52 protein-coding genes (2 of these 52 running past the window's edge) are annotated in these 56,858 nt (G+C 63.1%); 30 read left to right on the top strand and 22 right to left on the bottom strand.

What is annotated here, in order from left to right:
- Positions 1-85, bottom strand: partial view of an endonuclease/exonuclease/phosphatase family protein gene (locus tag AC3A5O_RS17375; protein ID WP_122566161.1) — the 5' portion only. The gene continues 725 nt to the left of window position 1, outside the view; only the first 85 of its 810 coding nucleotides appear in the window; it begins with the start codon at positions 83-85; its stop codon lies beyond the left edge, outside the window.
- Positions 82-1,008, bottom strand: coding sequence for a DUF72 domain-containing protein (locus AC3A5O_RS17380; protein WP_122566162.1), 927 nt, complete (start codon positions 1,006-1,008; stop codon positions 82-84). The genes AC3A5O_RS17375 and AC3A5O_RS17380 overlap by 4 nt, the downstream gene beginning before the upstream one ends.
- A gap of 295 nt (positions 1,009-1,303) precedes the next feature.
- On the opposite strand from AC3A5O_RS17380, the gene AC3A5O_RS17385 reads away from it, so the two are divergent.
- Entirely contained in the window at positions 1,304-3,391 is a 2,088-nt protein-coding gene (locus tag AC3A5O_RS17385) for a mechanosensitive ion channel family protein (RefSeq protein WP_487753482.1), read from the top strand.
- A 126-nt stretch (positions 3,392-3,517) separates the two neighbouring features.
- Here the strand turns inward: AC3A5O_RS17385 and AC3A5O_RS17390 are convergent, their stop codons facing one another.
- A complete protein-coding gene (locus tag AC3A5O_RS17390; protein WP_487753483.1) occupies positions 3,518-7,831 on the bottom strand; it encodes an Lhr family helicase in 4,314 nt (1,437 codons plus the stop codon).
- 292 nt (positions 7,832-8,123) lie between these two features.
- Between AC3A5O_RS17390 and AC3A5O_RS17395 the strand changes: the two genes are divergently transcribed.
- Entirely contained in the window at positions 8,124-9,008 is an 885-nt protein-coding gene (locus AC3A5O_RS17395; protein ID WP_122566165.1) for a sugar nucleotide-binding protein, read from the top strand.
- Positions 9,001-9,930, top strand: coding sequence for an NAD-dependent epimerase/dehydratase family protein (locus tag AC3A5O_RS17400; RefSeq protein WP_122566166.1), 930 nt, complete (start codon positions 9,001-9,003; stop codon positions 9,928-9,930). The genes AC3A5O_RS17395 and AC3A5O_RS17400 overlap by 8 nt, the downstream gene beginning before the upstream one ends.
- Positions 9,931-10,066: 136 nt before the next feature.
- Here the strand turns inward: AC3A5O_RS17400 and AC3A5O_RS17405 are convergent, their stop codons facing one another.
- The 5 genes from AC3A5O_RS17405 to AC3A5O_RS17425 all read right to left on the bottom strand — a co-directional run bounded on the left by AC3A5O_RS17405 (position 10,067) and on the right by AC3A5O_RS17425 (position 14,272).
- Positions 10,067-10,765 (bottom strand): OmpW/AlkL family protein, encoded by a 699-nt coding sequence (locus AC3A5O_RS17405; protein WP_122566167.1) that lies wholly within the window; start codon positions 10,763-10,765, stop codon positions 10,067-10,069.
- A gap of 267 nt (positions 10,766-11,032) precedes the next feature.
- Positions 11,033-11,551 carry a DUF3299 domain-containing protein gene (locus tag AC3A5O_RS17410; protein WP_305468648.1) on the bottom strand — a complete coding sequence of 173 codons (519 nt, stop codon included), beginning with the start codon at positions 11,549-11,551 and terminating at the stop codon, positions 11,033-11,035.
- Positions 11,552-11,562: 11 nt separating this feature from the next.
- A complete protein-coding gene (locus AC3A5O_RS17415; RefSeq protein WP_053125828.1) occupies positions 11,563-12,828 on the bottom strand; it encodes an ABC transporter permease in 1,266 nt (421 codons plus the stop codon).
- Position 12,829: 1 nt separating this feature from the next.
- A complete protein-coding gene (locus AC3A5O_RS17420) occupies positions 12,830-13,540 on the bottom strand; it encodes an ABC transporter ATP-binding protein (RefSeq protein WP_122566169.1) in 711 nt (236 codons plus the stop codon).
- A gap of 156 nt (positions 13,541-13,696) precedes the next feature.
- Complete coding sequence (locus AC3A5O_RS17425; RefSeq protein WP_122566170.1) at positions 13,697-14,272, bottom strand: DUF2796 domain-containing protein; 576 nt, start codon at positions 14,270-14,272, stop codon at positions 13,697-13,699.
- Between the two features lie 120 nt (positions 14,273-14,392).
- On the opposite strand from AC3A5O_RS17425, the gene AC3A5O_RS17430 reads away from it, so the two are divergent.
- Complete coding sequence (locus AC3A5O_RS17430) at positions 14,393-14,743, top strand: hypothetical protein (RefSeq protein ID WP_122566171.1); 351 nt, start codon at positions 14,393-14,395, stop codon at positions 14,741-14,743.
- A 99-nt stretch (positions 14,744-14,842) separates the two neighbouring features.
- Here the strand turns inward: AC3A5O_RS17430 and trxA are convergent, their stop codons facing one another.
- From trxA to AC3A5O_RS17445, 3 genes are all read right to left on the bottom strand, one after another.
- Positions 14,843-15,715: a thioredoxin gene (trxA, locus tag AC3A5O_RS17435; RefSeq protein ID WP_122566172.1), complete on the bottom strand. Its 873-nt coding sequence runs from the start codon at positions 15,713-15,715 to the stop codon at positions 14,843-14,845.
- A gap of 201 nt (positions 15,716-15,916) precedes the next feature.
- Entirely contained in the window at positions 15,917-16,570 is a 654-nt protein-coding gene (locus tag AC3A5O_RS17440) for a class I SAM-dependent methyltransferase (RefSeq protein ID WP_305491186.1), read from the bottom strand.
- Positions 16,567-17,031, bottom strand: a complete 465-nt coding sequence (locus AC3A5O_RS17445) for a YbaY family lipoprotein (RefSeq protein ID WP_305468646.1) — start codon at positions 17,029-17,031, stop codon at positions 16,567-16,569. Before AC3A5O_RS17445 ends, AC3A5O_RS17440 begins: the two co-directional genes overlap by 4 nt.
- 127 nt (positions 17,032-17,158) lie before the next feature.
- On the opposite strand from AC3A5O_RS17445, the gene nrdR reads away from it, so the two are divergent.
- From nrdR to AC3A5O_RS17505, 12 genes are all read left to right on the top strand, one after another.
- Positions 17,159-17,623, top strand: coding sequence for a transcriptional regulator NrdR (gene nrdR, locus AC3A5O_RS17450; RefSeq protein ID WP_163006734.1), 465 nt, complete (start codon positions 17,159-17,161; stop codon positions 17,621-17,623).
- A complete protein-coding gene (ribD, locus tag AC3A5O_RS17455) occupies positions 17,620-18,753 on the top strand; it encodes a bifunctional diaminohydroxyphosphoribosylaminopyrimidine deaminase/5-amino-6-(5-phosphoribosylamino)uracil reductase RibD (protein ID WP_487753484.1) in 1,134 nt (377 codons plus the stop codon). Before nrdR ends, ribD begins: the two co-directional genes overlap by 4 nt.
- A 46-nt stretch (positions 18,754-18,799) precedes the next feature.
- Entirely contained in the window at positions 18,800-19,474 is a 675-nt protein-coding gene (locus tag AC3A5O_RS17460) for a riboflavin synthase (RefSeq protein ID WP_122566175.1), read from the top strand.
- Positions 19,475-19,490: 16 nt separating this feature from the next.
- Positions 19,491-20,582 carry a bifunctional 3,4-dihydroxy-2-butanone-4-phosphate synthase/GTP cyclohydrolase II gene (ribBA, locus tag AC3A5O_RS17465; protein WP_122566176.1) on the top strand — a complete coding sequence of 364 codons (1,092 nt, stop codon included), beginning with the start codon at positions 19,491-19,493 and terminating at the stop codon, positions 20,580-20,582.
- Between the two features lie 255 nt (positions 20,583-20,837).
- A complete protein-coding gene (gene ribH, locus AC3A5O_RS17470; RefSeq protein WP_003206025.1) occupies positions 20,838-21,314 on the top strand; it encodes a 6,7-dimethyl-8-ribityllumazine synthase in 477 nt (158 codons plus the stop codon).
- A complete protein-coding gene (nusB, locus tag AC3A5O_RS17475) occupies positions 21,311-21,811 on the top strand; it encodes a transcription antitermination factor NusB (protein ID WP_047229742.1) in 501 nt (166 codons plus the stop codon). Before ribH ends, nusB begins: the two co-directional genes overlap by 4 nt.
- An 18-nt stretch (positions 21,812-21,829) precedes the next feature.
- Positions 21,830-22,795, top strand: a complete 966-nt coding sequence (gene thiL, locus AC3A5O_RS17480; protein WP_487753485.1) for a thiamine-phosphate kinase — start codon at positions 21,830-21,832, stop codon at positions 22,793-22,795.
- Positions 22,792-23,295, top strand: a complete 504-nt coding sequence (locus tag AC3A5O_RS17485; RefSeq protein ID WP_122566178.1) for a phosphatidylglycerophosphatase A family protein — start codon at positions 22,792-22,794, stop codon at positions 23,293-23,295. The genes thiL and AC3A5O_RS17485 overlap by 4 nt, the downstream gene beginning before the upstream one ends.
- Positions 23,296-23,306: 11 nt before the next feature.
- Positions 23,307-24,065 (top strand): substrate-binding periplasmic protein, encoded by a 759-nt coding sequence (locus AC3A5O_RS17490; protein ID WP_354339386.1) that lies wholly within the window; start codon positions 23,307-23,309, stop codon positions 24,063-24,065.
- A 109-nt stretch (positions 24,066-24,174) separates the two neighbouring features.
- Complete coding sequence (gene ribA, locus AC3A5O_RS17495) at positions 24,175-24,792, top strand: GTP cyclohydrolase II (protein WP_014340439.1); 618 nt, start codon at positions 24,175-24,177, stop codon at positions 24,790-24,792.
- Entirely contained in the window at positions 24,789-25,208 is a 420-nt protein-coding gene (locus tag AC3A5O_RS17500; protein ID WP_305468642.1) for an MFS transporter, read from the top strand. The genes ribA and AC3A5O_RS17500 overlap by 4 nt, the downstream gene beginning before the upstream one ends.
- Complete coding sequence (locus tag AC3A5O_RS17505; RefSeq protein ID WP_487753486.1) at positions 25,208-25,993, top strand: cobalamin-binding protein; 786 nt, start codon at positions 25,208-25,210, stop codon at positions 25,991-25,993. The genes AC3A5O_RS17500 and AC3A5O_RS17505 overlap by 1 nt, the downstream gene beginning before the upstream one ends.
- A gap of 137 nt (positions 25,994-26,130) precedes the next feature.
- Here the strand turns inward: AC3A5O_RS17505 and AC3A5O_RS17510 are convergent, their stop codons facing one another.
- The 5 genes from AC3A5O_RS17510 to AC3A5O_RS17530 all read right to left on the bottom strand — a co-directional run bounded on the left by AC3A5O_RS17510 (position 26,131) and on the right by AC3A5O_RS17530 (position 32,678).
- Positions 26,131-28,011: a TonB-dependent receptor domain-containing protein gene (locus AC3A5O_RS17510; protein ID WP_487753487.1), complete on the bottom strand. Its 1,881-nt coding sequence runs from the start codon at positions 28,009-28,011 to the stop codon at positions 26,131-26,133.
- Positions 28,012-28,156: 145 nt separating this feature from the next.
- The gene (gene dxs / locus AC3A5O_RS17515; protein ID WP_487753488.1) at positions 28,157-30,055 is read right to left on the bottom strand and encodes a 1-deoxy-D-xylulose-5-phosphate synthase; all 1,899 of its coding nucleotides are present in this window, start codon (positions 30,053-30,055) and stop codon (positions 28,157-28,159) included.
- A 114-nt stretch (positions 30,056-30,169) separates the two neighbouring features.
- Positions 30,170-31,057, bottom strand: a complete 888-nt coding sequence (gene ispA / locus AC3A5O_RS17520) for a (2E,6E)-farnesyl diphosphate synthase (protein WP_122566184.1) — start codon at positions 31,055-31,057, stop codon at positions 30,170-30,172.
- Positions 31,054-31,296, bottom strand: a complete 243-nt coding sequence (locus tag AC3A5O_RS17525) for an exodeoxyribonuclease VII small subunit (protein WP_003185917.1) — start codon at positions 31,294-31,296, stop codon at positions 31,054-31,056. Before AC3A5O_RS17525 ends, ispA begins: the two co-directional genes overlap by 4 nt.
- A 245-nt stretch (positions 31,297-31,541) precedes the next feature.
- Complete coding sequence (locus tag AC3A5O_RS17530; protein WP_305468638.1) at positions 31,542-32,678, bottom strand: Fic family protein; 1,137 nt, start codon at positions 32,676-32,678, stop codon at positions 31,542-31,544.
- Between the two features lie 310 nt (positions 32,679-32,988).
- Here AC3A5O_RS17530 and AC3A5O_RS17535 point away from each other — a divergent pair, with 310 nt between their 5' ends.
- The 13 genes from AC3A5O_RS17535 to AC3A5O_RS17595 all read left to right on the top strand — a co-directional run bounded on the left by AC3A5O_RS17535 (position 32,989) and on the right by AC3A5O_RS17595 (position 49,501).
- A complete protein-coding gene (locus AC3A5O_RS17535) occupies positions 32,989-33,735 on the top strand; it encodes a YfaP family protein (RefSeq protein ID WP_122566203.1) in 747 nt (248 codons plus the stop codon).
- Between the two features lie 194 nt (positions 33,736-33,929).
- Entirely contained in the window at positions 33,930-35,639 is a 1,710-nt protein-coding gene (locus AC3A5O_RS17540; RefSeq protein ID WP_122566185.1) for a DUF2138 domain-containing protein, read from the top strand.
- The gene (locus tag AC3A5O_RS17545) at positions 35,624-36,283 is read left to right on the top strand and encodes a DUF1175 domain-containing protein (protein WP_122566186.1); all 660 of its coding nucleotides are present in this window, start codon (positions 35,624-35,626) and stop codon (positions 36,281-36,283) included. Before AC3A5O_RS17540 ends, AC3A5O_RS17545 begins: the two co-directional genes overlap by 16 nt.
- Positions 36,280-40,848 carry an alpha-2-macroglobulin family protein gene (locus AC3A5O_RS17550; RefSeq protein ID WP_487753525.1) on the top strand — a complete coding sequence of 1,523 codons (4,569 nt, stop codon included), beginning with the start codon at positions 36,280-36,282 and terminating at the stop codon, positions 40,846-40,848. The genes AC3A5O_RS17545 and AC3A5O_RS17550 overlap by 4 nt, the downstream gene beginning before the upstream one ends.
- A gap of 1 nt (position 40,849) precedes the next feature.
- Positions 40,850-42,469, top strand: a complete 1,620-nt coding sequence (locus AC3A5O_RS17555) for a DUF2300 domain-containing protein (RefSeq protein WP_487753489.1) — start codon at positions 40,850-40,852, stop codon at positions 42,467-42,469.
- Between the two features lie 3 nt (positions 42,470-42,472).
- Entirely contained in the window at positions 42,473-43,306 is an 834-nt protein-coding gene (locus AC3A5O_RS17560; protein ID WP_305468636.1) for a YfaP family protein, read from the top strand.
- 538 nt (positions 43,307-43,844) lie between these two features.
- Positions 43,845-44,426: a YjfI family protein gene (locus AC3A5O_RS17565; RefSeq protein ID WP_003205989.1), complete on the top strand. Its 582-nt coding sequence runs from the start codon at positions 43,845-43,847 to the stop codon at positions 44,424-44,426.
- Between the two features lie 22 nt (positions 44,427-44,448).
- On the top strand, positions 44,449-45,147 hold the full coding sequence (locus AC3A5O_RS17570) for a PspA/IM30 family protein (protein ID WP_122566190.1): 699 nt from the start codon (positions 44,449-44,451) through the stop codon (positions 45,145-45,147).
- A 335-nt stretch (positions 45,148-45,482) separates the two neighbouring features.
- Positions 45,483-46,517, top strand: a complete 1,035-nt coding sequence (locus tag AC3A5O_RS17575; protein ID WP_487753490.1) for an ion channel — start codon at positions 45,483-45,485, stop codon at positions 46,515-46,517.
- Positions 46,504-47,166: a DUF2491 family protein gene (locus AC3A5O_RS17580; RefSeq protein WP_487753491.1), complete on the top strand. Its 663-nt coding sequence runs from the start codon at positions 46,504-46,506 to the stop codon at positions 47,164-47,166. The genes AC3A5O_RS17575 and AC3A5O_RS17580 overlap by 14 nt, the downstream gene beginning before the upstream one ends.
- 15 nt (positions 47,167-47,181) lie before the next feature.
- Positions 47,182-47,610: a DUF350 domain-containing protein gene (locus AC3A5O_RS17585; protein ID WP_014340424.1), complete on the top strand. Its 429-nt coding sequence runs from the start codon at positions 47,182-47,184 to the stop codon at positions 47,608-47,610.
- Between the two features lie 19 nt (positions 47,611-47,629).
- A complete protein-coding gene (locus AC3A5O_RS17590; protein WP_122566193.1) occupies positions 47,630-48,331 on the top strand; it encodes a DUF1190 domain-containing protein in 702 nt (233 codons plus the stop codon).
- Positions 48,332-48,343: 12 nt separating this feature from the next.
- On the top strand, positions 48,344-49,501 hold the full coding sequence (locus AC3A5O_RS17595) for a glutathionylspermidine synthase family protein (protein WP_305468634.1): 1,158 nt from the start codon (positions 48,344-48,346) through the stop codon (positions 49,499-49,501).
- A 220-nt stretch (positions 49,502-49,721) separates the two neighbouring features.
- Here the strand turns inward: AC3A5O_RS17595 and AC3A5O_RS17600 are convergent, their stop codons facing one another.
- The 6 genes from AC3A5O_RS17600 to AC3A5O_RS17625 all read right to left on the bottom strand — a co-directional run bounded on the left by AC3A5O_RS17600 (position 49,722) and on the right by AC3A5O_RS17625 (position 55,654).
- Positions 49,722-50,654, bottom strand: coding sequence for a phosphatidate cytidylyltransferase (locus tag AC3A5O_RS17600; RefSeq protein ID WP_122566195.1), 933 nt, complete (start codon positions 50,652-50,654; stop codon positions 49,722-49,724).
- 1 nt (position 50,655) lies between these two features.
- Positions 50,656-51,276, bottom strand: a complete 621-nt coding sequence (locus AC3A5O_RS17605) for a lysophospholipid acyltransferase family protein (RefSeq protein WP_122566196.1) — start codon at positions 51,274-51,276, stop codon at positions 50,656-50,658.
- 197 nt (positions 51,277-51,473) lie between these two features.
- Positions 51,474-51,929 carry a hypothetical protein gene (locus tag AC3A5O_RS17610; RefSeq protein ID WP_122566197.1) on the bottom strand — a complete coding sequence of 152 codons (456 nt, stop codon included), beginning with the start codon at positions 51,927-51,929 and terminating at the stop codon, positions 51,474-51,476.
- Positions 51,919-53,262, bottom strand: a complete 1,344-nt coding sequence (locus AC3A5O_RS17615; protein ID WP_487753492.1) for a phosphatase PAP2/dual specificity phosphatase family protein — start codon at positions 53,260-53,262, stop codon at positions 51,919-51,921. The genes AC3A5O_RS17610 and AC3A5O_RS17615 overlap by 11 nt, the downstream gene beginning before the upstream one ends.
- Positions 53,262-55,019: a bifunctional alpha/beta hydrolase/class I SAM-dependent methyltransferase gene (locus AC3A5O_RS17620; protein ID WP_305468632.1), complete on the bottom strand. Its 1,758-nt coding sequence runs from the start codon at positions 55,017-55,019 to the stop codon at positions 53,262-53,264. The genes AC3A5O_RS17615 and AC3A5O_RS17620 overlap by 1 nt, the downstream gene beginning before the upstream one ends.
- A gap of 11 nt (positions 55,020-55,030) precedes the next feature.
- Positions 55,031-55,654, bottom strand: coding sequence for a CDP-alcohol phosphatidyltransferase family protein (locus tag AC3A5O_RS17625; protein WP_487753493.1), 624 nt, complete (start codon positions 55,652-55,654; stop codon positions 55,031-55,033).
- 474 nt (positions 55,655-56,128) lie between these two features.
- Between AC3A5O_RS17625 and AC3A5O_RS17630 the strand changes: the two genes are divergently transcribed.
- Positions 56,129-56,858: the 5' portion of a cystathionine gamma-synthase family protein gene (locus AC3A5O_RS17630; RefSeq protein ID WP_487753494.1), read on the top strand. It continues 524 nt past the right edge of the window; only the first 730 of its 1,254 coding nucleotides appear in the window; its start codon is at positions 56,129-56,131; the stop codon falls past the right edge of the window.

A 56,858-nucleotide genomic window follows, 5' to 3' on the forward strand; every position in this document is an offset into this window, starting at 1 on the left:
CGGTGAAACGGTTGACCCGGTCGAGGTCCCGGGGCCGTTGTTGGGTCGGCTCATGGGCCGCTTCGGTGTGTTCCGGACGGTTCATGGCAACACCCCTTCGGCCGGTCGTTCGCCGGGCGTGGTGGCCAGGTCCTTGTCCAGATGAAAGCGCTCCAGCAAATGACGTGCGTCGTAGGGCGCGCGGACTTTGATGTCGTTGTCGAAATAGCAGAACACTTCCCGGCTTTTGCGTGCCCGTGGTTTCTTGTCCGGGTCGATCAGGTGCGCGTCGCTCGGCTGCTTGCCGTGGCTCCAGGCCTCGATCCGGTCGCCCCAGCGCTTCAACGCCTCGTCGGTGTAGCCGCTGGCGTACAGTTCCTCGGCACCGTGCAGGCGCAGGTAGACGAAATCGCTGGTGACGTCTTCGCGATAGGGCCATTTGCCGGCGGTGTCGGCGATCACCAGGGCCACGTCGTAACGCTTGAGCAACGTGATGAAATGCGGGTCGATAAAACTTTCGTGACGGATTTCCACGGCGTGGCGCAGTGGGCGCTTTTTGTCAGTCGTGGTGCTGGCGTGGCCGTCCAGGCGCGGCTCGTGCTCGCGGGCCAGGGCGGCGGCGCCTTCGGTGTCGTGGGGCAATTGCTTGAGGAAGTCTTCGAACAGCTCGGGGTCGAATTTGAAGCTGGGCGGGAACTGCCAGAGGATCGCCCCCAGTTTCTCCTTGAGTTCCAGCACGCCGGAGGCGAAAAAGTTGGCCAAAGGCTTGCGGATATCCCGCAGGCGCTTGATGTGGGTAATGAAACGCGGGGCCTTGACGCTGAACACGAAGCCGGGCGGTGTCTCGGCATACCACTGGGCATACCGTTCGGGGCGTTGCAGGGCGTAGAACGATCCATTGATTTCGATACTGTTGACCGCTCGCGAGGCGAATTGCAATTCCCGTTTCTGGATCAGTCCCTTGGGGTAGAAATCCCCCCGCCAAGGTGTATAGCGCCAGCCGGAAATGCCAATGTGGATCGCCGTCATGTATCCCTCCCGTGCCAATGACCTCGTACCGCCTGTGTCTTTTGATGACCGCCGCGCGTGCTGGAAAGTTTCGATGGAGTGCCCGGCGGTGGAGGGGCGTTCCCCGTTGTGTGGGAGCAAGGCTTGCTCGCGATGGGGGCGCCTCGATCTCTGAAAGACCGCAGCGCCTGCATCGCGGGCAAGCCTTGCTCCCACATAAATCCCTGCCACAGGGGGTGTATTGACCCTTCGAGCGAACTTGCCGGCCCGTTATTGATCAGTTCCTTACCGATCCCGTGTGAAGGAGCCTCGCGTTTTGTCTCGATTGAGCACTGTATTGCTGCTGTTCCTGCTGGCCCTGTCCGGCACCAGCGCCTACGGGACCGCCGCCGTCCCTGGCACCGCCAAGCCCGATGAACCACCCGCCGAGCCCGCGCCGCTGGTGCAGGGCGGTTTATTGGGGGCCATCAGTTCGAGCATCGACGACGTCCAGGACAAACTCGAGCTCAACCAGAGCCTGGTGGATGCCTGGCGCCTGCGGGCGGACCGGGCGGCGGATGAGGTGGACCGGCTGGTAGACCAGACGTCCCGTTCGTCCTGGCGTGTGGCAGGGGATTTCCTGTTGCTCTCCGGCGTGTGGCTGGGAGCGTTTGCGCTGCTATGGGCCGGTGCGCGATTGCTGGTGCGACGTCTCGGTCGGCGTCGTTGGTTGCGTACCCGCCAGCGCGTACACGACCTGCTCGGTTATCTGCTGCCCTATACCTTGCCGGCGGTGGCCTGCCTGCCGCTGACCCTCTACGTCAGTCACTTTCTGCAAGTCTCGGTCGGTCGCGCCCTGGCGCTGTGCTTCGCCTACGCCACCAGCAGCGGCATTTTTTCCACCTCGGTGTTGCTGTGCGTGATCGTGATGTTCAACGCCGGCCACAAACGCCGGGCGGTGGCGATGATTCGGCGCTTCAGCCCCCGACCGTTGTTCATGATCGGCTTTCTCGCCGCCCTCAGCGATGCCCTCACCAGCCCGCAGATCGCCCGGCAACTGGGCGGCAACATCACCAGCAGCATCGCGGTGTTCACCGGGTTGTCGGCATCGATGATCTTTGGCTGGCTGGTGATCCACATGCGCCGCCCGGTGGCGCACCTGATCCGCAACCGCCCACTGGCCCAGCGCTTGAAACAGCCGGCCTTGCAGGAGTCGCTGCGGATCTTTTCCGGGCTCTGGTACTGGCCGATCCTGCTGATGGTGCTGGTGTCGGCGGTGAGCCTGATCGGTGTCGGCGAGGACAACCAGAAAGCCCTGCGCTGTGCGCTGTTCACCACCATCCTGCTGATCGCCACGGTGTTCCTCAGCACGGTGTTCCAACATGTCTTCAAGTCGCCCAAGGCCGAGGCCATCCAGCGCAACAGCGCCTACAAGGGGCGGCTGTTGAGCTTGTTGCACGCCTTGTTGCGGATCGTCATGGCGGTGGTATTCATTGAAGTCCTCGGACGGATTTGGGGCATTTCCCTGTTCGAGTTCGCCTCGCGCAATGCCATAGGCCGGGCGATCAGCGATTCCTTGAGCCGCATCGGCCTGATCTTCCTGGTGACCTGGCTCACGTGGGTGGTGCTCGACACGGCGATCCAGGAAGCCTTGAAGCCGCCGCTGAACAAGCGCGGGGCCCGCCAGCCCAGCACCCGGGTCAAGACCATCCTGCCGCTGTTGCGTAACGCGGCGAAAATCATCCTGGTGGTGATCTGCGCCATCACCACCATGGCCAACCTGGGTATCAACGTCGCGCCGTTGCTGGCCGGTGCCGGGGTGGTGGGGCTGGCGATCGGTTTCGGCTCGCAGCAACTGGTGCAGGACGTGATCACCGGGCTGTTCATCATCATCGAAGACACGCTGTCCATCGGCGATTGGGTGGTGCTCAGCTCGGGCCACGCCGGTACCGTCGAAGGCCTGACCATCCGCACCCTGCGCCTGCGCGACGGCAAGGGGTTCGTGCACTCGGTGCCGTTCGGCCAGATCAAGGCCGTGACCAACCAGTCCCGGCAATTCGCCTTTGCATTCTTCTCCGTACAGTTCACCTACGACACCGACGTGGACGAGGCCATCGAGTTGATTCGCGAAGCCGGGCGTTCGATCGCCGAAGACCCGTTCCTCAAGTTCAACCTGCAAGGGCCGCTGGATGTGTTCGGCGTGGACAAGATGGACCTCAATGGCGTGGTGCTCACGGCGCAGTTCCGCACCGTGTCGGGTGGGCAGTATGCGGTGAGCCGAGCGTTCAACCAGCAGTTGAAGAAGCTTGTGGATAACCACCCGGCGGTGCACTTTGCGCAGACTTATCCACAGCAGGTGGTGATGCCGCGGCGGTTGGGTGAAGAGCCGAAGGCGGGGGATGAGCTGCCTGATCAAGCTCAATGACTGCTGAGATTTTTGGTGGGGCTTATGGCCTCATCGCGAGCAAGCTCGCTCCCACAGTAGGTTTGTGGTGAATGAACAACCCCTGTGGGAGCGAGCTTGCTCGCGATGAGGCCCGCCTAGACACCCTCAACCTCTCTGAATGAGCTTGCTCTTAACTTCAGCCATCCCTTGAGCATCCAACTCCACCCACAGATGCTGCTTGCCGGCAATCTGCGCCGCCACCGGCACCCCATCCCGATACACCAGCCGATTACTCGCCAGCGCCGGCACTTTCGCCCCCGGCAGCAAGGTGCCGGCCAGGTTCAGTGGGTCGACCCCGCACACTGCCACCAGGCTGCCGTCGGTGGGGCGGCGGCGGGTTTCGCGCAGCAGCGGGATGGCTTCGGGCAGGGCGAATTGTTCGCCCGCCAGGCCGCTGACAAAACGCCCGCCGCGAATCTCGCCCCGCGCCTCCAGGCGATGAAAGGTGCGCAATAGCTCGCGCCAACTCGGCAACCAATCCGCCTCCCGCTCCAGCAAACGCCAGAACACCACGCCGTAACGGCGCAGCAGGGTCATGGCGATGTGTTCCAGGGTTTCCGGCGCGGTGGGTGTGGGTCGATTGCCTTCCACGGGGGCGGGTTGGCTGCGGCGCAACAAGGCCCAGCGCCCGGCGTCGTCCATCCCGCCGACAAACGCGCCGCGCCCGCGTCGGCTGCTGTGGGCCTGGCGTTTGCTGGCCGGGGTGATCAGCGCGCGCAAGCCGGCAAAGCTGTCGGCATTCACCAATCCGGCGCCCACCAGTTCCTGCAAGGCGATTTCCAGTTCGCTACGCAGCAGATGGGCTTCGTGGGCCAGCTCGTCGAAAAACAGTGCGCCGTGTTCGCTGAGGGCCTGATGGACTTTTTTCGTCTTGGGTGACAGTTCATCCACGGCCGTTTGCCCGGCCAGACTGCTCCACAACGCCACCTGGTTGCGCGGCAGCAGCACCACCGGCGTACTGCGCAGGGCGCTGGCGGAAGGTTTCTGGCGCGCGCTCAGGCGCGTCCATACCCACTTGCCGCTGCGGCACAGCTCGTCGAGCCAGTTGGGCGAATAGTCCTTGATCCGCCCGGGCAGCAGGTCGCTGTCCCAGGCTGACGCGGCGGCCGGGTAGCCCTCGAACTGGCCGAGGATCGACGGCAGCACGGCATTGCCCCGGCCCTGGGTCGACGACGACAGGTGCTGCCAGTCGAACAGGAACCGCATGAAGTCCTGCAACATCACCGGCTCGATTTCCCGGCGCAGGCGCTTGACCGTGTAGCGATGGATCCGCGCCAGCAAATGCCGCTCGCACCATTCCTCCTGCCCGGTGCCCGGCGTGAAGCGCCCACGCAGCACGTAGCCTTGCTGTTCGAGTTGCGCCAGGGCCTGGGTGACCTGCGGCGTCGACAACCCCAGCGGGTAGGCGATGGCCTTCAATGGCAGCGGGCCAAAGGCACTGAGCCGGGCCCGAAGTATTTCCACCAACGCTTCGTCGCTGTCCCAGGCTTCATCGAAACCGGCCAGTGGGGCCAGCGCCGGTTGCCAGGGAGCCTGTGGATAAAGGGCTTGCAGACAGGTCAGGCGTTCCAGCGGCACCCACAGACCGCGCTCGGCGCTGATCTGCATATGGCTGGCGCGACCACTCGCGGCCAGGGCCTGCAACCAATCCGGCCACGATGCGTGGGCGCAGGCTTCGCTGTCGGCGATGCAGGCCAGGCTCATCAAGGCTTCGTGCATCTCATCGAGATTGGCCGGCGTCGGCCAGGCCTCATCCCGGACCGACTGGATGGCTTCGGCGTCCAGCGCGCCAAGGTCGTCGGTGGCCTGTGGATCGCTCCAGCGCCGGTTGATCACCGCCTGGGTCCGCCGTTCTTCCAGCGGCGCGTCGTCGAGAAAGGTGTAGGGACGGGCGCTGAGAATTTCCGCTGCCAGGGGCGAGGGCGCCGGCAGGTCGCGGCTGATCAGGTGAATCTCCCCCGCTTCCATGCGCCGCAACAGCGTCAGCCAACCTTCGCTGTCCATGGCTTCGTGCAGGCAATCGTCGAGGGTCTGTTCCACCAGCGGGTGATCGGGGATCTCCCGCTCGCCGGCCAGGTTTTCCAGGCAGGCGATCTGGTCCGGGAACACGCTGGCGATCAGGTCTTCGCTTTTCATCCGCTGGATCTGCGGGGCGACTTTGCGCCCGCCGGTGTAGCGCGGCAAGGCCAGGGCCACGCCAGCGTTCCAGCGCCAGCGCACGCCGAACAGCGGCGAATCCAGCACCGCCTGGACCAGGATCTGTTCGGCGCTGTGGCTGTTGAGGTAGCGCCAGACCTCGTCCAGTTCGAAACTGTGGCTGGTGGACAGCGAGAGCACGATGGCGTCTTCGCTGGCGGCGGCCTGCAATTCGAAGTTGAAGGTGCGGCAGAAGCGCTTGCGCAAGGCCAGGCCCCAGGCGCGGTTGATGCGGCTGCCGAACGGCGTATGGATGATCAGTTGGGTGCCGCCGGACTCGTCGAAAAACCGCTCCATCAACAGCGTGTCCTGGGACGGCAGGGCGCCGAAGGCCTGGCGCGCCGGGGCCAGGTAGTCGACCAGTTGTTCGGCGCTGGCGAGGTTCAGGCGCAAGGTGCCAGTCAGCCAGTCGAGGGCCGGTTGCAGGTTGCCCGGCGTGGCGCCGAGCAGCTGATCGAGCTGGGCTTGCAGGCGTGCCACGGCCCAAGACAATTCGTCGCTGCGCCCCGGGGCTTCGCCGAGCCAGAACGGGATGGTCGGCGGTTGGCCCTGGGCGTCTTCTACCCGCACGCGGCCGGTCTCGACGCGGATGATGCGGTAAGACGTATTGCCCAGTTGGAACACATCGCCGGCAATGCTCTCCACCGCGAAGTCTTCGTTGACGCTGCCGATGTTCAAGCCCTGGGGTTCGAGCAGCACGCTGTAGTCGGCGTTGTCCGGAATGGTGCCGCCGCTGGTCACTGCTGTCAGTTTGCTGCCCCGACGCCCACGCAGGGTCCGGGTCACGGCGTCGCGGTGCAGGTAGGCGCTGCGCACGCCCTGGCGACCGTTGAGGCCTTCGGCGAGCATCTGCAACAGCGCCTGGTAATGCCCTTCGTCCAGCGCCGCGTAGGGCGAGGCGCGACGGAAGGTTTCTAGCAGCGCTTGTTCCGGCCATTCCTGGCAACTGACTTCGGCGACGATCTGTTGGGCCAGCACATCCAGCGGCGCCTTGGGGATGTGCAAAATGTCCAGCTCGCCACGGCGTACGCAGTCGAGCAGGGCGGCGCATTCGATCAAGTCGTCGCGGGTGGTGGCGAACAGACGTCCCTTGGGCGTGCCGCCGACCTGGTGGCCGGAGCGTCCAACTCTTTGCAGGAATGCCGAGATCGAACGGGGTGAGGCAATCTGGCAGACCAGGTCGACATCGCCGATATCAATGCCCAGCTCCAGGGAGGCGGTGGCGATCAACACCTGCAGTTCGCCGCGTTTGAGGCGTTGTTCGGCGTCGAGGCGAAACTCTTTCGCCAGGCTGCCGTGGTGGGCGGCCACGGCGTCCTTGCCCAGGCGCTCGCTCAAATGGCGGCTGAGGCGTTCGGCCAGGCGCCGCGTGTTGACGAACACCAGGGTGGTGCGATGTTCCCGGGCCAGCTCGGCGAGGCGGTTGTAGACCAGTTCCCACACGTCATTGGCCATCACCGCCGACAACGGCACCGGTGGCACCTCGATGTCCAAGTCCCGAGGGCGAGCGTGCCCGATGTCGACGATTTCACAGCTGCGTCCTTCGCCGACGAGAAAGCGGGACACCGCTTCGATCGGCTTCTGCGTGGCGGACAGGCCGATGCGCATCAGCGGTTCGGCGCACAGGGCTTGCAGGCGCTCCAGGCTCAAGGCCAAGTGGCTGCCGCGCTTGCTGGCGGCGATGGCGTGGATTTCGTCGACGATCACCGTGCGGGTGCTGGCGAGCATCTGCCGGCCGGAATCGGAACCGAGCAGCACGTAGAGGGATTCGGGGGTGGTCACCAGGATGTGCGGCGCGGTCTTGCGCATCGCCGAGCGGTCTTTTTGCGGCGTGTCGCCAGTGCGCACGGCGGTGGTGATCGGCAAGGGCGGCAAGCCCATCTTTTGCAACTGCTCGGTGATGCCGGCCAGGGGATTCTGCAGGTTGATCTGGATGTCGTTGCTCAGGGCCTTGAGCGGCGAGACGTAGACCACCAGGGTCTGGTCCGGCAGGCCGCCCTGTTCCAGGCCGCGGTGCACCAGGTCATCGAGCACGGCGAGAAACGCGGTCAGGGTCTTGCCCGAACCGGTGGGCGCCGCCACCAGCACCGAGCGTCGCTGGCCGATCAGCGGCCACGCCCGGGCCTGGGCGGCGGTGACCGTCGGGAATGTCTGGCTGAACCAGGCGCGAACGGCGGGGTGAAAGCCTGCCATGGCGTGGTCGGCTGGGAGAGGCAGATTCATGGGGGAGTTATGCGGGTGACTTGGGGAAGATGCAAGTACCGTCCGGGATCTCTATTGCCTGTTCGGGCCCCATCGCGAGCAAGCTCGCTCCCACAGAGAGCGCATGCACACTGGAGATCCCCTGTGGGAGCGAGCTTGCCCGCGATAGCGGCCTCAAGGCGCACACAAATGCTGGATCTGCACTTTACGGATGACGGTTGCGCACTAAACCCGCAAAATGCAACGATTCCGACAACGCCTGCGGGCGTTATCGACCAAATTCTTGTGCCAATAAACTGGGCCTGCTGACTTTATGCGAATGCGCCTTATGTTACTGGGCGGCGGAAATGCCCTTGGGCAGGCGCTGATTCGCCTCGGTGCAGAAGAAGACATCGGTTTTCTTGCCCCCCGCCCGCCCGAAGACGGCTGGGATGCCGCGAGCCTGACGCAACTGCTCGACGACACCCGTCCGGACGCCTTGATCAACCTGGCGTACTACTTCGACTGGTTCCAGGCCGAGGCTGTCAGCGAGCAGCGCCTGGCCAGCCAGGAGCGTGCCGTCGAGCGCCTGGCCGGGCTGTGCCAGCATCACAACATCGTCTTGCTGCAACCGTCCAGCTATCGGGTATTCGACGGTTCCCGTGCCACGGCCTACAGCGAGAAGGACGAACCCGTGCCCTTGGGTGTGCGTGGCCAGGCGCTGTGGCGGATCGAACAAAGCGTGCGCGCCACCTGCCCGCAACATGTGCTGTTGCGTTTCGGCTGGCTGCTGGACGACAGCGCCGATGGCATCCTCGGCCGCTTCCTGGCTCGGGCCGAGCAGCCCGAAGAGCTGTTGCTGGCCGACGACCGCCGGGGTAATCCGACGCCCGTGGACGATGCCGCGCGGGTGATCATCTCGGTGCTCAAGCAACTCGATTGCGCGGCGCCGCTGTGGGGCACCTATCATTACGCCGGGCATGAGGCGACCACGCCGCTGGCGCTGGGTCAGGCGATCCTCACCGAAGCCCGCGCCTTGCATCCGCTGGCCATCGAGTCGCCCACGCCCCAGGCCCACGCCGCACGGCCGGACGCCGCGGAAGAGCCGCAGCACGCGGTGCTGGCTTGCAAGAAAATTCTGCACACTTTCGGGATCAAGCCCCGCGCCTGGCGCGCAGCACTCCCGGGCTTACTGGATAGGTTTTATCGCCATGGCTGAAGGCCCTGTTTTAATCACCGGCGGCGCGGGTTTCATTGGTTCGCACCTGACCGACGCCTTGCTCGCCAAGGGGCATGCGGTGCGCATCCTCGATGACTTGTCCACCGGCAAGCGCAGCAACCTGCCCCTGGACAACCCGGCGGTCGAACTGATCGAAGGCGACGTCGCCGATGCCGCCCTGGTGGCCCGGGCCGTGGCTGGTTGCAGCGCTGTGGCGCACCTGGCGGCGGTGGCTTCGGTGCAAGCCTCGGTGGACGACCCCGTGCGCACCCACCAGAGCAATTTCATCGGCACCCTGAATGTCTGCGAAGCCATGCGCCAGAGCGGGGTGAAACGGGTACTGTTCGCCTCCAGCGCGGCGGTCTACGGCAACAACGGCGAAGGTCAGTCCATCGACGAAGAAACCCCCAAGGCCCCGCTCACGCCCTATGCTTCGGACAAGCTGGCCAGCGAGTTCTACTTCGATTTCTATCGCCGCCAGCATGACCTGGAGCCGGTGGTGTTCCGTTTTTTCAACATCTACGGCCCGCGCCAGGATCCGTCCTCGCCATATTCCGGGGTCATCAGCATCTTCAGCGAACGGGCGCAGAAAGGCCTGCCGATCACCGTATTCGGCGACGGCGAGCAGACCCGGGACTTTGTTTATGTCGAAGATTTGGTGGACTTGCTGGTGCAGGCCATCGAGAAGCCCGAGGTGGAAGTGGGCGCGGTGAACGTCGGTTGGAACCAGGCCACGACCCTCAAGCAGATGCTCGAGGCCCTGGCCGCCGTGGTAGGCGACCTGCCGCCGATCAGCTACGGCCCGGCGCGCTCCGGCGACATCCGCCATTCCCGAGCCGACAACCATCGGTTGTTGCAACGCTTCAGTTTTCCACAGCAAACACCGATGAGCGTGGGGCTGGCGCGCTTGTTGGGACGCTGAGTTTTCAGTCGCCACAAACCTGTGGGAGCGAGCTTGCTCGCGATAGCGGTAGGTCAGCCAACATCACTGCTGGCTGATCCGCCGTCATCGCGAGCAAGCTCGCTCCCACAGGGATGTTCGTGCTTTTAAGTTCGGCTTAGAACTTGTAACCCAACCCCACCATGTAGATGAACGGATCCACATCGACATTCACCTTGGCCCGGGTACCGCCCGCCACGGCGTTATTGTCCACATAGGCGGTGGTGTCGATGTCGATGTAGCGGATCTGGCCGTTGATCATGATGTTGTCGGTCAGCATGTAGTCGGCACCGACTTGCCAGGCCATGCCCCAGCTGTTTTTCGCCCGGAAGTTACTGAAGCCATTGGCGCTGGCTTCGCTGCCGACGTGTTCGTCGTAGATCCAGGTGTAGTTGATGCCGGCGCCGACATAAGGCTGGAACGCCGATTTGGCATCGAGGGGGTAGTAGACCAGGCTCAGGGTCGGCGGCAGGTGCTTGAGGCTGCCGAGCTTGCCATTGGCCGCGCCGAGGGCGGTGCCTTTGATTTTCACGTCGTGCTCGAACGGCGAGGCCGCCAGCAGTTCGATACCCCAATTGTTGGTCAGCATGTAAGCGAAGTTCAGGCCCAGTTGCGTGTCGCTGCTCATGGTCGCCTTGCCACCCAGGTCGGCGCCGGCCAGCGGGCCACGGTCGACCTTGACGCTGGAACTGTCGGCTTCCGGGTTGACGGTGATGGCACCGGCGCGAACGATGATGTCGCCGGCCGTATGGGCCTGGGCGAGCGGGGCAGCGAGGGCGAGGGCAACGAGGGAAGCGCTGAGCAAGGACTTGTGCATGGGGGCTCCAGAGGGCATCGAAATGTGATGTCCTATGGTACGAAGCCGTCTAGCCCGGTCTTTTGACACAGCTCAATGAGTCAGGGGGTGTTTAATTGACTCAGCTCAATAAAAGCGTTGATGAGAACACTTGAGGGCCCCATCGCGAGCAAGCTCGCTCCCACAGGATATCTGTTGTGAACACAAGTCTTGCGCCCGACGCGGCTCCTTTGTGGGAGCGAGCTTGCTCGCGATAGCTATCCCACCAACAACACATCGCCACCAGCTTCACTCCGGCAGCTCATACACATAAATCTTCTCGGCCTCCATCTGATACCCGGCGTCGGCCAGCTCACTGGTAGACGGCTTGACCTGCATCGGTCCTTCGACCCAATACGGTTGGTACAGCTCGTCGAGCTTGACCCCCACTTCGCTTTTCACATGCACGATCTGGTTCGACGGCGGTGGCGGCACGTGGATGCAGGCGCCGAAATACGGCACCAGCAAGAAGTCGGTGGTGCGGCCTTCCTCGCTGACTTCCAGCGGCACGATGTAGCCCGGCAAACGAATCTTCTGGCCGTCGAGTTCCTTGACCACTGGTGCATTGGGCAAGTCCTGCTTGGCCGCCGGCGCGGACTCGGCGGCCAGGGCGTCGCTCATCTTCGACAAGTCGTGCAGCGGCGTCATGTTCGGCACTTCCGGCGGTGCATCCGGCGGGATCATTTCCGACCAGGCCAGGTCCCTCGGCTCGGCCGCCCACAGCGGCAGGGCGACCATCATCAACAGCGCGAGCAGGGCGCGGGGCATCTTCAAAGTCCTCATAGACGGATCGACAGGCCGTCGGCCAACGATTGGCGATAGGCGCGCCAGGCCGGCACGCTGCCCATCAGCAGGGCGGCGACCAGGATGCCAGCCAGCAGCGTCCATTCATATTCGCTCGGCCAGCCCAGCGGCAAGTACAAACCGTAGGCCGACTGCACGTAACCCTGGGCGGCGGCGATGCCGATGTACAGCAACGCCAGCCCGGCGGTGACCCCGGCCAGCGCCAGGGCAAAGGCTTCGAGCACCAGCAGCGTCGCAATATGCCACGGCCGCGCGCCCACCGAACGCAGGATCGCCATTTCCCGGCGACGCTCGTTGAGGCTGGTGAGAATCGCCGTGAGCATGCCGATCAACCCGGTCAGGACCACGAACAGCGAAATCACGAACAGGGCTTTTTCCGCTGTGCCCATTAAACTCCACAGTTCCTGTAGCGCTACGCCCGGCAAGATCGCCAGCAGCGGCTCACCACGAAACTCATTGATCTCGCGTTGCAAGGCAAAGGTCGAAATCTTGCTGTTGAGGCCGAGCATGAACGCGGTGATCGCCTGGGGCGTGAGGTCCATGTTGCGGGCCTGGTCGGCACTGATGCGCCCATTGCCCTGGGCTGGCACGCCGTTTTTCCAGTCAATGTGGATCGCCTCCATGCCGCCGAGGCTGATGTGCAGCGTGCGGTCCACCGGCGTGCCGGTGCGCTTGAGGATCCCGACCACGGTGAAGGGCTTGTCGTCATGCTTGACCAGGCTGATCGCCGCCACGCCGTGGGCCAGCACCAGTTTGTCTCCCAACTTGTAGTGCAGCGCCTCGGCGACTTCGGCACCGAGCACCACTTCGAACGGATCGGTGGCGAACGCCCGGCCATCGGCCAGTTCCAGGTGTTGCTGGCGGCCGTACTGGTAGTGCTCGAAGTAGGCCTCGGTGGTGCCCATCACCCGATAACCGCGGTGGGAATCGCCAAGGGACATGGGGATCGCCCACTTCACTTTCGGGTTATTGGCGAACTGCTCGAAGCTGTCCCAGCGGATGTTGTTGGTGGCGTTGCCGATGCGAAACACCGAATACAGCAGCAGGTTCACCGAACCGGAGCGGGCGCCGACGATCAGGTCGGTGCCGCTGATGGTGCTGGCGAAACTCGCCCGCGCCTCGGTGCGCACCCGTTCCACCGCCAGCAGCAGGCACACCGACAGGGCGATGGCGAATGCGGTGAGGATCGCGGTGAAGCGGCGGTTCGCCAGGCTGGCCATGGCTAGACGGAACAAATACATCTCAGACCTCGAGTGGCGTGGCGGCGCGATTGAGATCGGCCAGCGAGAGGTGGCGGTCGAACAGCGGCGCCAGGCTCTGGTCGTGGCTGACGAACAACAGGCTCGACCCGGCCTCGCGGCATTCAGCGAACAACAGCCGCAGGAAGTTTTCCCGGGCGTCGTAATCCAGGGCCGAAGTTGGTTCGTCGGCGATCACCAGTTCCGGTTGGCCGATCAATGCCCGGGCGGCGGCGACCCGTTGTTGCTGGCCGATGGACAGCGAGTCGGCGCGACGCTCCAACAGGTTCGGATCGGTCAAGCCCAGGTGGGCCAGCAGCGTGGCGGCGGCTTGGTCGACACTGCCATGGCGCTGGGTGGCCCGCTGCGCACGCAGTTTGGAAAAGTGGCAGGGCAGTTCGACGTTCTCGCGTACCGAGAGAAACGGCAGCAGGTTGAACTGCTGAAAGATGTAGCCGGTATGGTCCACGCGAAAGCGGTCGCGGCGGCCGGCGCCCAGTTCGCTGAGTTCTTGGCCGAGCAGGCGAATGCTGCCGCGATCCGCCGTTTGCACCCCGCCCAGCAGCCCCAGCAGTGTGGTCTTGCCGCTGCCGCTCGGGCCCTTGAGGAACAAGGTTTCACCCGCTTCCAGGCGAAACGCCGGGATATCCAGCAAAGGCGGATGTCCGGGCCAACTGAAGCCGAGGTCGGAGAGTTCGATGAGTGCTTGGGTCATGTTTGCGCTTCAAAGTGGAACCTGCGGGGGACCTGTGGGAGCTGAGCTTGCTCGCGATGAGGCCATCACATTCAACTTGGATGTTGACTGTAGGACCGCTATCGCGAGCAAGCTTTGCTCCCACCAGGCTCGCCCCTACATGGGTTTTGCGGTGAATCAGAATTTCAGGGTTGGCGCCTTGGCCGTCACTTCCCCGCCCTGCTGGCCGCTCGGGCCGATCAGTTGCACCAGGATTTTCTGGGTGGCCGGGAAGATCTTGAACAGTGGCGCCAGGTCCAGATGGGTCAAGGAGCCAGGCGCGACGCAACGGAATTGGTAGTGGGCGTGGATTTCGCTGTGTTCGTGGTGCTCGTCGCCATCATCATCGGCATGCTCTTCGTGGTCCGGTTCGTCGCCGAACAGCGGGCTTTCCAGTTCCTGCTGCTCCAGGGTGCACTTGGCATCGGCCAGATTGATCAGCGCCGCTGGCTTCTCCAACTTCGCCCGGACAGCGGCCACCTTGGCTTTGTCGGCGTCACTGGTAGCGGCGTGTTCGAAGCCCACGAGGTTCATCGCCGGACTTTCCAGTTCCAACTCCAGGATCTCGCCGTCTAGTGAGGCGTTGAGGCGGGCGACACCGTGTTCGTGGGCCCCAAGGCTGCTGTGCTCATGGTCATGATCGTGTTCGACCGCCGCTTGAGCGACAACCAATGGCAGCAGGGCGAACGGCAAAGCGAGAAGCAGACGACGCATGACGAGTCTCCGAAAAAGTTATGTAATCTTATAACGAAAGTGCGGAGAGTTTGACCGTCTGCTTGGCGTCGCGCAAGGGCCATGGGAGCATGGGTACATGAAATATTCAGGAGCACGGTGATGTTGCGGATACGCGGAACCGTCGGCGAATGGCCGGTGGACTTGACGATCGAAATGGATGAGGGCGACTGGGCGCAGCTCGGCGCGCAGCTGCAAGTGGCCAAATCCGAAGGCACGACGGCACCGGCGGCCAAACCGGTTAACCCGGACGATGCCCAATGGCAGATCGCCAAGGAACTGCTGCGCAAGGCCGGGCAACTGAGCGGCCCAGACTTGCTGGAACAGCTCGAAGGCCTGACCGGCAGCGCCTCGGCGGGCAAGCGCCTGTTGGTGCGCTTGCGTCATAGCCCGGATGTAAAAGTCATCAGTGGCGGCGACACACCGCTCTATAGCTGGCACGAAACCGCGTAGGAGCTGTCGAGCGAAGCGAGGCTGCGATCTTTACCCTGACGCTTGAATCTCAAGCGAAAGATCAAAAGATCGTAGCCTTCGGCAGCTCCTACAGGGGAATCAATACAACGCCGCGAACAGCTTGCGACGGTAGGTTGTCACCAGCGGATGGTCGTTGCCCAGCAGTTCGAAAACCTGCAACAAGGTCTTGTGGGGCAGGCCTTCGCTGTAGCTGCGGTTACGCACGAACAGCTTGAGCAGCGCGTCGAGGGCCGCTTCGTACTGCTGGCGCGCCAGTTGCTGGATCGCCAATTGGTACACCGCTTCATCGTCTTGCGGGTCTTTTGCCAAGCGCGCCTTGAGGTCGGCGGCGTCCGGCAGGTGCTTGGCCAGACCGAGGAACTGGATCTGCGCCTTGGCGCCGGCGAGGGCGGCCTTGTGTTCGTCGCTTTTCACTGCGTCGAGCACGGTCTGCGCTTCATCCAGCTCGCCGCGCTCGGTCAGGCAGCGGGCATACAGGATCAGGGCCTTGGCGTTGGTGTTGTCTTCACCCAGCAATACCGTGAGCACGGCTTCGGCGTCGGCGAAACGACCGTCGTCGAACAGCGCCTGGGCCTGTTCGAACGGATCGGCCGCAGCCGGTGGCGGCATCTGCACATGGGGCTCGAGCATCGCCCGCACCGCCGATTCCGGCTGGGCACCGGCAAAGCCGTCAACGGGCTGGCCGTCCTTGAACAACACCACCGTCGGCAGGCTGCGAATGCCGAAGCGGGCGACAATGTCTTGCTCGATGTCGCAGTTGACCTTGGCCAGCAGCAATTCACCCTGATAGCTCTCGGCAATGGTTTGCAGCATTGGCATCAGTGCCTTGCACGGCGCACACCATTCGGCCCAGAAATCCACCAGCACCGGTTTGTGGAAAGAGTTGGCGATCACCGACTGGTCGAAATCAGCGGTGGTGGCGTCGAAGATGTAGGGCGTTTCCTGAGTCATGGGCAATCTCGTAGAGCGCTTGAATGGGGCAACTATACGGCTTGGTGGGGGTGGCTGAAAGCCGGGAGGCCGTGAGAGGTGTATTGATTGAAAAGGCCTCATCGCGAGCAAGCTCGCTCCCACAGAGGGCGGTGTCCTGCGCAAAATATGGGAACACCATGAAACCCTGTGGGAGCGAGCTTGCTCGCGATGCTCTTGAGGCTAACGCCGCGCGTGGTACAGGCTTACATGCCGAAACTCCTCCGGCTCAGCCAAGTCCGGCAACGTCATGGCTTCAAGCATTTCGATGCGCCGGTACAGCGGATGCTGGAAATCCCGCACCCGGGAATCGGCCACCAACGCCTCGCGACCACGGCTGAGAAACTGGTCGAGCAGCGGCAGGTTGGCCCGATCGTAGAGCACATCGGCGACCAGGATCAGGTCGAAACGATCAGCCTCGGCAAAAAAGTCCGTCGAATAACCCAGCTCCACGCCATTGAGCGCGGCATTGGCCTGGCACGCGGCAATCGCCAGTGGGTCGAGGTCGCAGGCCACCACTTCCAGCGCCCCGGCCTTGACCGCCGCGATGCCCGCCACGCCGGAGCCGGCGCCGAAATCCAGTACCCGCTTGCCTTCGACCCACTGTGGCTGTTCGGCCAGATGGCGGGCCATTGCCAGGCCGCTGGCCCAGCAGAAACTCCAATAGGGCGGCTCGTGGAGAATGCGCCGGGTTTCTTCCGGGCTGAAGGCGCGGTCCATGTTGTCGCCGTCGATCAGCCACAACTTCAAGTCGGTGCCGGGTAGCGGACAAACCACCAGGCGTGCGTCGCCCAGCAACTCACCCAATGCGCGTTGCAGGTCCTGCGGTGCACTCATGGCGCTTTGACGAATTGCAGGGTGCCCAATGCCTGGGTGGTCGGTTGGCTGATGCGTTGCTCCGGCAAGTGCAAGATCAACTGGCCGGACTGGCTGGCGCGGCCACGCAGTTCCACGCGGGCGCCGACCGGGAAGGCTTGCGGGTTGAAGCGCAAGCGGAAGGGCAGGGCCTGGTTGGTGCCGATCAGGCTGGAGCTGGCCAGCAGTTGCTGTGGACGGTCCTTGTCATCGATCACCAACAGCGCCAGTTCCACCTCAGCGCCGGCCGGTACGCCTTGTAGGGTGCCGCTCAACTCGCGCTGATGCGCCGGCAGCGGCCCCAGTTCGGTGGCTTGCCGGGCCTTTTCCTGGGCCTGTTTCGGCGCGGGGGCCGGGGCGGGAGCGGCGGGCTTGGGGGCATCGCTGCTGCACGCCATCAGCAGGCTGAAAAAACTGAGCAAAACGAGCGATCGTAGCGGCATGTGTGGCTCCAGCAAGGTGAATTCCATGGATCTGACGGTAAGCCCGTCTGTATACCGTAAACCCTATGGCTTGTCTTGCCAGTGGGATGCGCTACCATGGCCCTCCCTTTTTTTGTTGCCTGCCACCATGCACTGTCCCTTCTGCGGTGCCAACGACACCAAGGTCATCGACTCGCGACTGGTCGCCGAGGGCGAACAAGTCCGCCGCCGCCGCGAATGCCTGGCTTGCGGCGAACGTTTCACGACGTTCGAGACCGCTGAACTGGTGTTGCCGCGCCTGATCAAAACCGACGGCAGCCGCCAGCCGTTCGACGAAGAAAAACTGCGCGCCGGCATGCAGCGCGCCTTGGAAAAACGCCCGGTGAGCGTCGAGCGCCTGGAAGCGGCGCTGGTGCACATCAAGCACAAGCTGCGGGCGACCGGCGAGCGCGAGGTCAAATCCTTGGTGGTCGGTGAGCTGGTGATGGCCGAGCTGCAGAAGCTCGATGAAGTCGCCTACATCCGTTTCGCCTCGGTGTACCGGCGCTTCCAGGACCTGAACGAGTTCCGCGAAGAAATCGACCGCCTGGCCCGCGAACCGGTGAAACAATGACCGTCTCGGCGCAGCAGGCCGTCCTCGACGCCCACTACATGGCCCGCGCCCTGGAGTTGGCGCGGCGCGGTCACTACACCACCCACCCCAACCCCCGGGTCGGCTGCGTGATCGTGCGTGACGGGCAGATTGTCGGCGAAGGCTGGCACATCCGCACTGGCGAGCCCCATGCCGAAGTCCATGCCCTGCGCGCCGCCGGCGACAGCGCCCGGGGTGCCACGGCCTACGTGACCCTCGAACCTTGCAGCCATCACGGGCGTACCCCGCCGTGTGCCGATGCGTTGGTCAACGCCGGCGTGGCGCGGGTGGTGGCGGCGATGCAGGACCCGAACCCGGAAGTCGCCGGTCGGGGGCTGCAACGGCTGGCCCAGGCTGGTATTGCCACTGAAAGCGGCGTATTGGAAGGCGAGGCGCGCCAGCTCAATCAGGGCTTCCTCAAACGCATGGAGCACGGCCTGCCGTTCGTGCGGGTCAAGCTCGCCATGAGCCTGGATGGTCGCACCGCCATGGAAAGTGGCGAAAGCCAATGGATCACCGGCCCGGCCGCACGCTCGGCGGTGCAACGCCTGCGGGCCCAGGCCAGCGTGGTGCTGACCGGCGCTGACACGGTGCTGGCGGATAACGCCCGGCTGACCGTGCGCGCCGATGAGCTGGGACTCGATGCCGAGCAGACCGCGTTGGTCATGAGCCGTCCGCCGCTGCGGGTGCTGGTGGACGGGCGCCTGCGGGTGCCGCTGGATGCGGCGTTTTTCAAGGCCGGCCCGGCGCTGGTCGCTACCTGCATGGCGGTAGAGGAACAATACGCCAACGGTCCCGAATGCATGATCGTGGCGGGCGATGACGGCCAGGTCGATCTGCATCGGCTGCTGGTGGAGCTGGCGGGGCGGGGCGTCAACGAGGTGCTGGTGGAGGCCGGTCCGCGCCTGGCGGGGGCATTTGCCCGGCAGGGTCTGGTGGACGAGTTCCAGATTTTCATCGCCGGCAAGTTTCTCGGATCTACGGCGCGACCGCTGCTGGATTGGCCGCTGGCGCAGATGAAAGACGCCCCAGCGCTGAAAATCACTGAAATCCGCGCCGTGGGCGATGACTGGCGAGTCATCGCCGTTCCCGTTCCACCGGCCAGCGTATAATTCCCGGCTTTCGCTCACGCGACGGCCTGTTCTCGAGGAGGACTCCATGTTTACCGGCATCATCGAATCCATCGGCAGCATCCGTGCACTCACCCCTAAGGGCGGCGATGTACGGGTCTACGTCGAAACCGGCAAGCTCGACCTGAGCGACGTCAAGTTGGGCGACAGCATCGCGGTAAACGGCGTCTGCCTGACCGCCGTTGAACTGCCGGGCAACGGCTTCCTGGCGGACGTCAGCCGCGAAACCCTCGACTGCACGGCCATGAACGACCTCAAGAGCGGCAGCCCGGTCAACCTGGAAAAAGCCCTGACCCCCACTACTCGCCTGGGCGGGCACCTGGTCAGTGGACATGTGGACGGCGTCGGTGAAGTGGTTTCGCGCACGGATAACGCCCGGGCCGTGGAGTTTCGCATCCGCGCTCCGAAGGAACTGGCCAAGTACATCGCCCATAAAGGCTCGATCACCGTCGATGGCACCAGTCTGACGGTCAACGCGGTGGATGGCGCCGAATTCCTGCTGACGATCATTCCCCACACGTTGAGCGAAACCATCATGGCTTCGTACCGGCCTGGTCGCCGGGTCAACCTGGAAGTCGACTTGCTGGCCCGTTACCTGGAGCGCCTGCTTTTGGGCGACAAGGCCGCAGAGTCTGGCTCCCCACAAAAGCCGGGTAACATCACTGAAAGTTTTCTGGCCGCCAACGGCTACCTCAAATCCTGACCCAAGGGGGTGCCGCGTGGCGCTCAATAGCATCGAAGAACTGGTCGAAGACATCCGCCAAGGCAAGATGGTCATCCTCATGGATGACGAAGACCGCGAGAACGAAGGCGACCTGATCATGGCCGCCGAGTGCTGCAAGGCCGAACACATCAACTTCATGGCCAAGCACGCCCGTGGGCTGATCTGCATGCCGATGACCCGCGAGCGCTGCGAGCTGCTGAAGTTGCCGCTGATGGCTCCGCGCAACGGCTCCGGTTTCGGCACCAAGTTCACCGTGTCCATCGAGGCTGCCGAGGGCGTGACCACCGGTATCTCCGCCGCTGACCGCGCGCGCACCGTGCAAGCCGCCGCGGCGAAAGACGCCAAGGCCGAAGACATTGTCAGCCCCGGCCATATCTTCCCGCTGATGGCCCAGGCCGGCGGCACCCTGGCCCGCGCCGGTCACACCGAAGCGGCCTGCGACCTGGCGCGCATGGCCGGTTTCGAACCCAGCGGCGTGATCTGTGAAGTGATGAACGACGACGGCACCATGTCCCGTCGCGCAGAACTGGAAAACTTCGCCGCCGAACACAACATCAAGATCGGCACCATTGCCGACCTGATTCACTACCGGATGATCCACGAACGTACCGTTCAGCGGATTGCCGAACAGCCGCTGGACAGCGAACTGGGCCAGTTCAACCTGGTGACCTACCGCGACTCGGTGGAAGGCGACGTGCACATGGCGCTGACCCTGGGCACCGTGTGCGCCGACGAACCGACCCTGGTGCGCGTGCACAACATGGACCCGCTGCGCGACCTGCTGATGGTCAAGCAACCCGGCCGCTGGAGCCTGCGGGCCGCCATGGCCGCTGTGGCCGAGGCCGGCAGCGGCGTGGTGTTGCTGCTCGGCCACCCGCTCGATGGCGACGTGCTGCTGGCGCACATCCGCGAAACCGCCGACCAGGCAGCGGTAAAAAAACCGACCACCTACAGCATCGTCGGTGCCGGTTCGCAGATCCTGCGTGACCTGGGCGTGCGCAAAATGCGCCTGATGAGCGCACCGATGAAATTTAATGCGATATCCGGTTTCGATCTGGAAGTTGTAGAATACGTGCCCTCCGAATAATGGCCCGCGGATTCCGGCATTATTGTTCACTTGAGGCTTGTTAGATCTATTTGTGGCGAGGGGATTTATCCCCGCTGGGCTGCGCAGCGGCCCCTCTTTTTTGGGACTGCTACGCAGTCCAGCGGGGATGAATCCCCTCGCCACAGAAGATGTGCAAGTGAACGAGATAGCGGGATCCACAGCTCTGTATTCGTGGCTAATATCACTGAAGGGGCGCGTATAGAACGCGCTCTGGCTCTTTAAGAGATCTGACGAATGACCCTGAAGACCATCGAAGGTACCTTCATCGCCCCCAAAGGCCGCTACGCTCTGGTAGTGGGCCGTTTCAACAGTTTCGTGGTCGAGAGCCTGGTTGGCGGTGCGGTCGATGCCCTGGTTCGCCATGGCGTGAGCGAAAGCGACATCACCATCATCCGCGCCCCTGGCGCCTTCGAAATTCCGCTGGTTGCGCAGAAAGTCGCTCAAAAGGGCGAATATGCGGCGATCATCGCCCTGGGCGCGGTCATTCGTGGCGGTACTCCGCACTTCGAATACGTGGCTGGCGAATGCACCAAGGGCCTGGCCCAGGTGTCCATGGAGTTCGGCGTGCCGGTCGCTTTCGGCGTGCTGACCGTTGATTCCATCGAGCAAGCCATCGAACGTTCCGGCACCAAGGCCGGTAACAAAGGCGCCGAAGCTGCCCTGTCCGCCCTGGAAATGGTCAGCCTGCTGGCGCAGTTGGAGGCCAAGTGATTAGCGACGAAAGCGATCGTTTCAACCCGCGCGATCCAAAGCCTGCAGACGCCGGCAAGCCATCGAAAAGCGTCAAGCGTCGCGAAGCCCGTCAGCTCGCGACCCAGGCGCTGTATCAATGGCACATGGCCAAGCAATCGCTGAACGAGATCGAAGCGCAGTTTCGGGTCGATAACGATTTCAGTGATGTCGACGGGGCTTATTTCCGCGAGATCCTCCACGGCGTGCCGGCCCACAAGACCGAGATCGACATCGCCCTGGCCCCTTGCCTGGACCTGACCATCGAAGAGCTGGACCCGGTTGAACTGGCGGTGTTGCGCCTGTCCACCTGGGAACTGATGCAGCGCGTCGACGTCCCGTACCGTGTGGTGATCAACGAAGGGATCGAACTGGCAAAAGTCTTTGGTTCCACCGATGGCCACAAGTTCGTCAACGGCGTGCTCGACAAGCTGGCCCCACGTTTGCGTGAAGCTGAAGTGAAGGCGTTCAAGCGCTAGTCAGCGCTTGATATCCGCATGGGTGAGTTCGAGCTGATCCGTAATTACTTCGCCGCCGCGCCGTGCGCGCAGGGCGGCGAGGGCGTTGCACTGGGGATCGGCGACGACTGTGCCCTGCTGGCCGTTCCTCCCGGGGAGCAGTTGGCGGTCTCCACCGACACGCTCGTGGCCGGTGTACATTTTCCGGACCCGTGCGACCCGTTCCTGCTCGGCCAGCGCTCGCTGGCCGTGGCGGTCAGCGACCTGGCCGCCATGGGCGCCAAGCCTTTGGCCTTTACCCTTGCCCTGACCTTGCCGACGGTGACCGCCGATTGGCTGCAAGCCTATGCCTGCGGTTTGAACCAGATGGCCCAGGCCTGTGGCGTGGTGCTGGTGGGAGGGGACACCACCCGTGGGTCGCTGACCCTGACCCTGACCGTGTTCGGCCATGTGCCGTCCGGCCAGGCCCTGACCCGCAGCGGCGCGCAACCCGGCGACCTGCTGTGTGTCGGCGGCGAGCTGGGCAATGCCGCCGGTGCCTTGCCGTTGGTGCTCGGCCAGCGTCGCGCCGAACCTGCGCTTGCCGAACCGCTGCTGGCTCATTATTGGTCGCCACGACCCCAAGTCGCCTTGGGCCTGGCGTTGCGGGGCAAGGCCAGCGCGGCGATGGACATTTCCGATGGCCTGCTGGCTGATTGCGGGCATATCGCCTTGGCGTCCGGGGTGGCATTACAGGTTGAACGTGACCGACTGCCGCTGTCCAACGCTCTGGTGACGTTTTTTGGTCGTACGGAGGCCACGCAGGCCGCCCTGAGCGGCGGTGACGATTACGTGCTGTTGTTCGCCGTGCCACCGAGCCGATTGTCGGCGTTGCAGGCCGAAGGCTGGCCGATCCACGTGATCGGCAGCGTGCTGGCCGGGCAGGGCGTCACGCTGATCGACAGCGGCGGGCACGACATCACCCCGCAAATACGGGGCTATCAACATTTTCGGGAGACACCGTGACAGATCATCCCAACCAGGTCCCGGCAGAGTTCGTTCCGCCTTCGGTCTGGCGCAATCCTTGGCATTTCCTGGCATTTGGCTTCGGTTCGGGCACTTTGCCGAAAGCACCGGGCACCTGGGGCTCGCTGGTTGCGCTACCCTTCATACCGTTGTGGCAGATGTTGCCGGACTGGGGCTACTGGTTGATGCTCGGCATCACCATGCTGTTTGGCTTCTGGCTGTGTGGCAAAGTGGCGGACGACCTGCGGGTGCACGATCATGAAGGCATCGTCTGGGACGAAATGGTCGGCATGTGGATCACCTTGTGGCTGGTACCGGAAGGTTGGTATTGGTTGCTGACGGGTTTTCTGGTGTTCCGTTTCTTCGATATCCTCAAGCCATGGCCGATCCGCTGGATCGACCGGCATGTGCACGGAGGTGTCGGAATCATGCTCGATGATGTATTGGCCGGGGTTTTCGCCTGGCTGGCAATGCAAGGATTGGTGTGGAGTTTCACCTGAAGGAGCCAGGCATGGGCGTAAGCCGCGCACTACTGCTGTTGCTGTGTTTAGGGGCCTGTGTGGGGGCAGGGGCGGCCGAGTCGGCGCCACTGCCCGATAAGGTCCGCGCGGCCAGCGAGGAGTGGGCCGATTACACCCAGGCCGATGGCCAGGGCATGGGCTGGGACATCTTGCGCGCGGTGTTCGAGCCTGAAGGCATCAGGCTGGAGATCCGCAGCGTGCCCTACACCCGCTCGATCGGGTTGGTGCAGCGCGGCGAGGTCGATGTGCAGGTCGGCGCCTATCGGGATGAGTCCGAAGGCGTGCTCTACCCGAAGTGGCACTACGACGTCGATCACATCTATGCCCTGGGGCTGGCCTCCAAACCGACGCCCACCCTGGCGACGATTGGCAACTATCGGCTGGTATGGATGCGCGGGTACGAATACAACAACTACCTGCCCAACATCCGGCGTTTCAATGAGATCCACCGGTCGGTGGGGATCTTGCCGATGCTGATTCATGAGCGAGCGGATTTTTACATCGATGCGTCAATGGAAATCGAGGAAGTGCTGGCCAAGGCCGAGGATCCCAAGCAATTCAAGCTCTCGCCGCTGATCAACTTGCCGCTGTACCTGGGCTTCGCCAACAATGAAAACGGGCGTACGTTGCGTGCACTGTTCGACCGACGCATGGAAGTGCTGGTGAAGGGCGGTCAGTTGAAACCGATTTTCGAACACTGGAAGCAACCCTATCCCTTTGATGAGCACGGCAAGCCACCGAAGCCGTAATCAAACTTATCGATGATCATCAGCGATAATTCAGCCTAAGCGTCGGTCGGATCGTGCTGTTACAATGCCCGCCTCTGCGAATCTCCAGTACTAGATCAGGAGCACACCGGTGCCTGTCGTTTTTGTTGCCGCTTCCAAGCTGCCAACGCCCTTTGCGCAATTCACCATGCATGGTTTTCTCGATGAAGCCACCGGCCGCGAGCACGTCGTGTTGAGCCTGGGTGATTTCGCCGACGGTAGCCCGGTACTCGGCCGCCTGCATTCCGAATGCCTGACCGGCGACGCCCTGTTCAGCCAGCGCTGCGATTGCGGTTCGCAACTCGAGGCCGCGCTGCAGGCCATCGCTCGCGAAGGCCGTGGCGTGTTGCTGTACCTACGCCAAGAAGGCCGTGGCATTGGCCTGCTGAACAAGATCCGCGCCTATGAGCTGCAAGATGGCGGCGCCGATACCGTGGAAGCCAACGAACGCCTGGGCTTTGCCGCCGACCTGCGTGACTACAGCATCTGCCTGCCGATGCTGGAGCATCTGGGCGTGAAGTCGTTGCGCTTGATGACCAACAATCCACGCAAGGTCAAGGCGTTGACCGACATGGGCATCGTGGTGGCCGAGCGTGTGCCGCTGCACACCGGTCACAACCCCCACAACAAACTCTACCTGGCGACCAAGGCCAGCAAGCTCGACCACATGATGGGTAACGAGCACCAAGGCGAGGTTGACCGGGCGTGACGCGCGGTCAGGTCCGGCGGCGGCTGTCGGTCAGTTGGTGGAAATACCTGGCCCTGGCCTTGCTGCCACTGTTTGTGATCAATGCGGTGTTCGGCCAGGGCGAAGCGATTCTGCCGGTGCTGGCGATGCCGTTGTTCATTGCTGGCGTGGCATCGATGTTTGTCAGCCTGCGATTCTTCGGGCCGTATAAACAGGCCTTGATCGCCACCCAGAAAGCCCTCGACACCCCTGAAGAGCCACAGGCCTGGATCGACCTGGCGGCCCGTCGCCGCGCCGCCTTCCTGGTGGCCGGGCTGCCGGCCTGGGTCGGCGCCCTGGCGGTGTTCGTGGGCCTGGAAGCGGTGCCGTTGATGCTGCTGGCGTTGTCGACCACCGTGTTGTTCTACCTGTACCGCATCCCGCGTCAACTCGGCTGATGAGCCGCTGGCTGGCGGTCTTGCTGCTGGCCGTCAGCGCCTCGACGATGGCGGCCACGCGGGTGGTCAGTCTCGCACCGTCGCTGTCGGAGATCGTCGTTGAACTGGGTTCCGCCGACCTGTTGGTGGGCGTGCTGGATGGCGGTGATCGCCCGCCGGCGCTTAAGGACGTGCCCTCGGTAGGCCGTTACGGGCAACTGGACATGGAGCGCTTGCTCAGCCTCAAGCCCGATCTGCTCCTGCTCTGGCCTGGCAGTGTAGGCCCGGCCCAGCGCGAGCAACTCAAGGGCCTGGGCATCCCCATCCATGTCGCCGAGCCCCGCAGCCTCGACCAACTCATTACCCAAATCGAAGCCATCGCCAACCAGCTCGGCCGCCCGGAACGGGGCATGCAACGAGCGGCGCAGTTGCGCGTGCGGCTTGAGGCGTTACGCCAGCGCTATCGACGGGACCCGCTGTTGCCGGTGTTCTACCAGGTCTGGGACCGGCCGCTGTACACCGTTGGTGGCGGGCAGATCATCAGCGATGCGCTGACGGTGTGCGGGGCGCGCAACGTTTTTGCCGACCTGAGCCTGCCGGCACCGCAGGTGAGTGTGGAAGCGGTGCTGCAACGCAACCCGCAAGTCATCCTGGCCACGGAACAAGCGCAGCTCGATGCCTGGAAAGCCTGGCCGGTGGCGCAGGGGCGGTTGTTGTTGGTCAATGACAAGGGCCTGGAGCGGCCCAGCGGGCAGATGATCGAGGCGACGGCACGGTTGTGCGAGTTGATTGCGCCAGACAGGTAGACCGCGGCGCCTGTAATCGCGAGCAAGCTCGCTCCCACAGGGATGTGTGTTGAACGCCGATTTTGTATCCACCACAGAACCCCTGTGGGAGCGAGCTTGCTCGCGATGAGGCCAGCCCAAACACCACAGATCCTGGCTCAGAGTTCCGGAGTCCAAGTCACCCCGAACAACCACGCCCGACCCTCCTCCTGATACCCATATTGCGCTCCGTCGTGGCTATACAATGCCCGGCTGTAACCCTTGTCCAGCAGGTTATCCACCTTCATCTCCAGCTTCACCTCCCGGGTCAACGCCCAACTGCCACGCAACCCGAGCAAGGCATAGCCGCCCAGGGCATTGCGGTTGTCTTCATCGTCGTAGCTGCCGCTGACCGCTTGCCAGGTGGCGCCCAGGCCAAGTCGGTCGAATTGCCGGTCCAGGTCCAGGCTCAAGGTCCGTCGGGCGCGGCGGGCCAGGGTGTGGCCGCTGTCGCGATCGCGCGGGTCGATGATGGCCAGGGCCAGATTGCCCTGCCAGCCGAACACATCCTGCAGGTAGGCCATTTCAAAGCCGTTGATCCGCGCCGAGGCGACGTTCTGCGGGCGCGAGTCGCGGCCAAAAATGATCGCGTCCTCCAGGTCGGTGCGGTACAGCGAGGTTTCCAGGCGGGCGCTGTCGCTCAGCTGGCTGCGCCATTGCAGTTCGTAGCTCTTGGCCGTCTCGGGTTTCAGGTCAGGGTTGCTGAAGTCCGGGTAGTACAGGTCGTTGAACGTCGGTGCGCGGAAGCTCTCGCTGTAGGTCAGCAACAGGTCGTTGTCCGGGTTGATCGGCACGGTGAGGGTGCCGCTCCAACTGTTCTGGCCGCCAAATTGCTGGTTCTGGTCGCGACGCAGGCCCAGTTCGGTGGAGAAGGTTTCGGCCTGGAAGCGGTGCTGGATAAACGCGGCACGGTTCCAGCGGCTGTCTTCATCGAACGGCGTGCTGCTGTTGACCCGGTCCTGATACCAGTCGCCGCCGACGATCAGGCTGTTGCGCTCGTCCAGCGTCACGTCGTTCTGCCAGGTCGCGGAGTCGCGGTAGGTGTTGAACACCTCACGGACGTCGCTGAGCTTGTCGAAGGTCTTTTCGCGGTTCTCGCTATGGCCCAGTTCCAGGCGGGATTTCCAAGTGTCGTTGATTCGCCCGTCTACATAGGTGCTGAAGCTGCTCACCGCAAACTCGCTGTAAGGTTGTTGGGGCAGGGATTCGAAGGTGCTCGGGTCGAAGCGGCCGAACGGGTTGTCGTATTCGCTTTTGCCGCGGTTATCCAGCAGGTTCAGGCCAATTTCCAAGTCGTCGCTGACGGCATGACTCAGGCTCAGGCTGAAGGACCGGTTGCGGTTGGCATCGTCGTCGCGGTCGCTGGCGTAGGACTCATGGGTTCGATTGGCCCCGGCGCTGTCGTCGAGGCTGGCGCCGAGGTTGAAGCGGGTCTGCTCGTCGCCGCCGGACAGGCCCAAGCTGCGCTCCCAGGTCTGGTGGCTGCCGACACCCACATGCAGGCGCGGTTGCAGGCCTTGCGTGTTGCCGCGCCGGGTGAAAATCTGGATCACCCCACCGACCGCGTCGGCACCGTAGATCACCGAGCGCGAGCCGCGCAGCACTTCCACCCGTTCGATCTGGTTGATGTTCAGGCGTTGCAGGTTGCTGTCGCCGGAGGTGGCGTTGCCGATGCGCTGGCCGTCCACCAGCACCAGGCTCTGGGCCGATTTGGTCCCACGAATGTAAATCCCCGGCAGACTGCCGCGCCCACCCAACGGCGCCACTTGCACCCCCGGCACACGGCTGAGCAAGTCCGTGACACTGGCCGGCTGCAAGCGGTCGATGTCGTCGCGGGTGAACACGGTGTTGGCGGCACTGCTGTCGTTGCGGGCCTCGACCTGGCGGTTGGCGCTGATCACGATGTCGGGCAGCTTCAAGGCCTGGTCGCGTTCGAAGGTGTCGGCCAGCAGGTCGGGGGTGGGCAGTAGGGAAAGGGTGAGGGCGAGGCGCAGTTTCATGGGTGTTCCGGACATTTCTGGTCTGCACAAACCCTTGTGGGAGCGAGCTTGCTCGCGATGGCGGCAGATCAGTCAATTAATCCATTGGCTGATGCACCGCTATCGCGAGCAAGCTCGCTCCCACAGGGGCTTGTGTTGGCTGAACTTACAGGCCCAACAACTGCAACCGCAGCCGCACCGCCGCTTCGATCCCTGCCTCATCCAACCCGCATTCGGCCAGCATCTGCGCCGGCTTGGCGTGTTCGACGTAGCTGTCCGGCAGGCCCAGGTGCAGCACCGACTTGAGGATGTTCTCCCGGGCCAGGAACTCGCTGACCGCCGCGCCGGCGCCGCCCATGACGGCGTTTTCCTCGATGGTCACCAGCAGGTCATGGCTGCCGGCCATCTCGCGCACCAGGGCTTCGTCCAAGGGTTTGACGAAACGCATGTCCACCACGGTGGCGTCCAGGGTATCGGCGACTTTCAAGGCCTCGGCCAGTTGCACGCCGAATACCAGCAGGGCGGTTTGCTTGCCCTGGCGGCGGATCACGCCCTTGCCGATCTCGATGGGTTCGAGGTCGGTCGAGAGGGTCGCATTCGGACCGGTGCCACGGGGGTAGCGCACCGCCGCCGGGCCATTGAACAGGTGACCGGTGGTGAGCATCTTGCGCAGTTCGTTTTCATCGCTCGGGGTCATCACCAGCATGCCGGGGATGCAACGCAGGAACGACAGGTCGAAGCTGCCGGCGTGGGTCGGGCCGTCTTCGCCCACCAGGCCGGCGCGGTCGATGGCGAACAGCACGTCGAGGTTCTGCACCGCCACGTCATGGATCAACTGGTCGTAGGCCCGTTGCAGGAAGGTCGAATAGATCGCCACCACCGGCTTGGCGCCTTCGCAGGCCATGCCGGCGGCGAGGGTCACGGCGTGCTGCTCGGCAATCGCGACGTCGAAATAGCGTTGCGGGTAACGTTCGCTGAACGCCACCAGGTCCGAGCCTTCCTTCATCGCCGGGGTGATGCCCACCAGGCGTGGGTCGGCGGCGGCCATGTCGCACAGCCATTGGCCAAAGACGCCGGAATACTTCGGTCCGCCGGCCTTTTTCGGCGCGGCCGCCGGAGCGTCCAGGGGTTCGAGCTTGGTGATGGCGTGGTAGCCGATCGGGTCGACCTCCGCCGGGGCGAAGCCTTTGCCTTTCTTGGTGACCACGTGCAGGAACTGCGGGCCCTTGAGGTCGCGCATGTTGCGCAGGGTGGCGATCAACGTGGGCAGGTCATGGCCGTCAATGGGGCCAATGTAGTTCCAGCCCAGTTCTTCGAACAGCGTGCCGGGGACCAACATGCCCTTGGCGTACTCTTCGGTGCGCCGGGCGATTTCCCAGGCGCCGGGCAGGCGCGACAACACCTTTTTGCTGCCTTCGCGCATGCTGGCGTAGGTGCGGCTGGAGAGGATCTTCGCCAGGTAGTTGGACAACCCACCGACATTGCGCGAGATCGACATGTCGTTGTCGTTGAGGATCACCAGCATGTTGGCGTTGACTTCCGGCGCGTGGTTCAGCGCTTCGAAGGCCATGCCGGCGGTTAGTGCGCCGTCGCCGATCACGGCAATGGCCTTGCGCTCGCTGTTTTGCAGACGGGCGGCAATGGCCATGCCCAGGGCGGCGCTGATGGAGGTGCTGGAGTGGCCGACGCCAAAGGTGTCGTATTCGCTCTCGGAGCGGCGCGGGAAGGCGGCGATGCCGTCCTTCTGGCGCAGCGTGCCCATGCGCGCGCGACGATCAGTGAGGATCTTGTGCGGGTAGGCCTGGTGCCCGACGTCCCACACCAGCCGGTCGTCCGGGGTGTCGAACACGTAATGCAGCGCGATCGTCAGCTCGATGACGCCCAGGCCCGCGCCGAAGTGCCCACCGGTCTGGCCGACCGTGTAGAGCAGTTCCAGGCGCAACTCATCGGCCAGGGTTTCCAGCTCGGCTTCACCCAGGCGACGCAGGCCGTCCGGCGTGTTGGCGCGGTCCAGCAGGGGCGTGGTCGGGCGCTTGCGGGGAATCTCTTGAAACGTCGTGGGCATCAGGCGAATCGTTATAGGTATAGAAAGAGGCGGCAGTTTACCTTATGCATCGCAAGCTGCCCACGCGTTGGCCGGAACTTGGCCGATACGCAGTCTAAAGAGGTTGACCCCGTATCAACTGCGGCGTTCGACGATATATCGCGCCAAGTCGCGCAACGGTTCGGCCGCCGCGTCAAAGGGTCGCAGCGCGGCCAGGGCCTGATCGCGCAACTCCAGGGCGTAGGCTTTCGCGGCGTCGAGGCCGAGCAGGGCCGGGTAGGTCGGCTTGTCCCGCGCGATATCGGCGCCCTGGCGTTTACCGAGGGTCTGGGTATCGCTTTCGACGTCGAGGATGTCGTCCTGCACCTGGAACGCCAGGCCGATGGCCCGGGCGTAGGTCTGCAAGGCTTGCAACTGGGCGGGCGTGGCCCGGCCGCTGGCCAGGGCGCCGAGTTTGACGCTGGCCTCGATCAAGGCGCCGGTCTTGTGCCGATGCATGTATTCCAGGGCGCTCTGGTCCAGTTTAAGGCCCACCGAACCGAGGTCGATGGCCTGGCCGCCGACCATTCCGGCGGGGCCGGCCGCCAGCGCCAGGGCGCTGACCATGTCCAGGCGGATCTGCGCCGGGCAATCGCTCAGGGCCGGGTCCAGCAGGGCGCTGAAGGCCAGGCTCTGCAGGCCGTCGCCAGCCAGGATCGCGCAGGCTTCGTCGAATTGCTTGTGGGTGGTGGGCTGGCCGCGACGCAGGTCATCATCGTCCATGGCCGGCAAATCGTCGTGCACCAGCGAATACGCATGGATCAGCTCCACCGCACAGGCGGCGCCGTTGGCCTGTTCGGCCTGGCCGCCCAAGGCTTCGCACGCGGCGTAGGCCAACAGCGGCCGCACACGCTTGCCGCCGTTCATCACGCTGTAGCGCATGGCTTCGTACAGGCGCGCCAGTTCCGGGCTCGGCGCGCTGAACAAGGTATCCAGTGCAGCATTGACCCGGGCCTGGCTGCTGGCCTGATAGGCGCCGATCATTCAGGTTGTTCCGCGTCGAAAGGCTCTTCGGTCAGCTCACCGTCGCGCTCGAGCAGCAATTGCACCTTCTGCTCGGCCTGGGCCAGCGCCGCCTGGCAGTCGCGAGTCAAGCCGATACCCTGCTCGAAGGCGGTCAGCGAGTCTTCCAGCGACAATTCGCCGTTCTCCAACCGTTCGACCAGCGTTTGCAGGTCGGCCAGAGATTGTTCGAAATCCAGTGCAGCTTTTTTGCGGGCCATGGCGGCTATTCCGGTTGACTGTTAAACCGGCGCGACACTAGCAGACATGGGGTGTTCGGGCAAATCAGGGCGCCAGGCTACCCCCTATCAGCGAGGAGCCGAGAGTCTGTGGCGAGGGGATTTATCCCCGTTGGGTTGCGAAGCGACCCCAAAGCTGAGTACTCACTCCATCTGACACACCGAGGTGTTAGCTTTTAGGGCTGCTTCGCAACCCAGCGGGGATAAATCCCCTCGCCACAAAGATCTTATGCGTCTGGATAATTTATGCGGTACCGCGTGCTGCGCCCGCCGCCAGGCATCCGCTCCAGGCAGCCTTTCTCCAGCAGCTCCGTCAGATGCCGGGTGGCCGTCGCCTTGGAGACCTTGGCCACGGCTTGGTATTGAGCGGCGTTGATCCCCTGTTCGAACCCCTTTTCACCGCCATCGAGCAACCGATTCAGCACTTTGGTCTGTTCAGGCGTGAGTGCCGAAGCGCGATGGGCTTGCCAGAACCGCGTCTTACCCAACACGCTTTCGATCTGCGTCATCGCTTTGTGCAGGCTGCGCAACAGGGTCTGCAGGAACCAGATCAACCAGGCCGTGATATCAAGTGTGGCTTTCTGACTGCTTTCGAGGATTCGGTAATAGCCGGCGCGGTCTTCCAGGATACTCACCGACATGGCATAGAAACGGATCGCTTGGGCTTCGCCCTGGGCCAGTGCCAGGTCGGTCAGGGTACGAGTCAGGCGACCATTGCCATCGTCGAACGGATGCAGGGTGACAAACCAGAAGTGAGCAATACCGGCACGCAACAACGGATCGAGCTCGGCCTGATGACGGCTGGCCTCGAACCAGTCGACGAACGTTTGCAATTGCTGTTCAAGGCCCTGGCGAGGCGGCGCCTCGAAGTGAACGGTAGGTCGGTCCAGTCGACCTGAGACCACTTGCATCGGTTCGTCACCGCGCAACGCACCTACGCGGATCTGCCGATGGGCAAGGTGGCTCGTTTGATCAGGAAACAACCACTCGTGCCATTCCAGCAAGCGCTCGATGGTCAGGGGCTGGTTAAAGTGCCGGGTCGCGTCCAGCAACAGGTTCGCCAAGCCTTCGCTGCGTTGGCTGACCGGCGTGTCATTGCCTTGTTCGAGGCCCAGGCGCCGGGCCAGGGAAGAGCGCACCGAGCCGACATTCAATTGCTCTCCTTCGATAGCCGAGGAGGTCACGATGTTTTGCAGCAAGGCATCCAGTTCGTTCTGGGCGCTGAGCGAAGTCGTGACCGCGCCGGCCATACCGAGCAATTGACCCTGGGTCTGCACGCATTCGCGAAGCAGCGGTGCCAATGTTTCAGCTTGCCAGTAAAAACCGGGCCAGTCGGGCTGTTGCCAGATCCAATGGAATGCCATGCGCCTATCCAAAGATGAATAAGCCGAATAATAACGCTATTCGGCTCATTTGGTGAGCCGAATAAATCCTCGATTCGGCTCACGCACCCTTCAGTACGTGATTTCCCACACAGAATCGAGCGTTCCCCGATTGTGGAAAATCCGCCGAATAGCTACTCTTCGCGCCATCTACGGCCCCTTGTAACGGGGCGTTCAGACGAAACCCGAATAATGACAAGCAGCGCCGAGGAAGGGCGCCGGGTTGCGTTGTGCATGGCAGGAGGCATACGTGCGTTTTCTTTCTTTATTGATCGTGTTGCTTGGCGCGCCGATGGCGTGGGCCGAGCCTTCGGCCGAGCTGTCGGAACCGGTCGGTGGCTGGCGCTACAGTGGCTTGCTCGATCGCACGGAAAACCCGCAGGTCGCCTATCCCACCCCGCCCATCGACCGGGGCGTGCAGCGCAACCGCACGATGATCGAGGGCCGGATCAAAGACATGGGTACGGCTCGCCAGCCCCATAGCCTGGCGGTCAACGGCAATCCACTGAATCTCTATACCGACGACGAGGGGCGTTTCGCCCGGCCGTATGCGTTCGGCGCCGGCTCCAACAGCGTCGAGGTGCGCAGCTCCGAAGGCCAGTCCCTCAAGCGCGTGCAATTCTATGAAGCCAACAACCTGCGCACCCCGGCGCAGATCCGCGTGGTGCTGGGCTGGGACGACCCCAAGGCCGAGCTCGACCTGCATATCGTCACCCCCGACGGCCAACATGCGTTCTTCGGCCGGCCGGCGCTGACCAACGGTGGTGGCCTCGACCCGGATGGCGTCGACGGCCCCGGCCCGGAAATGTTCACCATGACCGCGCCGATGCACGGCACCTACCTGGTCTACGTGAACTATTGGGGCAACTACGGCAGCGGCGGCTACAACTTTGATGAGAGCAGCAACCAGAACGAGGTGATCACCTCGCAGATCAACCTGGTGCTCAACGAAAACACCGTCGATGAAAAACGCGAGACCTTTGTCGTGCCCCTGCGCGCCATTGGCGATTTGTTGCTGGTCAAGACTTTCAACTACTAGTGTCCTGTTTCGCAAATACGTTCTTTTTTGACGAGTGGCTGTTGTCGTCAGGCAAGGCGCCGCGACGAGTCATAGCCCGCTATGGCGAGGAGTGGCAACGCAGCATGACGGCAACAGACACCGTCAAAAATGAACAGTATTTGTGATACAGGACACTAGGTATCCACACCACGGATGAACAGGCCCTTGTGAATATGAGCGACAACACTGCTTCCCCGACCACGCCGACACCTGTCGCCAAACCTGTGCGCCGCTGGCCGGCGATACTGATCGGGCTGTGCCTGGTCGCCGGTGTGGCCGCCGGGTTGGGTTGGTTCATGACCAAGCCCAAGGCGCCGCCCATGGAGTTGGCGTTGGACAAACTCGGCCTGAGCCGCCCCGACGGCTTGCTTGAGGCCCATTCCCTGAGCCAGTTGCCCAAGGATCTGTTGGCGGTGCCGTTCCTCAAGGCCACGCTAACCGAGGATTTCGTCTTCTATTACGAGGCCCACGCCGACCGCCTCGGGCTGATCGGCAGCCTGCGCCGGATCATCTACGAGCATGACCTCAAGCTGCAGGACAGCCTGATCGAAGCGCTTTTCGACCAGCCGGCCGATGTCGCGCTGTGGCGCGGTGCGGACGGTCGCCTCAAGGATTTCCTGTTGGTGATGGATCGCGGCGGCCTGGCGAAGATGCTGGAACCGCTGGCGAAAGTCGCACTGGATGACACCCAATTGAGCAAACTCGGCGACCTGAAGGTGGGCGGCGACGAAGTCGCGCTGTATCAGCTCAGCTATAACGCCAGCAAATCCCTGGTCTTCGCCTCCCACGGCGACAAACTGGTCGTGCTGTCCAACCCGACCAAGCTCTACGACAAAGGCAATGGCCCTACCGACGAACGTGGCATGGTCTCGACCCAAGCCCTTGAGGCGCTGCTGGCCGGGGAAAAGCTGTTCCCCGAAGCCTTCGGCCTGCCGCCCAAGGCGCCGGAGGTCAAGCAGCGCATCTCGGTCAACGCCAGCGTGCTCGCCATGGGCTACCAGCGTTTCATCCCGAACTTCGCCGGTTTGCGTTTCGACATGGACGACAAGGGCTGGCACAGCTTCCTGGCCATGGACGAGCTGGAAAACCAGCCGGACTTCGACTTCAAGCCGATCTGGCAAGCCATGCCCATGGGTGCCAGTGCCTGTGTAGCCTTGCCCCTGGCCGCCGAGCAACAGAAACCGTTGCTGGTCAGACTCGGCGCCGACGACAAAGCCGCCCAGGCCATGGTCGACCATGTGGCCGGCGCCGCAGGCCTGTGCTGGTACGCCGATTCGCGCCTGTACACGCCGCTGTTGGTGGCGAGCCTGAATGAGGACGATGGCAAGCTCGACGCTGACTTGGGCAACCTGTTCGGTTCGATGGTCGGCGCCTATGAAAACAATGTCGCCGAACATGCCTTCCCGGTGGTCGAAAAACAACAAGGCTCGACCCACCAGTGGCTGCGGCAGGTCAGCTCCAATTTCGGCCCTTACCTGGCCAAGGAAGCGGAGCAGCCCGAAGCAATTACCGGCAAAGCGTTCCTGCGAGTCAGCCTGGCACGCCACGGTTCCACATTGCTGTTCTCCCTCGATGACAAATTGGTGGACAAGGCTCTCGGCACCCTCGACAAACGCTTCCCGCCCATGGCCGACGTAGTGCCAAAGGACCTGCTCATGCCGGTCTACTTCGGCCCGGATTCCATGGCGCAACTGATGCAGCGCGAAACCCTCGACAGCTTGCCCCAGGACATGGAACCGGTGTTCTACAACGCCGCGCAAACCTATCTGATCCCGAAACTGCGCACCCTCGGCGGCTACGGCAAATACGCCCTGACCTTGCCTGAAGGCAGCGAGCCGGATGGCCATTGGCAGTGGCTGCCGCTGGAATGGAAAGCGCTGTGACAGCACTGATCCGCAACCCCGCGTTGACGCTGCTGCTGGCGTTGCTGCTCGGCGGGCCTGCGCTTGCCGTCGAGGCGCCGGCGCTGGACGTGCAGCAATCCCAGGTCTTTCGCGCCTGGTTCGTGCGCATCGCCCAGGAACAACTGACCAAAGGCCCGAGCCCGCGCTGGTACCAGCAGGACTGCGCCGGGCTGGTGCGTTTCGCCGCCAACGAAGCGCTCAAGGTCCACGATGAAAAATGGCTGCGCAGCAACGGCCTGTCCAATCGCTACCTGCCGCCCGAACTGCCGCTCAGCGATGGGCAACGGCGCCTCGCCCAGCAATGGCAGCAGGGCGGCGGCAAGGTCGGGCCCTACGTCAACGCCATCAAGCTGATCCAGTTCAACAGTCGCCTGGTGGGCCGCGATGTCGCCCAGGCCCGTCCTGGCGACCTGATGTTCTTCGATCAGGGCGACGACCAGCACCTGATGATCTGGATGGGCCGCTACATCGCCTATCACACCGGCACCACAACCCCTACCGACAACGGCATGCGCTCCGCAAGCCTGCAACAACTCATGAACTGGAAGGACACCCGATGGATACCCGACGCAGCCAACCCCAACTTCATCGGCGTCTATCGACTCAACTTTCTCTCCCAATGACCGGTGCCCGCATGCTGCGCTTGTGTTCAAAATTGCCCCTGCTGTTTGCCCTGTTGCTGGCACCTGTCGTGAATGCCGAAGACACGGTGGAGCCCAGCGGCTACACGCCGGTGTCCGGTGAAAGCTTTTTCCTGCTGGCCGACAGCAGCTTTGCCAGCGACGAGCAGGCCATGGTTCGCCTCGAAGCGCCGGGCCGCGACTACCGTCGGTTCCGCATGGAACCCTACGGCGGCGCCGACATCCGCGTCTATCGCATCGACAAGCCGCTGGATTTCCTCAAGCGCCAGAAGAACCTGCACCGCGTGGTCAGCGACGGCCAGTTCAAGGGTGAAGGCCTGTCGAACACCCTCGCGTACCTGTGGGACAACTGGTACCGCAAGTCCCGTCGAGTGATGCAACGGGCGTTCTCCTACGAGTCCCGCCAGCAAGTCACCGAAGAAGTGCCGGAATTGAAGGTCGGCAACGCCCTGGTGGCGCCGACCCCGTACGACGCTCCGGCACAGTTCGCCTTGATCCCGGGTTTGCCGGTGGTCAGCCAGTTCCGTTATCCGCTGTGGCAGGCCAAGCCGATCCAGCCGCCGGCCGGCGTCAATCTGGCCGGCTCGTCCAGTGACTTCGTCAGCGTCGCGCCGGGCAACGTCTATGTGCCGCTGGGCCAGTTGAAGCCAGGCCTGTACCTGGTGGAAGCGCTGATCGGCAAATACCGCGCAACCACCATGGTCTTCGTCTCCAACACCGTGGCCGTGAGCAAAATTGCCGGCGATGAATTGCTGGTCTGGGCCGCACGCAAGCATGAAGGGCGTTCGGTGCCCAAGGTCAACGTGCTGTGGACCGACGGCCTGGGCGTGATGAGCAGCGGTGCCACCGATGAAGACGGCCTGCTGCGCCTCAAGCACGTCAGTCCGGAGCGTTCGTTCGTCATCGGTGAAGACGAGGAGGGCGGGGTATTTGTCTCGGAAAACTTCTACTACGACAGCGAAATCTACGACACCAAGCTCTACGCCTTCACCGACCGGCCGCTGTACCGGCCGGGGGATTGGGTGTCGCTGAAAATCGTTGGCCGTGAGTTCAAGAACGCCCGTGACTCGGTGCAACCGACTGCCGCCGACGTCAATGTCAGCGTGCTGGACGCCACTGGCACCGCGCTGCAAACCCTGGCCCTGAAGCTGGATTCCAAGGCCGGCACCCAAGGCCGTTTCCAACTGCCGGAAAACGCCGTGGCCGGCGGCTATGAATTGCGCTTCAGCTACAAGGACCAGCTCTACAGCAGCGCCTTCCGCGTGGCCGAATACATCAAGCCGCACTTCGAGATCGCCCTGAACCTGGCCAAGCAGGACTACCGTACCGGCGAGCCGGTCAAGGGCAGCCTCGTGTTGCTCTACCCGGACGGCAAGCCGGTGGTGAATGCCAAGGTGAGCCTGAGCCTGCGCGCCCAGCAACTGTCGATGGTGGATAACGAGCTGCAATACCTGGGGCAATTCCCGGTGGAACTGACCAGCAGCGAAGTGACCACCGATGCCAAGGGTAACGCGATCCTCGACCTGCCGGCCGCCGACAAGCCGAGCCGCTACACCCTCACTGTGTTCGCCAGCGATGGCGCGGCGTATCGGGTCAAGACCACCAAGGAAATCCTCATCGACCGTGGCGCGGCGAATTTCCGCCTGAGCGCTCCCCAGCGGTTCAGCGCCGTTGGCCAGAAGGTGGCGTTCAGCTACGCCAACGAAGGCGGCAACGAACAAGCCAAGGCCGTGACGCCGGGCAGCTACGCCTGGGTGCGCCTGGAAGACCAGAGCACCGGCGAAGGCAAGCTGGCGGCCAAGGACAAGGGCTTCAGCCTGACCTTCGACCGCCCGGGCACCTACAACCTGACGCTCAAGGACGACCACGGCCGAGTCATCGGCGCCGCCGCCCATGCGGTGACCGGCGAAGGCATCAAGGCCGTGCCGGGCACGGTCGAGATCGTCTTCGACAAGCCTGAATATAAGACCGGTGACGAAGCGCTGGCACTGATCACCTTCCCGGAACCGGTCAGCGATGCGCTGTTGTCGCTGGAGCGAGACAAGGTCGAGGCCACGGCGCTGCTGTCCAAGGGCGGCGACTGGCTGAAGATGGAAAAACTCAGCGACACCCAATACCGCGCGCGCATTGCCGTGAAGGATAGCTTTGCACCCAACCTGACCTTCTCGGTGCTGTACACCAAGGGCGGCCAGTACAGCTTCCAGAACGCCGGCATCAAGGTGGTCACGCCGCAGATCGACGTTGCTGTCGTCACCGACAAGGCTACTTACCGCCCGGGCGACACGGTGACCGTGGACCTGAGCACCCAGTTCGCCGGCAAGGCGATCCCGGCGCACCTGACGGTCAGCGTGGTGGACGAAATGGTCTACGCCCTGCAACCGGAAGTGGCGCCGACCATCGACCAGTTCTTCTATCACCCGCGTCGCAACAACGTGCGCACCAGTGCCAGCCTGTCGTTCATCAGTTACGACGTGGCGCTGCCAGGCAGCCCTGGCGCGCCGGGCAAGGCCAACCGCAGCGAGCGTGGGGTCAAGGTGCTCGAGCGGCCGCGGCGTGAAGACGTCGACACCGCCGCCTGGCAACCGGAGCTGGTCACCGACGCCAATGGTAAGGCGCGCTTTACCTTCAAGATGCCCGACTCCCTGACCCGCTGGCGCATCACCGCCAAGGCCATTGCCGACGATGGCCAAGTGGGCCAGAAGAAGCAGTTCATCGCCTCGGAAAAACCGCTGTACCTGAAGTGGAGCGGCCCGACCCGTTTCCGCACCGGCGATAAGCCGCAGTTGGGTCTGTTCGCTTTCAGCCAGTCTGAAAAACCACTGAAGGCCGAACTGCTGATCCGTTACGCCGGCGCTGAACAGCGCGTGGCGGCGGAGCTGAAAAACGGCATCAACTACGTACCGCTGCCGACCATGGAACTGAGCAGTGGCGACTTGAGCGTGCAGTTGCAGTTGAACGGCGAAACCCAGGACGCCCTGGCCATGCACTTGAACGCCAGCGGCAACGGTTGGCAAGTCACCCAGAGCCAGCGTCTTGACGTGGCCAGCGGCGACACCCCGCTGACCCTGCCGGCCGACGCCAGCGATATTCGTCTGCGCCTGGATGACAGCCCGCAAGCGCTGTTCCGTTCGGCCCTCGACGACCTACTGAGCTACCCCTACGGTGGCGTCGAGCAGACCGCTAGCCGCCTGTTGCCGCTGAGCATCGCTTATCCGACCCTGGCGTCGAACCCGCAGATCCGCGACCGCTTGCGGTTGATCATGCAAAACAGCCGCTTGCGCCTGGTGCAGATGGCCGGACCGTCGGCGAGCTTCACCTGGTGGGGTCAGGACGGTGAGCCGGATGCCTTCCTCACCGCCTATGCCTATTACGCCGACTGGCACGCCAGCAAGGCCCTGGACCTGAACCTGCCGCCGGAACACTGGCAGCGGGTGCTGGAGGTCTACGCCAAGCAGGCCGGTGATACGCCGCTGCTGCAACGGGCGCTGATCCTGTCGTTCGCCAAGCAGATGCAATTGCCGGTGAACACTTTGCTCAGCGGCCTGATGGATGACCTGGCGAAGGCCGGTGAAGACAGCACCGAGAGTGTGCTGGACAGCGGCGAAGACAGCCTGGTCATGTACGCGCCGGATTCGGCCCTTGGCCTGGCCAGTGCCCGCGTGCTGACCGCGTCCCTGGCGAAACAGGCCAAGGTGCCGTTGCCGACGGCCTTCAGCCGTCAAGCCGATGCGGCGCAACAGCAACTGGAACTCAGCTCCCAGCCGTTCGTTGAGGCTTTGTTGCTGTCGCTGCAAAACTTCGATCAGGCTCGCGCCAGTGCATTGCTGGAGCGTGTACTGCCGCAGCAGTCCACCCTGGAACGAGCCCTGGCCCTGACCTGGTTGCAGCGCAGCATCGAACAGGCGGCGCCGGCCGTGGCCCTGGTGCCGGGTGAAGGCTGGGCAGCCAAGCAGGGTGCGACCGGTGAAACCTACTGGCAATGGCAAGGTGCGCAGCTTCCAACGACGCTGACGTTGACCGGTGCACAGGAGCGTCCACTGCAAGCGGCGCTGAGCTTCCAGAGCCAGCAACCGCCCGTAGCGCCGATGGCCGTATCCATCACCCGGCGCCTGTCGCGTCTGGTGCCGGGCGATGAGGCCTTCACCTTCAAGCTTGAAGCCGTGGGCAACAAACCGTTGTCCAGCGACAGCCTTTATCTGGATGAAGTGATCATCAACAGCAAGGCCTCGACGCCACTGCGCTACGGCATGCTCGAAGTGCCGCTGCCGCCGGGCGCAGATGTGGAACGCACCACCTGGGGCATCCAGTTGATGGGCAAGGCCGACAGCGAACCGACGTCCCTGGAAAAGGCCCGCTTCGAGTCCGGCCAGATGGCGTATGCGGTACCGGTGGACGCCCTCAGTGGCGAGCTGCGCCTGCGGCACTTGGTGCGCTTCTCCCAGAAGGGCCAGTTCACCTTGCCGCCGGTGCGCTTCACCCAGGTATACGCGCCGCAGAATCAGGCGCGGGAACAGAAACCGGCGCTTGGTCAGGTTACGGTCAACTGACATGCGTCAGCTGTGGGTTGGGTGGCTGTTGTGCTTGATCCCTGCGCTGGCAACGGCGCAGGACGAGCCGTTGCGCCTGGCCTTCGACGGCCAGTTGCTGCGGGTGAATCAAACGCAGGTGCTGGATCGCCAGCCGCTGCCTGCTTCCTTGCAGGCACCGTTGGGTAGCCTGTGGAAGCTGTTTGTCTACGCCTGGCTGGTGGACACCGACGCTCGCGAACCGGTCTATGAGTGCCGTGGCGAGTCGAAGGAAGAAGTCTATTGCTGCAACGCCGGGCAGAGCATCGGTCGCGACCAGGCGCTGGTGAAGTCCTGTGGCTTGTATTTCGAGCCGCAGCGGCTCGGGTTGTCGGCTTCGAACTGGCGCGATTACTGGCAGGCCCGCCAGGCGCCGGCCTGGTTGTTGGACCTGCCGACCTTGCAGCCCCAGACGCAGGTGCCGGTCGCGGAACTGCTCAAGGCCCTGGCCATGCTGCCGGCCCAGGACCAGGCTCGTCGGGTGCTGCTGGATGTGGTGCTCGGCGCGGCGGACGGGCGGCTGGTGGGCGAGTTGGGCAGTCGCCTGCGGGTCAAGACCTGGAGCTGGCTGGGTGACCAGGGGCCTTCCTCCCGGCAGGGCGGTTTCGCCGGTTGGCTGGCCGACGGCACGCCGGTGTGGGCCGGTGGACGCGGCACCAGCCAGCAGGTCCTGAAGGTCTACGGGGAAGGTTTAGCGACGGCATTGCCATCCCGCTGGCCGGCGGAAACCGGGCGTTGCGTGGAAGTCGGCCTGTTTGCCCGCTATCCCTTGCAGCGGGTGATGGTCGGTGACCGGCCGGCCACGCCGGGTCAACTGCGCGGTGATTACCGCGTCGAGTTCACCAACGGCAATCAACTGGACATCCACAGCGATGGCGAGCTGTTCCTGATGCCCGGCAAGCTGGTGGCGCGCCTGGACCGGGAGGAATACGTCGCCCGGGTCTTGCAGCGCGAAGCCAAGGCCGAACCTGCCGAAGCCGCCAAGGCCCTGGCCGTGGCGATCCGCACCTATCTGCTGCAAAACGCCCAACGCAACGGTGATTGCCTGAGCATTGACGACAGCAGCCATCGCCAGCGCGTCGCGCCCCGTCCGGCGGCACCGGAAACCCGCGCCATTGCCGCCTGGACCAGCGACCTGGTCCTGGCCGGCACCGATGTCACCTACCACTCCGACCAGCCCGGCCCGGACAAATTGTCCTGGGCGCAAGCGGTGGAGCAAGCCAACGCGGGCCAACGCTACGACGCCATCCTGCTGCACGCCTATCCGCGTGCCAGCCTCAGCCGCTGGGACAACCCGGTGGCCTCCTGTGAGGCGCTGCCCGCCGCCCAGGATTGGTTGCTCAAGCAGCGTCGGGGCTGGCGTGAGCGGTTGGAAAGTGAAGTGGGCTACAACGAAATCAGCGCTTTCGCCGTCTGCCGCGTCGCCTTCGGCCGGCCTTATGTCGACCGCGAGCGCCAGCGCATCTATGTGCGCGGCGTGCTGTCGCTGCAAGACCGTCTCGACCTGACGCATGAATATTTGCACCTGGCCTTCGAAGCTCACCCCAACGGCCAGGACGAAACCTATATCGAAGGGCTCGCCCGTCACCTTTTGCTGGAATAGACCATGACACTCCGTTATCCACAGGTCTTGCTGTTGCTCTGCGCCCTGACCGCGTTGCCATCGGCCATGGCCGCCGACTCCATCAAGCTCGACACCCCTATCGGCGGCTGGCGCAGCGGGGCGCCGGGCGGTGAAGGCGAAAGCTTCAGCCAGACCGTCAACTACCCGGCTTCGTCAGTCAACACGCCCCCGGGCCAGGCCAACACCGCCCGCATCACTGGGCAGATCAAAGGCGCGCCCAAGGGCAGCAACGCGCCGGGCCAGTTGATCGTCAACGGTGTGAGCCTGCCGCTGAAGCTGGATGAGGAAGGTCGTTTCGACCGGCCGTTCTCGTTCCCCAACGGCAGCAACAGCGTGGAAGTGCGCAGCGCCGATGGCCAACAGCGCCACCGCACGCAATTTCTCAACACCAGCGGCGGCGCCACACCGGCCAAGCTGCGGGTGTTGCTGACTTGGGACAGCGACGGCACCGACCTGGACCTGCACCTGGTCACCCCCGATGGTGCGCACATCTGGTACGGCGATCGCGCCGTCGCCAACGGCGCCGCCCTCGACGTCGACGTCACCACCGGCTACGGCCCGGAAATCTTCGCCATGCCCGCGCCGATCAAAGGCCAGTACCTGGTGTATGTGAATTACTACGGCGGCGGTTATCGCAGTGAGGAGGACGGCGAAGAAGGTGAGGGCGGTGGAGAGCAGGCGCAACAAGCCCTGACCACTGCGCAGGTCACCGTGATCACGGAGGAAGGCACGCCGAACGAGAAAATGGAAACCTTCGTCGTGCCGATGCGGGCGGTGGGCGAGCTGACGTTGGTCAAGAGCTTTAGCTATCCGTAAGGCATCGTCGCAGCCACAACTGAATTTACAGCCTGTGGAGATCTCCTGTGGGAGCCGAGCTTGCTCGCGATGACGGTCTTGCATCCAACATCAATGCAAGCTGACCCACCGCCATCGCGAGCAAGCTCAGCTCCCACAGAGGATCTATGGTGGATGCCTGATCTGTGAACGCTCCCACATTGGATCTGTGGTGGACTGAGGATTTGTGACCACCCCAAAAAACCTGTGGGAGCGAGCTTGCTCGCGAATAGCGTCGGTAAATCCAACCTCTCTGCAAACTGATGCACCGCTATCGCGAGCAAGCTCGCTCCCACAAGGGGGGATGTCAGCATTTGTGATAGGGAAAAATCTCACGCGTGAGCTATTGTGAGGTTTGGAAAGTACCTGTAGTGTTTCTCACGCGTGAGTTTTTCACAGTGGGGTCAGTACCATGCCAACCAGCGCTCCATCAGATCCGTCTGACGGGTCTGTGACCGATTCAGCGAGCCGCACGGGAGCGCGCGCCAAACCCGCCGCGAAAAAACCATCGAGCTTCTACATGAAGCAGATGCGCGCGGGCCTGAGTGCCGCCGGGTATGTGAAACACGAGACTTGGGTGCTTCCCGAAAACCGGAGCCTGCTCAAGCAAATGGAGAAACAGCTACGCCAACCGATTCTGGCTGGCTCATTCATGTCGGAGGATTACATGAGCGCAGGTAATAACTGGAACATCGATCGCCTCTACAGCGCCCTTCAGGCCCTGGACGAAGTGGTCGCGAACGACATCACTCTCTCCCTCGTCCAAGGCTCCGAATCCAGCATCAAGCTGGAAATGAATGACTTCGGTGGCTTGCCGATCTACATCGCTGTGGTCGGCGACCAGATCATCGTCGACACCGTCCTGGTGGATGTCGAGTCGATCAGCGACGTGGCGGCATTCAACGACGCCGTGTTGCGCAGCCGTGAAATGTTCCCGCTGTCGTCCATCGGCATCGAGACCATGCCCAACGGACAGGTCGTCTACAACATGTTCGGCGCGTTGAGCTCCGACTCCAGCCTGACCAACGTCGTCACCGAGGTCAAAACCCTCGTCGACAACGTCCAGCGCGCCAGCGAAGCGTTCGAACGCTTCTTCATCTAATTCGCCGAATAGGAACCATCCAATGACTCAGTCCATCTGGAGCAAGTTGTTCACCGCACTGCGTGGCGGTGCCAGCGAAGTCGGCGAATCGATCGTCGACCAACAGGCCCTGCGCATCCTCGATCAGGAAATCCGCGATGCCGACAGCGCGCTGGCCAATGCCAAGCGTGAGCTGGTCACCATCATGGCCAAGCACAAGCTGGCGACCGATCGTGTTGGCGAATACAACGCCAAGATCAAGGACCTGGAAGCCAAGGCCCTGGCCGCGATCCAGGCCAACCGCGAAGACCTGGCACTGGAAGTGGCCGAAGCCATTTCGACCCTGACCACCGAACTGGACGCCGAGCAAAAGCACGCGACCGAATTCGGCGGCTACGCGGACAACATGCGCAAGGACATCACCAAGGCTGAAAGCCGCATCAAGAGCCTGCGCCAGCAAGTGGACATGGCCAAGGCCCGCGAAAGCGTGCAGAAGGCCCAGGTCAGTGCCTCGATCGCCAGCGGCGGCGCCAATGGCAAGCTGGAAACCGCCGTCGGTACGCTCAACCGCCTGCAAGCCAAGCAACAGCAACGTGCCGCTGAACTGCAAGCCCAGGACGAACTGGCCGAGGCTTCGACCGGCTCCGACCTGGAACGCAAGCTGCGCGACGCCGGCATCACGCCGAACGAAGGCAGCGCCAATGCGATTCTGGAGCGCTTGAAGAAAAAATCGGCTGAGTGATCGGTTCGGCCTGATCAATCAAGGCAGGCCGAGCACAAAACCTGTGGCGAGGGGATTTATCCCCGCTGGGTTGCGAAGCAACCCTAAAATCTGACACCTCGGTGTGTCAGTTAGGTAGCGTTCGCTGCTTTGGGGCTGCTTCGCAACCCAGCGGGGATAAATCCCCTCGCCACAAGGACTGTGCCTGGCCGGCCTGCTCATCGGATTTATTGTCTCCAAGGTATTCTATCCAAGCGCCGCAACAGGTTTAATGCTGTCCGGCCACTACGCTCGAGCCCTCTGGCGCCAGAGTGATGATCCCGCCAGGAACAAAGCCCCACGGAGTCAGGGACGAAATGTCGATTTTCCTTTTGTTGCGCACGTACGCATCGTCCTTCTTCCATCGGTTCGGCTGGGCGGGCCTGGTCATTGCGTTGGGCGTGCACCTGGCCATAGCCTGGATCGGCCTGGTGCTGCTGGGCGAGCAACACCTCATTGCCGCCGCCACGTTTATCTACTTCTATCTCACCACCACGCTCACCGTCGGCTATGGCGATCTGTTGCCACAGACATCCGCCGGGCGAATTTTTGTGGCGACCTGGATCATGCTCGGGGGCATTGCCCTGTTGACGACGGTCATCGGCAAAACCACCAGCAGCGTCATCGATGTATGGAGAAAAGGCATGAAGGGCAAAGGCGATTTCACCGGCCAGGTCGGCCATACGGTGCTCATCGGTTGGGAGGGCGCCTCCAGCGAGCGGGTCATCGAACTGCTCCTGCAGGACGAAACCTCCAATGACAACCTGATCGTCATCTGCGATTGCGATCTTGAAGAAAACCCCATGCCCGGCAAGGCCTCGTTCATCAAAGGCGACAGCCTGTCCTCCGTCGCGCTGTTGCAGCGTGCCGGCGTACCGGGTGCCGAACGCGTGCTGGTGCGCACCCATTCCGACGACCTGACCCTGGCCACCGTGCTGGCGGTCAATCAACTGGGGCCTGCCGGGCACGTGGTCGCCCACTTCAATGACAGCGAAATCGCCGCCCTTGCCAGCGCCTATGCGCCGAGCCTGGAATGCACCTCCAGCATGGCCATCGAAATGTTGGTGCGGGCCTCCCAGGATCCAGGGTCGTCGGTGGTCATCAATGAGTTGCTCTGCGTCGGCGAAGGCGCCACGCAGTACCTGATGAAACTGCCCGAGGCGTTTGAAGCGACGTTCGGCGAGCTCTACACCCGGATGAAAGAGCAGCACAACGCTACGCTGATCGGCTACCGCGCCCAGGGCGCCCGACACCCAGCGATCAACCCGCCTGGCACCACGCGCGTTGTGGGCGGAGAACTCTTCTACATCGCCTCCGCGCGTCTCAAGGAAATTTCCCATGGGGTGGTTTAAACAGTTGATGGGGCTTGAGGCCCCGAACGCGAACCCGACAGCCAGCCACGGCGCGCCCGTCACCGGGCCGCTGGGCTTGGCCTCCGGCAAGCAGGTCATGTTCGATGCCACGCTCAAGTTGTTGCTCGACGGCAATAGCAGCGTGGTCATCCCGGGCTCCCAACAGATCTGGAGCCTGGGCATCGTTGACCTTGGGCAGTCGAACTGGCTGTCGCGCTGCTACATGAACGACGAAGACTACTGGCTGCAAGTGCACACCAGCGGCGACATCGCCGGGCAGGTCGAGTCGGTGATCCTGTTCAACTACCTCAGCTACGTCACGATCAACAGTGAAGCGGAATTGCGTCGCCTGGCCGGTCCCGAAAGCCTGATCGGCCTGCCGACCTACACCCATGACGGCGTCGAGTACACCCGCGAATGGGGCACCGAGGCGGGCCAGACGGAACTGGTGACGTTGAGCGAGCGCGTGAGTAATCCGGATGAGGCCTACAGTGTCGAGCACCGTTCGATGCTGTACGCCCGCGACACCGGCCTGACGGACCGCCGGGAGTTTTTGCTGTTCTCCGTCGAAGAAGACGCCGAAGGCACCGTCAGCCTGAGCACTTCGCTGGGTATTTCGCTGTACACCACTGACCTGAACACTCTTTGAATAAGGAAGAAGTCCATGCTTGAAGCGCTCTCCATTTCCCTGAACAAAGCCGCCGTGCTTGGCTTTGTCATGTACATCCTCGGCGCCGCCGTGCTGTTCGCGCTGTTCCAGTTCATCTACACCCGCGTCACGCCGCACAAGGAGTTCGAGCTGATTCGCTCGGGCAACGTGGCCGCGGCCATCGCCCTGGGCGGCGCTGTCATCGGTTTCGCCATTCCGGCCAGCAACGTGATTGCCTACTCGATCAGCATGCTGGACTTCGTCGTCTGGGCGGTGATCGCCGCTGTCGTTCAGTTGCTGGCGTTCCTGGTGACCAGCCTGGTGCTCAAGGGCGCTTCCGCACGCATTAAGAATGGTGAAATTGCCGCGGGTATCTACATCGCTGCCGTGGCCATCAGCGTCGGCATGTTGAACGCCGCGTGCATGACGCCTTCCACGAACTGATTGCGCCACGGAGATCCCGATGAAACGAAGCAAGTACGTCCAGCTTTCGCTGGCCGCGTCGGTCGCCCTGGCGATATCCGGCTGCGGGCCAACGGAAAAAACCTATAAGTTGCAGAAGAAGTACAACTTCCAGTCCGTCCAGCAATGTGTCGATGAAAAGCTGCCGGTGGACATTTGCGCCGACGCCTACATGAGCGCCATGAGCGAGCATCGTCGCATCGCGCCGACGTACGCCAGCCAGGCCGATTGCGATGCCGACTTCGTGCCCGATTGGTGCCAGCAGGACTCGGCCGGCCAGTTCATCCCCAAGCTGGGTGGCTTCGAGCTGAGCGCCGATGGCGAAGTCACGCAATCCCAGGTCGACGCCGCCCGGGCCCAGCTGCCGCCTTCGGAAGCGAACGTCGGTGGCTCAGGCTTCGGCAACCTGCTGACTGGCATGCTGATCGGCAACATGTTGAGCAGCAACCGCAACAGCTATTACTCCGAGCCGGTCTACCGCTACCGCGATGATCGCGGCAGCTTCGGGTCCTCGACGCTCAGCCAGCGGGTTTCCAGCGGCTCGACCTTTACCAGATCCAATCAGGCGCGCTACGGCAGCTACACCGACACCATCAAGAGCAGCAAGGCGATGGCCGTCGCTTCGTCCACGTCTCGCGGTGGTTTCGGCAGCAAGTCCAGTGCCCGCAGCGGTTGGGGCGGTTCGAGCAGCTCCGGCGGTTGAGGAACCAGCGCCATGAAGAAGATCCATTGCGCAGAACGTCCTGACTGGAAACAGACCGCCGAACAGCTCGGCTTTCTGTTCCACACCATCGACGACGAACCCTATTGGGACGAAAGCGCGTACTACCAGTTCACCCTCAAGCAGATCGAGGACGACCTGGAAGACCCGACCACCGAGATCCACGAGATGTGCATGGACCTCGTGGCCCGTGTGGTCCAGAGCGAAGAACTGCTGGAGCGCCTGAGCATTCCCGCACCGTTCTTCGACCTGGTGCGCACTTCATGGCTGGAAGGCCACCCGCACCTGTATGGGCGCATGGATTTCTCCTACAACGGCACGGGCCCGGCCAAGCTGTTGGAACTCAACTACGACACGCCGACCAGCCTCTACGAGGCGGCGGCGTTCCAGTGGGGTTGGCTGGAGCAATGCATCGAGCGCGGCGTGCTGCCGGCCCATGCCGACCAGTTCAACAGCATCGACACCAAGCTGCACCAGGCCTTTGCCCAGTTGCAGCTCAAGGAGCCGTTCTATTTCGCCTCGATGAAAGGCTCGGTGGAGGACAAGGGCACCACGGACTACTTGCGCCTGATCGCGGAAAAAGTCGGCATCCAATCGCGGCACATCGATATCGAAGACATCGGCCTCAACAGTGACGGGCGTTTCGTGGATCTGGAGGAGCGCTGGATTCCGCACCTGTTCAAGCTGCACGCCTGGGAGTTCATCTTCCATGAGCCCTTCGGCGCCGCGATTGCCGAGTGCGATACGCAGTTTTTCGAGCCAGCCTGGAAGTCGATCATCTCCAACAAAGGCATCCTGCCGCTGCTGTGGGAATTCAACAAAGGCCACCCGAACCTGCTCGCGGCCCACTTGGATACCGACACGAGCAAAGCCGTGCCCAAGGGCTGGGTGCGCAAGCCGTTCTTTTCCCGGGAAGGCGCCAACATCGAGCTGCAGACCGCTGATGGCTTGATTGTAAAAGAAGACGGCCCCTACACCGACGCACCGTTCATCCTCCAGGAATTCGCCCCGCTGCCGAAGTTTGACGACAGCTACACCCTGATCGGCTCCTGGGTCATTGGCGATCAGGCGGCGGGCATTGGCGTGCGGGAAGACAACAGCTTGATCACCAAGGATTCGAGCCGGTTCTTGCCGCATCTGATCCTCGACTGATCGATTGCAGGCCGCTCCTGTGGCAGGGGATTTATCTGTGGCGAGGGGATAAATCCCCTCGCCACAGAAGCTGTGTGCCAATGGGCCAAATACTGAACCCCCCTGTGGGAGCGAGCTTGCTCGCGATGGCGGTGGATCAGCCAACATCGATGTCGACTGACCTGGCGCTATCGCGAGCAAGCTCGCTCCCACAGGTTCGGGTGTTTGCCGCAGACTTCCCTCAGGTCCACCAGTACCGCACCAAGTGGAAGAAGATCGGCGCGGCAAAGCAGACCGAGTCCAGTCGATCGAGCATGCCGCCGTGGCCTTCGATCATGTGGCCCCAGTCCTTGACGCCGCGGTCGCGCTTGATCGCCGACATGACGATGCCGCCGGCAAAGCCCAGCAGGTTGATCAGCAAGGCAATGAGGAACGACTGCCAGGGATTGAACGGCGTGATCCACCACAGCGCGCCACCGATCAGCGAGGCCAGGAAAATGCCGCCGACAAAACCCTCCACGGTTTTCGACGGCGACAGGTTCGGCGCGATCTTGTGTTTGCCGAACAGCTTGCCGCAGACGTACTGCAACACATCCGACAGCTGCACCACGATCACCAGGTAGGCGATCAACAACAGGTTGCGCCCTTCGAAACCGGCGATGTCCAGCGTCAGCAGGGCGGGCACGAAGGAGATGCAGAACACCGCGATCATCAAGCCCCACTGAACCTTCGAAGCGCGCTCGAGGAAGTGCGTGCTATCGCCGCCCAGGGACGCCAGGATCGGCAGCAGCAGGAACACATACACCGGGATGAAGATCGAAAACAGCCCGTACCAGTCGTAGTAGATCAACAGGTATTGCAGCGGCAGCGCCAGGTAGAACGCCGCCACCAGCGCCGGGTAATCACTGCGCCGGGTCGGGGTCAGGGTGAGGAATTCCCGCAGGGCATAGAACGACACCGCGTAGAACAACAAGATGACCGCCGCGTTGCCGAGCCAGAACGCCACGCCGATCACCAGTACCATGATCCACCAGGCATTGATCCGCGCGTTGAGGTTATCGATAACCGAGTTCGGCGCGCCTTTGGTGCGCAGCTTGAGAATGAAACCAACCAGCGAAGCCAACACCAGAATGGCGCCGATCCCGCCAAACAACATCAGGGTATATCGATCCATGTCAGACGTGCTCCGGGGCCAGTGCCAGCAGCGCGGCGCGGCTGCGTTCGAGAAATTGCTCTTTGCTTTCACCTTCTTCGATGCACAACGGCGCGCCGAAACTGGTGGTGCATAACAGCGGCAGAGGCAAGACCCGACCTTTGGGCATGACGCGGTTGAGGTTGGCGATCCACACCGGGATCACCTCGACCTCGGGATGAGCCTTCATCAAGTGATAGATCCCGCTCTTGAACGGCAGCAGGCCTTCGTCGGGGTTGCGCGTGCCTTCGGGGAAGATGATCAGCGAGTCGCCGTTCTCCAGGGCTTCGAGCATGGGCTGCAAGGGGTTGTAGGAAGGATCCTTGCGCTCGCGGTCCACCAGCACGCCGTTGAACACCCGGTTGATGATGTAGCGACGCATCGGGCTGGTTTGCCAATAATCGGCCCCCGCCACCGGGCGGGTGAGCTTGCGCAGCGCTGGCGGCAGCGAGGCCCAGAGCAACACGAAGTCACCGTGGCTGCTGTGGTTGGCGAAGTAAATCCTTTGCACCGGCGTCGGCGCGCAACCGAGCCACAGGCTGCGAGCGCCCGTGACCATGCGGGCGGCGGAGGTGATGAGGTTGGCGACCACGGGTTCGAACATGAGGATTCCTTGTCCTGAGAAACATAAGCATGGTTGTGGCGAGGGAACACTTCCTTTGTGGCGAGGGGATTTATCCCCGCTGGGCTGCGCAGCAGCCCCCAAACCAGGCAACTCGGTGTGCCAGGAAGATTGAGTTAACTGCTTTAGGGCTGCTGCGCAGCCCAGCGGGGATAAATCCCCTCGCCACAAAAAACTATCTACAGACCTGACGCCAGCCAGGGACTGGCCAGGATGAAGCCCAGCACCAAGACCACTTGTACAGCCAATAATCGCGACTGCCGCCGCAGCAGCAACAACGCACCGTGCCGGCGTTCGGTCCAGAGACGGCCGGCGCGTTCGGCGGGTTGCAGGCCCAGCGAGGTGAGGGCCTGATCCAAGGTATAGGTGCGTTCGGCCAGGGATTGGGTGCTGTCCGCCATGCGCTGGAACAGATCGGCGTCAAACGCCACGCGCAACGCCCAGTACTTTTCCAGCACACCGAGCACCAGTAGCGCCGCACTCAACAGCAGCAACCACGGATCGATGACCCCCACCAGCCATTGCCCCAACCCCACCAGCGCCGCCAGCAGCGTCAGCCCGGTGGACAACTGGTCCAGCGAATGACCCCGGCGCAACAGGCTCGCCACGGTGTGCAGCTCCATATCAGTGATCATGGACATTCTCCCGGCTTCTGGATAAGGCCTCCAACGCCCGACGGTGCGCCCCGTGCAAAACAATCTGCGGGCGAACTCGCTGGATTTGCACGATCGCCGCATCAACGTTCGCCGCCCGTCCACTGTGCAACAACCAGGCGACCACCGCCGTGGCGCTGCGCGAATAACCCAGGGCGCAGCAGACCAGCACCGGCCCGTGCTGGCGCAGGCTTTCGATGGCCTCTGCCGCTTTCAGGCATTGCTCGGTGGTCGGCGCCGTCAGGTCGAGCACCGGCAAGGCACGATAGGCAATGCCCGTGCTGTCCAGGGACAGCTCCGCGCAGAGGTCGAGCACGCCGGTAAACGCACTGTCCTTCAACTCCATCGGCGTAGGGATTCGCCCCAGCCAGACGTTATCCGCCACTTGGTCCGGCTGCGGATGCTTGCGCGTCCACCAGCGGGAATTGATCCACGCCGCCGCCAGGTACGGCGCCAGCAACCAGCGCACCGCCGGGCTCAAGCGACCATCGACACGCTTCTGGAACCCGTCGGCACCGAACACCAGGTAATTCAGCGCCACCATGAGTACGGCGACCGCCGGCCAGATCAGCCAGAGCCACGCGCCGCCCAAGGCAAACGCCGGAATGAACAGCGCCGCCGCGCCCACGCCATAACGCAAGGCCAAGCGTCGACGGGCAGGATCGGCCGCCAGACGCGCACTCAGCAGCGGACTCGGCCGATCCAACGGCCACAACCACACACACAACCAACCGGCCAACGCACCCGTGGGCAGGTCGATAAAGTGATGTTGATACGTGGTCAGCACCGACACGCCAATCAACGCGAACCAACCGTGCATCAGCCAACGCCAGAAGCCTTGCAGATGCCGCTGATAACACACCCACAGCACCACCAGCAGCGCGATGTGCAGCGACGGTGCCTGGTTGAACGGCTTGTCGAACCCCGCGAGCACGTCGAACAACCAACCGAACAGCCCATCCATTTCCGGTCGGGGGAAGGTGAAGCGCAGCGGCCAGAGCAGGAAGCAACTGACCGCAATCACCTGGGCCGTGAGCAGGCGCAAGGCATGGCGCTTGAGTTCGTCGCGGCTGGTGGGCAACAGCAAGGACAGGCCGTACAGCAAATCGATCGACCAGTACGGGACGATGGTCCAGGCCATGAACGGCATGTGGCTTTCCCAGGCGAACACCAGCGTGCCGACGTCGTCACGCTGGGAGGTGACCCAGGTGGCAAAGCCGTAGGTGCTGAAGAACAGCGGCGCCAACAACAGCAGCCACAGCACTGCCGGTTTCAGCAGTGCGGGTTCGCGGGCCGGAGCGATGACGGCGCTCATTACTGCACTCGCTGCGCCAGCGAAACGCTGAAAATGCCCCATTCATCGACACGCAGGGTGATCTTGCGAAAGCCCGCCGCCTCGACCAATTGGTCCATCTCCGCCTGCGTGCGCCGACGCATCACCCAAGCCTGCCCGGCGCGGTGACTGGTGAGGGCACGGGCGATCAGTTCCAGTTGCGGGTGCCACGGCTGACCGGTGTAGACCAGGAAACCGCCAGGCTCCACGGCTTCGGCCAGGCCCGCGAGGGAGCCGCCGACCAGTTGGTTGTCGGCAAACAGTTCATACAGGCCGGACACCACGGCGAGGGTTGGTTTTGGTTCCAGCGCCGCCAGATCCTGGCGGTCGAAGGCGTCACCTTTGACGAACCGAGCAATATCGCCCAAGCCTTTTTCAACGATCAGCGCACTGCCGTCGCGCACGTTGATGTCGCTGTAGTCGCGCAGCAGGATCGACTCGGGCAACGGGCTGACGCCTTGCAGCGCTTCGAGAATGTAACGGCCATGGCCGGCGGCGATGTCGACGATGCGCACTTCGCGGTCTTGGGCGCGCAACTCGGCCATCGCCAGGCGCAGCAACTCTTCAACGTGCAACTTGCGTTGGCGAATGCCGCGCCAGCCGATGGAGTTCAGGTAGTTCTGGTCGATCATCTTGCCCAGCGCCGAGGTGCCGGTGGGGCGGTTGCGGTAGACGTAATCCAGGGTACTGCCGGAGTCGAACCCGGTGTCGAAGCCCAGCTTCACCCCGGCCGACAACTTGCTGCCAAAGCGCATGCTGGCGCGGGTCATGCGCCAGTAAAGGTCACGCAACGAGTTGTGGGGCAGCGGCGTGGCCAGGGTTTCGGCTTCGGCGCAGGTCGCGCCCAGGCGATCGGCGTCCAGCAGGGAAGGGCGGTCCAGCGGACGGGCGAAGTTTTGCAGGATGAAGCGACGGGCACTGGCAACGGCTGGCGCACGGTTCTTCTCGCCGAGGGTGTCGTGGAAGAACCCCGGCAGAATGTGTTTTTCCTTGTGCAGGCTGCCCAGGCGTTCGAAGAACTGCTCCTGGGGTTTGCGGTGCACGACAAAGTCCGAGCCGGAGATCAACAACTGCGTCGGCACCTGGATCGCCTGGGCATCGGCCACCACGCGGTCGGCGGCTTCGTACAGGCCCAGCAGTACGTTCACCGAAATGGCCTTGGTGATCAGCGGATCGCTGTCGTAGGACGCCACGCGCTCCGGGTCATGGCTGAGGAATTTCGCCTTGACGTAGCTGTTGACGAAGAAATTGCCACGAAACTTGCGCATCAGCGCCAGGCCCGGACGAGCGAACGGCACGTAGAGCTTGACCTTGAACGCCGGCGACGCCAGCACCAGCGAGCGAATGCGCGGCGCGTAGTCGTGGACCCAAGTGGACGCGATCACCGCGCCGACGCTTTGTGCGACCACAGCGATGTTCGCTTCGTCGATCTGATGCACAGCGCCGATGTGATCGCAGAAGGTCTGCACGTCCCGCGCACTGGTGGCGAAGCTCGGGCTGTCGCCCCGTTCGCCCGGCGACTGGCCATGGCCGCGGGCGTCCCAGGCAAAGAAGTCGAACCCGGGCAGGTCCAGTTCATCTACCAGGTGCGCGATGCGCCCGGAGTGCTCATGACCACGATGGAACAACAACACAGCCTGACGGGGTTCACCCGCTGCCGCGTCGACAGCCGGCCAGTGTTGGTAGAACAGTTCCACGCCATCGTGGGTGGTGAATGTCCGGTGTTGGGCTTCGCGCATTGCAAGTTCCTTTATGCTGAGGGAGCGTTTTCCTTCACCTGGCCCAGGCCATGACGGACCCGATTGACCAAGGTATAAACCAGCAGGGCGGCAACCACCGCCATCACACCATTTATCCAGAACGCCCCGAGCCAACCCAGGGCAATGCCGGTCGCCAACACGCCAAACACAAAGGCGCGGTCACTCTTGCCCATCGGCCCGTCGTAGCGCCGCGAAGCCCCCACCATCGGCCCCAGCACGCCTGCGTATTCGCTGAACAACGCCAACAGCGTGACCAACAACACGAGCAGAAGACTGGTATCGGCAAACAAGGCAAAAGGCAGGATCAAGGCAACGTCGGCGATGATATCGCATAGCTCATTGAGGTAGGCGCCCAGATGCGATTGTTGACCAAACTCCCGCGCCAGCATGCCGTCCACGGCATTCAAGGCCATGCGCAGGAACATCCAGACCGGGACCAGCACGAATATCCACGGATGGCTGGCGAACCAGGCAATGACCGCCCCCACCAATACCGAGACGACACCCGCGAGCAGGGTGACCTGGTTGGCGGTGACACCGTTGTTGTAGAGGCATTGAACCATGGGGCGCAGCAGGTTTTGAAAGGCAGGCTTGAGTTGGTAGATGGAGGGCATCGGGGTGAGATCTCGGCCGGTTGCGGGGCTGGGCTTATACAGATGGAAGATTACGATAGGTTGAGGGGTTGCTGGCGGGTATTTCTTGAGAATGAGTGCGGGTAGGCATCTATTTGCGCATTTATCCGCGCAAGACACCCTGGGACATGTGAAAAAACACTAACCCTGTGGCGAGGGAGCTTGCTCCCTCGCCACTATCCCGACCTCACCAAAATTCCCCTGTGGGAGCGAGCTTGCTCGCGATAGCGGAGTGTCAGTCACCCTCAATGGCAGCTGACCCACCGTCATCGCGAGCAAGCTCGCTCCCACAGGGTTAATCGGTGGCTTAGATGTTCCAACCTCACCCCCAGCCATTAAAAAAACCACCCCTTTGGCACCGATAACATCGTTTCTCGGAGGCGAGGCTTTTCCCTATATTGGCCCTCAGATCCGGTGGATGGCTCAACGTCCACCCCCTCAGTGTGAGTAGCCACAATGAACAATAAACCTGACAGCACAGGGCTTGATAATGCCGGCGCGGGAACCCGGGCGGTTTGGGGTGGGGAGCAAGTCAGGCACCCCTACAACGCCACGCAAACCCCCATCGTGGCCAGTGCCGCGTACGGTTACGACGACATCGACGTCTGGTACGACGTCGCCTTGGGCAAGGCCCCCGGCTTTATCTACAGCCGCATGAGCAACCCCACCGTCGAGACCCTCGAAGCCAAGATCCGAGAGTTGGAAATGGCTGAGTCCGCCGTGGCCTTCAGCAGTGGCATGGCGGCGATCAGCAGCGTGCTCTACACCTTCCTGGCCCACGGCGATCGCGTGGTGTCGACCAAGGACAGTTACGGCGGCACCAACAAGATCTTCGAAGAATTCCTGCCGCGCACCGGCGTGGCGGTGACCTTGTGCGAGACCTTCGATCACGACGACCTCGAGCGTGAAATCGCCAAGGGTTGCCAGGTGCTGTACCTGGAAACCCCCACCAACCCGACCCTGAAAATCCTCGACATCCCGCGCCTGGTGGCGGCGGCCAAGCGTGTTGGCGCCGTGGTGGTGGCGGACAATACCTTCGCCACGCCGCTGAACCAGAGCCCGCTGGCCTTGGGGGTGGACGTGGTGATTCACAGCGCGACCAAGTTCCTCAGCGGCCATGGCGATGTGCTCGGTGGCCTGGTGTGCGGCAGCGAAGCCTTGATGGCCCAGGTGCGGCATTACCGGG

It is taken from the genome of Pseudomonas sp. Soil_N_39 (assembly GCF_057655955.1).

Bases quoted from the DNA above. Each gene is read 5' to 3' on its own strand.
- AC3A5O_RS17605 (WP_122566196.1), bottom strand. From the start codon at position 51,276: ATGTTCGAACCCGTGGTCGCCAACCTCATCACCTCCGCCGCCCGCATG.
- AC3A5O_RS17510 (WP_487753487.1), bottom strand. From the start codon at position 28,011: ATGAAACTGCGCCTCGCCCTCACCCTTTCCCTACTGCCCACCCCCGAC.
- AC3A5O_RS17575 (WP_487753490.1), top strand. From the start codon at position 45,483: ATGTCGATTTTCCTTTTGTTGCGCACGTACGCATCGTCCTTCTTCCAT.
- AC3A5O_RS17590 (WP_122566193.1), top strand. From the start codon at position 47,630: ATGAAACGAAGCAAGTACGTCCAGCTTTCGCTGGCCGCGTCGGTCGCC.
- AC3A5O_RS17395 (WP_122566165.1), top strand. From the start codon at position 8,124: ATGCGAATGCGCCTTATGTTACTGGGCGGCGGAAATGCCCTTGGGCAG.
- AC3A5O_RS17540 (WP_122566185.1), top strand. From the start codon at position 33,930: ATGAGCGACAACACTGCTTCCCCGACCACGCCGACACCTGTCGCCAAA.
- AC3A5O_RS17565 (WP_003205989.1), top strand. From the start codon at position 43,845: ATGAAGCAGATGCGCGCGGGCCTGAGTGCCGCCGGGTATGTGAAACAC.
- AC3A5O_RS17625 (WP_487753493.1), bottom strand. From the start codon at position 55,654: ATGCCCTCCATCTACCAACTCAAGCCTGCCTTTCAAAACCTGCTGCGC.
- AC3A5O_RS17490 (WP_354339386.1), top strand. From the start codon at position 23,307: ATGGGCGTAAGCCGCGCACTACTGCTGTTGCTGTGTTTAGGGGCCTGT.
- AC3A5O_RS17460 (WP_122566175.1), top strand. From the start codon at position 18,800: ATGTTTACCGGCATCATCGAATCCATCGGCAGCATCCGTGCACTCACC.
- AC3A5O_RS17535 (WP_122566203.1), top strand. From the start codon at position 32,989: ATGGCGTGGGCCGAGCCTTCGGCCGAGCTGTCGGAACCGGTCGGTGGC.
- thiL (WP_487753485.1), top strand. From the start codon at position 21,830: ATGGGTGAGTTCGAGCTGATCCGTAATTACTTCGCCGCCGCGCCGTGC.
- AC3A5O_RS17505 (WP_487753486.1), top strand. From the start codon at position 25,208: ATGAGCCGCTGGCTGGCGGTCTTGCTGCTGGCCGTCAGCGCCTCGACG.
- AC3A5O_RS17620 (WP_305468632.1), bottom strand. From the start codon at position 55,019: ATGCGCGAAGCCCAACACCGGACATTCACCACCCACGATGGCGTGGAA.
- AC3A5O_RS17410 (WP_305468648.1), bottom strand. From the start codon at position 11,551: ATGCCCCGCGCCCTGCTCGCGCTGTTGATGATGGTCGCCCTGCCGCTG.
- AC3A5O_RS17425 (WP_122566170.1), bottom strand. From the start codon at position 14,272: ATGCGTCGTCTGCTTCTCGCTTTGCCGTTCGCCCTGCTGCCATTGGTT.
- AC3A5O_RS17600 (WP_122566195.1), bottom strand. From the start codon at position 50,654: ATGGATCGATATACCCTGATGTTGTTTGGCGGGATCGGCGCCATTCTG.
- nrdR (WP_163006734.1), top strand. From the start codon at position 17,159: ATGCACTGTCCCTTCTGCGGTGCCAACGACACCAAGGTCATCGACTCG.
- AC3A5O_RS17585 (WP_014340424.1), top strand. From the start codon at position 47,182: ATGCTTGAAGCGCTCTCCATTTCCCTGAACAAAGCCGCCGTGCTTGGC.
- AC3A5O_RS17550 (WP_487753525.1), top strand. From the start codon at position 36,280: ATGACCGGTGCCCGCATGCTGCGCTTGTGTTCAAAATTGCCCCTGCTG.
- AC3A5O_RS17560 (WP_305468636.1), top strand. From the start codon at position 42,473: ATGACACTCCGTTATCCACAGGTCTTGCTGTTGCTCTGCGCCCTGACC.
- ribH (WP_003206025.1), top strand. From the start codon at position 20,838: ATGACCCTGAAGACCATCGAAGGTACCTTCATCGCCCCCAAAGGCCGC.
- AC3A5O_RS17390 (WP_487753483.1), bottom strand. From the start codon at position 7,831: ATGAATCTGCCTCTCCCAGCCGACCACGCCATGGCAGGCTTTCACCCC.
- AC3A5O_RS17380 (WP_122566162.1), bottom strand. From the start codon at position 1,008: ATGACGGCGATCCACATTGGCATTTCCGGCTGGCGCTATACACCTTGG.
- AC3A5O_RS17580 (WP_487753491.1), top strand. From the start codon at position 46,504: ATGGGGTGGTTTAAACAGTTGATGGGGCTTGAGGCCCCGAACGCGAAC.
- AC3A5O_RS17445 (WP_305468646.1), bottom strand. From the start codon at position 17,031: ATGCCGCTACGATCGCTCGTTTTGCTCAGTTTTTTCAGCCTGCTGATG.
- AC3A5O_RS17525 (WP_003185917.1), bottom strand. From the start codon at position 31,296: ATGGCCCGCAAAAAAGCTGCACTGGATTTCGAACAATCTCTGGCCGAC.
- trxA (WP_122566172.1), bottom strand. From the start codon at position 15,715: ATGACTCAGGAAACGCCCTACATCTTCGACGCCACCACCGCTGATTTC.
- AC3A5O_RS17420 (WP_122566169.1), bottom strand. From the start codon at position 13,540: ATGACCCAAGCACTCATCGAACTCTCCGACCTCGGCTTCAGTTGGCCC.
- AC3A5O_RS17400 (WP_122566166.1), top strand. From the start codon at position 9,001: ATGGCTGAAGGCCCTGTTTTAATCACCGGCGGCGCGGGTTTCATTGGT.
- AC3A5O_RS17430 (WP_122566171.1), top strand. From the start codon at position 14,393: ATGTTGCGGATACGCGGAACCGTCGGCGAATGGCCGGTGGACTTGACG.
- AC3A5O_RS17405 (WP_122566167.1), bottom strand. From the start codon at position 10,765: ATGCACAAGTCCTTGCTCAGCGCTTCCCTCGTTGCCCTCGCCCTCGCT.
- AC3A5O_RS17415 (WP_053125828.1), bottom strand. From the start codon at position 12,828: ATGTATTTGTTCCGTCTAGCCATGGCCAGCCTGGCGAACCGCCGCTTC.
- dxs (WP_487753488.1), bottom strand. From the start codon at position 30,055: ATGCCCACGACGTTTCAAGAGATTCCCCGCAAGCGCCCGACCACGCCC.
- AC3A5O_RS17440 (WP_305491186.1), bottom strand. From the start codon at position 16,570: ATGAGTGCACCGCAGGACCTGCAACGCGCATTGGGTGAGTTGCTGGGC.
- AC3A5O_RS17570 (WP_122566190.1), top strand. From the start codon at position 44,449: ATGACTCAGTCCATCTGGAGCAAGTTGTTCACCGCACTGCGTGGCGGT.
- AC3A5O_RS17530 (WP_305468638.1), bottom strand. From the start codon at position 32,678: ATGGCATTCCATTGGATCTGGCAACAGCCCGACTGGCCCGGTTTTTAC.
- AC3A5O_RS17610 (WP_122566197.1), bottom strand. From the start codon at position 51,929: ATGATCACTGATATGGAGCTGCACACCGTGGCGAGCCTGTTGCGCCGG.
- ribD (WP_487753484.1), top strand. From the start codon at position 17,620: ATGACCGTCTCGGCGCAGCAGGCCGTCCTCGACGCCCACTACATGGCC.
- AC3A5O_RS17595 (WP_305468634.1), top strand. From the start codon at position 48,344: ATGAAGAAGATCCATTGCGCAGAACGTCCTGACTGGAAACAGACCGCC.
- AC3A5O_RS17615 (WP_487753492.1), bottom strand. From the start codon at position 53,262: ATGAGCGCCGTCATCGCTCCGGCCCGCGAACCCGCACTGCTGAAACCG.
- ispA (WP_122566184.1), bottom strand. From the start codon at position 31,057: ATGATCGGCGCCTATCAGGCCAGCAGCCAGGCCCGGGTCAATGCTGCA.
- AC3A5O_RS17545 (WP_122566186.1), top strand. From the start codon at position 35,624: ATGGAAAGCGCTGTGACAGCACTGATCCGCAACCCCGCGTTGACGCTG.
- AC3A5O_RS17555 (WP_487753489.1), top strand. From the start codon at position 40,850: ATGCGTCAGCTGTGGGTTGGGTGGCTGTTGTGCTTGATCCCTGCGCTG.